Below are 56382 nucleotides of genomic sequence, written 5' to 3'. Positions count from 1 at the left end.
TCGGCAAGCTCGGCCTGTTCACCGCCGCGGCGGAACTCGGCACACCGGGAGCCTGGTGGCTGATCGGCATCGGCGCACTGGTCTCCCTGCTCACGCTGTACGCGCTCGCGCGCGCCTGGAGCCTGGCGTTCTGGCGCCCCCGAGGCGAGGACGCGACACCGACGGGCGTGCTCGCGCGGCTGCAGGACGCTCCCGAGGCCGCGCCCCAGCGCGAGTCGCGCGGCATGCCGAAGCTGATGGTCGGATCGACCGCGGGCATGGTCGTGATCAGCGTGCTGCTGACCGTGTTCGCGGGACCGCTCGTCGCGTACTCCGAACGCGCGGGCGTGGTCCTGGAGGACGCCGAGAAGCAGACCTCCTGGTACGACGAGCACCGGGTCGACCGGGAGATCACCGGCGGCGACTCGAAGGGCGACCACGGCGCGGCTCCATCGGCGCCGGTGCCGGTGCCTGAGTCGGCATCGGCCCGCGGAACGGAGGATCCCTCATGAGCCCCGCACCCGGCCGCCGCGTCGAACGGCGCTTCCGCCTCTACGAGCTCCCGCTGCTGCTCGGGCTCGTGCTGCTCTGGATGATGCTCTGGGGCGAGATCAGCTGGATGTCGTTCGGCAGCGGGATCCTCATCGCGCTGCTCGCGACCCGCCTCTACTACCTGCCCCCGGTGGAGCTCGCCGGACGATTCAACGTGTGGTGGGCGATCCGGTACCTCTGGTACTTCTTCACCCATCTCGCGCTCGCGTCGCTGCAGGTCGCTTGGCAGGCCCTCGGGCCCGGGCCGAGGCCCGTGCCCGCGGTCATCGAGGTGCGGCTGCGCACCCGATCCGACTTCATCCTGACAATGACGAGCCTGACGCTGTCGCTGATCCCCGGATCCCTCGTCGCAGAGGTGGACCGCTTCGGATCGACCCTCTATCTGCACGTGCTGCATGCGCCGACGCACGAGGCCATCGAGCGCGTCCGGTGGGATGCGCACCACGTCGAAGAGCTTCTGATCCGAACCATCGGCAGCCGCGAGGAGGTGGCCAAGCTCCCATGACGACCCTCCAGTGGATCCTGGTGATCGGCGGTGGGACCGCGCTGACCATCACGCTCATCGCCGCGCTCATCCGCGCCATCATCGGACCGACCGTGCTCGACCGCATGATCGCCTCGGACGTCTTCCTGACCACCGTCGTGCTCGGGCTCGGCGGCGACATGGTGATCCGGCAGCACACCGATTCGATCACACTCATGACGGCGATCGCGGCGACCGCAGTGTTCGGCACCATCACGGTCGCGCGGCACGTGCACCGCACAGACGGCCCCGAGCACGTCGGCCCGATCACCCGGCCGGGCGAACCCGGACCCGAAGACGCAGCGCACGCGACGGAGGACGCCCGATGAACCTGCCCGAATGGGTCGACACGGCCTGCGACATCGCCGCGGCGGTCTGCGTGCTGGGAGCGGCCGTGCTGGCCGTCGCCGCGGGCGTCGGCCTGCTCCGCTTCTCGGATCCGCTCTCGCGACTGCACGCCGCGACCAAGCCGCAGATCCTCGGCCTCCTGCTCATCATCGCCGCGGTCGCGCTCTCGGACCGCTCGCTCCTGACGCTGTTCGCGCTGGTGCCGACCTTCATCATGCAGACCCTGACGGCTCCGGTCGCCGCGCACATGATCGGCCGCGCGGCATATCGCGCGGGGCACATCGATACCGAGCACCTGTCGGTCGACGAGCTCGCCCCGGCGGTCGAGCAGTCCGACCACTCCTGACCCGCGGCACCCGCTCCGATCCGACGTCGGCAGCGCGAAGGGCCCGGTCCTCCTCGGGGAGGACCGGGCCCTTCGCCTCGCGTCGGCCTAGAGGTCGACCAGGTACCGGCTGTAGGCCGGCACCGTGAGGAACGTAGGGAAGTTGTCGCCGAGCGACACGTCCTCGAACAGCTCCGTCGCGTCGTCGTAGCGGTCGCCCGGGAAACGGTCGAAGCCTGCGACGGTCTCGCGCACGAGCTCCTGCACCCACTCGCGGGTGATCCGGGTGCCCTCCGCCGTCGACTGATCCTGGTGGATCCACTGCCAGATCTGCGAGCGGCTGATCTCGGCGGTCGCGGCGTCCTCCATGAGGTTGTCGATCGCCGCGGCGCCGATCCCGCGGAGCCAGGCCTCGATGTAGCGGATGCCGATCGAGATGTTCTCGCGGACGCCGGCCTCGGTGATGTCGCGGCCGATGTGCACGTCGAGCAGCTGCGCCGCCGTCACCTCGACGTCGTCGCGCTGACGATCCACCTGGTTGGGGCGGTCGCCCAGCACGGCGTCGAACTCGGCGCGGGCGACGGGGATCAGGTCGGGGTGCGCCACCCAGGTGCCGTCGAATCCGTCATTCGCCTCGCGGTTCTTGTCTGCGCGGACCTTCTCCTCGGCGCGGCGGGTGACCTCGGGATCGCGCCGGTTCGGGATGAACGCGCTCATGCCGCCGATGGCGTGCGCGCCGCGCTTGTGGCAGGTCTTGACGAGCAGCTCGGTGTACGCCCGCATGAACGGCACCGTCATGGTGACCTCGCTGCGGTCGGGGAGCACGAACCGGGCGCCGCGGCCGCGGTAGTTCTTGATGATCGAGAAGATGTAGTCCCAGCGGCCCGCGTTGAGACCGGCGATGTGGTCCCGCATCACGTAGAGGATCTCCTCCATCTCGAACGCGGCGGGCAGGGTCTCGATCAGCACGGTGGCGCGGATCGTGCCGTGCTCGAGGCCGAGCGCCTGCTCGGTGTAGGCGAAGATGTCGTCCCAGAGCTTCGCCTCCTCGCTCGACTCCAGCTTCGCGATGTAGAAGTAGGGGCCGCGGCCGCGTGCGACGAGCTCGCGCGCGTTGTGGAACGCGTAGAGGCCGAAGTCGACCAGGCTGCCGGACGCGGCGCCCGACTGGCCGTGCGCGTCGACGTACCGGATGTGCTTCTCGACGAGGTGCCAGCCGCGCGGCCGCATCACGATAGTGGGGGTCTGCTCGGCGGTGACCCGGTACTCCTTGCCCTCCGGGCTCGTGTACTCCAGCTGCTCGCGGATCGCGTCGAACAGCGACAGCTGCCCGCCGATCACGTTGTGCCAGGTCGGGCTCGTCGCGTCCTCCTGGTCGGCGAGCCACACCTTGGCGCCCGAGTTGAGCGCGTTGACGGTCATCTTCGGGTCGGTGGGACCGGTGATCTCCACGCGGCGATCCTCGAGGCCCGGGCCGGGGCCGGCGACCCGCCACTCCGCGTCCTCGCGGATGTGCCGGGTGTCGGCGCGGAACTTCGGGTCGCGGCCGTTGCCGATCTCGTACCGGCGGCGCTGCCGGTCTGCGAGACGCTCGTGGCGGATCCCGGCGAAGCGCCGGTGCAGCTCGGTCAGGAACTCGAGCGCCTCGGGAGTGAGGATCTCCGCGGAGCGGGGGATGGCGGGGCCGAAGACCTCGATGCGCGGTCCGATGGTCGCGGGGGTGGCGGTCTGCTGCTGCGGGGCCGCCTGCGTGGTGGTCATGATCTGTTCCTTCCGAGGGAGCCGATGATCGAAGTGGAGAACCGGTGCCGAGCGATGCGCAAGATCGGAGGATCCCGGATGTTCGGCGGTGATTCCATCTTGATCCGCGGTGCGGGGTGCTGACCGGCGATTCCGGGTGTGAAGTTCTGCCGAATTTCTGCTTGGCGGAATTTTCCGAATCTGGCAGCATGGTCGTATGACGCTCACCGCAGCCCCGCGCACCTCGGCCGCCGAACCTACCGAGGATGACACCGCCGACGCGCTCACCCTCGGACGCCGCATCCGCGAGCGTCGCGCGCAGCTCGGACTCACCCTCGAACAGCTCGCGACCGCGATCGACCGGGCGCCCTCCCAGCTCTCGGCCATCGAGAACGGCAAGCGCGAGCCCCGGCTGCCGATCCTGCGCGCGCTCGCCGCTGCGCTCGACTGCACCGTCGACGAGCTGCTCGCCGACGAGGCGCCGAGCGAGCGGGCCGCGCTCGAGATCTCGGTCGAGCGGGCGCAGCGCGGCTCGGTGTTCCGCTCGCTCGGCATCCCCGCGATCCGCGTGTCGAAGGCGACGTCCGACGACACGCTGAAGGCGATCCTCGGCCTCCACCAGGAGGTCGAACGGCTGCATCGCGAGCGCGCGGCGACGCCCGAGGAGGCCCGCCGGGCGAACACCGAGCTGCGCGCCGAGATGCGGGTCCGGGGCAACTACTTCGCCGAGCTGGAGGCCGAGGCCCAGCGCCTGCTGGGGGCGGTCGGCTACAGCGGCGGCCCCGTGTCGCAGCGCACCATCGCCCAGGTCGCCGAGAAGCTCGGCTTCAGCCTGCACTACGTGACCGACCTCCCGCACTCCACCCGTTCGGTGATCGACCGCCGCAACGGCCGGATCTACCTCGGTGCGAACCTGCCCTCGCGCGACGCACGGGCGCCGATCCTGCGGGCGCTCGCCAGCCTCGTGTGCCGGCACGAGGAGCCGCGCAACTACGGGGACTTCCTCCGCCAGCGCGTCGAGGCCAACTACCTCGCGGGCGCGGTGCTGCTGCCGGAGGACGCCACGGTCGAGCTGCTCGCCGAGGCGAAGCGCGAGCGGCAGATCTCGATGGAGGATCTGCGCGACGCGTTCGCGGTCTCGTACGAGATGGCGGCGCACCGCTTCACGAACCTCGCGACCGAGCGGCTGGATCTCGAGGTGCATTTCATGAAGGCCCATGAGTCCGGCACCCTGATCAAGGCCTATGAGAACGACGGGGTGCGCTTCCCCTCGGATGCGCTGGGCAATCTCGAGGGGGCGACCGTCTGCCGCAACTGGACCGCGCGCACCGTGTTCGCGCAGCCCGACCGCTTCAACCCCTGGTATCAGTACACCGACATGGCGGCGGGCGGCACCTACTGGTGCACCTCGCGCGTCGAGAAGGCGAAAGAGGGGGAGTACTCGGTCAGCGTGGGTGTTCCGTTCGACGCCGTGAAGTGGTTCCGCGGCCGCGAGACCTCGCACCGGAGCACCTCCGACTGCCCCGATGAGCGCTGCTGCCGACGGGCGAGCGACGGTCTGACCCGCAAGTGGGAGAGTGTGGCCTGGCCCGAGGCCGCGACGCCGACGAGCCTGCTGGCGGCGCTGCCGACCGGCACCTTCCCGGGGGTGGACGCGCACGAGGTCTACGAGTTCCTCGAGGCCAACGAGGTGCGCTGAGCTATGGGTCCGCTGAGCATCTGCGTGCGGCACCCCGCCGCGGGATGCGCCGGGCCGAGCGCTGCGATAGCGTAGAAGGACGACCCCAGAAGCACGCACCGCACGTCGCGGTACCGGAGGTGAGAGACGACATGAACGCCGAGAATCTCCAGCATCGCCCGGATGACACCGAGGCCCGCTCCACGCAGCAGTTCCGCGAGGATCTCAATGCGATGATCCGTTCGCGCGCGACCGACCTCACGGTCGACGAGCAGGAGGCCGTGCAGGCGCTCCCCTCGGGCGCAGCGCTGCTGGTGGTGCGCCGCGGTCCCGACCTGGGAGCCCGATTCCTGCTCGACCAGAAGGTCACCGTCGCCGGGCGTCACCCCGAGGTCGACATCTTCCTCGACGACGTCACGGTCTCCCGCAAGCACGCCGAGTTCCGGCGCGAGGGAACCCGCTTCTTCGCTCGCGACCTCGGCTCGCTCAACGGCACCTTCTGGGACGGCCAGCGCATCGACGGCGAAGTCGCCCTCGAGGACGGCTCCGAGGTGCAGGTGGGCAAGTTCAAGTTCACCTTCTTCGCTTCGCGCTTCGATCTCGCGGACCTCGCCTAGCATGGCGGGTTCGGCCGCTGCTGCCTCCGTTGCGCCGACTCCGGCCGGAGCCGGCGCACGACTCAGCATCGGTCAGGTGCTCGCCCACCTGCAGGGCGATTTCGGCGACCTCACTCCTTCGAAACTGCGCTTCCTCGAAGAGCAGGGCCTCGTGACCCCCGAGCGCACCCGCTCGGGGTACCGCAAGTTCTCCCAGTCGCACGTCGAGCGGCTGCGGCTGATCCTGACACTGCAGCGCGACCACTACCTCCCGCTGAAGGTGATCGCGGAGGTGCTCGACGAGGTCGATCAGGGCCGCGACCCGGTCATCCCCGGCGCCGCTCCGCGGAGCGCCTCGAGCATCCTCATGCCGCGACGGCTGCTCGGCCGAGAGGAGCTGCAGCAGCTCACGGGCGCGAGCTCGCGGTTCCTCGGCGAGGCGATCGCCGCCGGGCTGCTGCCCGCGGCCGAGGTGTTCCCGCACGATTCGGTGGCGGAAGTCGCCGCGCTCATGCGTCTTGCGGAGCAGGGGATCACGCCCCGCCATCTGCGCGCAGTGCGCGTGGCGGCGGAGCGCGAGGCGGAACTCATCGAGCACGCGGTCTCGAGCCGGGGTGTGCGCGGAGGAACCCCGCACTCCACGGAGGATGCGCTGGCCATCGCGGCAGAGCTCGAGACGGTGCGCAGCGGTGTGCTGAAGCGCCGCCTCACCGGCCGCTGAGCCGACTTCTTCGGGCCGGTTCGACGGGGGTTTCGCGTCTTTCCGCGGATCCGTCGACGACGCGCGCGACTCGCCCCCCGAAGGTCGTTGCACCGGGGTCGAGTGCTCGATACCTTTGAAAGGTCCGGATAGGCCGGAGCAGACGACAGGGGACCAGCATATGGAGCAACTCAGCCAGGCGCCGGGCGACTCCGCGGAACTCAATATGCTGTTCGCCGACGGACTTCCGAAGCCCGACGCCGATGGCGGGTACAAGGGTGCGATCGCCGCTCGCGCGGCCGGCATCACCTACCGTCAGCTCGACTACTGGGCCCGCACCGGACTCGTCGAGCCCACCGTCCGAGGTGCCAAGGGCTCCGGGTCGCAACGTCTCTACGGCTTCCGCGACATCCTGGTGCTCAAGCTCGTCAAGCGCCTGCTCGACACGGGCATCTCGCTGCAGCAGATCCGCACCGCGGTCGAGCAGCTGCACGAAGCCGGTGTGCACGACCTGGCGCAGACCACCCTCATGAGCGATGGCGCGAGCGTCTACCTCTGCACCTCGAACGACGAGGTCATCGACCTCGTCAGCCGCGGGCAGGGCGTGTTCGGCATCGCCGTCGGCAAGGTGCTCCGCGAGGTCGAGGTCACCCTGGTCGACATGGACGAGCACCGTGCCGAGGCGGAGTCGTCCGTCGACGAGCTCGCGGTGCGTCGCCGCGCCCGCAAGATCTCCTAAGCGCTCCAGCGCTCGTAGCGCCGCTGCTCGGTGGTGTCGCGCTCCGAGCTCATCGTCGAGTTCGGGCCTGCGCGGCTGCCTGATTGGGAGCCGCGCGGCTGGCGGGTTTGGCGGGAGCGATCAGCGGGAAGCGCCGGTCGAGGATGGATCGTCGCGCGGGCCCAATCAGGCAGCCGCGCAGGCCCGAGCCCGATACGTCAGTTCGCCGCGGGATCCGAGACGACGTCCGAGTCGTCGCCCTCGTTCTCGACGACCGCCGTGGCCTGCGCCGTCTGGCGGGCCAGGGGAGCGGTCGCTGCGCCTTCGAGCTTGGCGGAGCGGAGCACCCGGTCGAGGATCTGGTCGAAGTAGCCGGCCATTTCTTGCGCGGCTTCGCCCGGCCACATGTGCACCGGCTTCGCCGCGCCCTGGGCCTGCTGCAGCGAGGTGCGCTCGGGGAGCTGCGGGCTGAGCACGAGCGGGCCGAACATCTCGCGCAGCTCGCGGGTGCGGAACTGGTGCTCCATCGACTGCGGGCGGGTGCGGTTGATCACGATGCCGAGGGGCTGCAGTCGCGGGCTGATGCCGCGACGGATCTCTTCGATGGCGCGGAGCGCGCGGTCGGCTGCGGCGACGGCGAAGAGGCCGGGCTCGGTGACGACGAGCACGCGGTCGCTCGCGGCCCACGCGGTGCGGGTGAGCGCGTTCAGCGAAGGCGCGCAGTCGATGAGGACGAGGTCGTAGTCGGCCTCGACGCTCGCGAGCGCCTCTTCGAGCTTCCAGATGTCGCGGACCGACGGGTGCGGCCCGTCGAAGTTGATGGCGGAGGGGCTGCCGACGAGCAGGTCGATGGCGCCCTCGTGATGCTGGTTCCAGCCGCTCGCGGCGATCGCCGAGCGGACCGTCTTCTCTTTCGGATTCTCGAGCACGTCGGCGATGTTGCCGTGCCCCTCGGGGTTCACGTCCATGCCGGTGGACACGTCGGACTGCGGGTCGAGGTCGACCACGAGGGTCCGCAGCCCGCGGGAGAATGCCGCAGAGGCCAGACCGAGGGTGACGGTCGTCTTGCCGACTCCGCCCTTGAGGGAACTCACACTCAGAACATGCACGGCATCCAGCTTAGTGGAGGAAGCCTGAGGGCAACATCCGCCCGCACGGTTCGGAGGCTTCGCGCAGGGGCCTCCCGGTGCGCCGGTAGACTCGATGCTCATGGCTGTACGTGAGATCCGAAAGTTCGGCGATCCGGTGCTGCGCACCGTCTGCGATCCCATCACCGAGATCGACGAGGGCGTGCGCGCGCTCGTGACGGATCTCTGCGACACCGTCGCGTTCGACGGACGCGCGGGTCTCGCATCGACGCAGATCGGGCATACGCTGCGCGCGTTCAGCCTGCACATCGACGGCGAGATCAGCTACGTGCTGAATCCCGAGATCGTCGAGCTCGACGGCGAGCCGGTACCGACCGGCGAGGGCTGCCTGTCGGTTCCGGAGCTCTGGTTCCCGGTGATGCGCTATCCCCGGGCGACGGTCCGCGGCATCGATCTCGACGGCGCGGAGGTCGTGATCTCGGGCGAGGGGCTCATGGCTCAGGCGCTGCAGCACGAGTGCGATCATCTCGACGGCAAGCTCTATCTCAATCGTCTGGACCGCGAGAACCGCGGCGAGGCGATGCGGCAGATCCGCACCTCGGACTGGTTCTGATCGATCCCGCGTCGGCTGCGGCCGTGCGGTGAACGCGGAGGGCCCCGATCCTGATGGATCGGGGCCCTCCGCGTTGCGGTCGGTACCCGCGAGGAGCGGTCGCGGTCAGCGCGGGGTCGAGATCGCCGCGGTCTGCGGGTTGTCGCCGTAGAGCGCAGCGATCTCGGATGCGTAGTCGCGCAGGATGTTGTCGCGCTTGATGCTGAGCTTCGGCGTCAGGTGCCCGTTCGCCTCGGTGAACTCGACGGGCAGGATCACGAACTTTCGGATCGACTCGGCGCGCGAGACGAACTCGTTGCCGTGGTCGATGGCGCGCTGCACCTCGGCGAGGACCTTCGGGTTCACCGCGGCCTCCTCGAGGGTGAGGTTCGGGTTCTCCCCGTTGTTCTTGAGCCAGGTGCCGAGCATCTCGCCGTCGAGCGTGACGAGCGCGGCGATGAACGGCTTCTGCTCGCCCACGACCACGACCTGGCCGACGACGGGGTTGGAGCGGATCGGATCCTCGAGCACGGCGGGGGCGACGTTCTTGCCACCGGCGGTGACGATGATCTCCTTCTTGCGGCCCGTGATCGAGAGATAGCCGTCGTCGTCGATGGAGCCGAGGTCGCCCGTCTTGAAGAACCCGTCCTCGGTGAACGCCGCGGCGGTGGCCGCCGGGTTGTTCCAGTATTCCTTGAAGATGTCGATGCCGGCGATCTCGATCTCGCCGTCCTCGGCGATGCGGATCGTGTGGCCGGGGAGCGCCGGGCCGACGGTGCCGATCTTGAACTTCTCGGGCAGGTTGACCGTGGCGGGAGCGGTCGTCTCGGTGAGGCCGTAGCCCTCGAGGATCTTGATGCCGAGCGAGTGGTAGAAGTGGCCGAGGTATCGGCTGAGGGGTGCGGAGCCCGACACGGCGTAGCGCACGCGGCCGCCGAGCGCGGCACGCAGCTTCGAATAGACGAGCTTGTCGAAGAGGCGGAAGCGGAGCTCGAGCATCAGCGGGACGCGACCCGTCTCCTGCGCCTCGGAGTACGCGACCGCGACGCGGGCGGCAGCGCGGAAGATCTTGCCCTTGCCCTCGCCCTCTGCCTTCTGCTCGGACGAGTTGTAGACCTTCTCGAACACGCGCGGCACGGCGAGCAGGAACGAGGGCTTGAACGTGTTCAGCGCGGGCAGCAGCTGGGAGGTGTCGGCCTGGTGGCCGACGCGCACGCCGGCGTGCACGGCGAGGGTCGAGATGAACCGGGCGAAGACGTGCGCGAGGGTGATGAAGAGCAGCGTCGAGGCGCCCTCCTCCTGCACGACCTGCGAGAGCGCGGCGCCGGCGTTGCGCGAGAGGTCGACGAAGTTGGCGTGGGTGAGCACGCAGCCCTTGGGGCGCCCGGTGGATCCCGAGGTGTAGATGAGGGTCGCCGGGTCGGAGCCGACCGCGATCGAGCGGCGGCGCTCGATCTCCTCGTCCGGGATCTCGCTGCCCGCGGCGCGGAGCGCGTCGATCGCGCCCTCGTCGAGGCGCCAGGTCAGGTCCAGGTTGGAGAGGTCGCTTCGGACCTCCTCGAGCCGCTCAGCGTGATCCCGCGTCTCGGTGATGATGCCGCGGGCGCCGGAGTCCTCGAGGATCCAGTGCATCTGCAGCGGCGAGGAGGTCTCGTAGACCGGCACCATGATCGCGCCCGTATAGAAGAGGGCGAAGTCGACCAGCGTCCACTCGTAGCTGGTCTTGCACATGAATCCGATGCGGTCGCCGGGCTGCACGCCCCCGGCCACGAATCCCTTCGCGACCCGGATCACCTCGTCGCGGAACTGCGCTGCGGTGATGTCGCGCCATCCCGACCCCTCGGGGACCGCGAAGAGCGGTCGATCGGGCGTGGCGGCCACCCGCTGCTCGAGGAGGTCGGTCACATTGTCCTCGGGGACGTGCGGGATGACGATCGGCGTCTCGGTCTGATTCACGGCAGCTCCTTCGGCACCAGGGCGAGGTCTCTGGGCGGCTTCTTCGCCGCCGGTTTCTGCCTGCCACCCTATTGCATGCGACCATGCGACGCCCGGCTCCAGTATTCTGTTTCGAGTCGAAGGGACGTCTCCGCCGTGTTCTACTGGATTCTCAAGCACCTGGTCATCGGACCGCTGCTGAAGACGATCTACCGACCCTGGGTCGAGGGCGCCGAGAACATCCCCTCGTCGGGTCCGGTCATCATCGTCGGCAACCACCTGTCGGTCATCGATTCGTTCATCATGCCGATCATGGTCGACCGGCGGGTCTATTTCCTCGCGAAGAGCGACTACTTCACCGGGACCGGCCTCAAGGGCTGGTTCGTGCGCAGCTTCATGCTGTCCGTCGGCCAGCTGCCGATCGACCGCTCCGGCGGCAAGGCCTCCGAGGCGTCTCTGAACACCGGGCTCGGCGTGCTCGATCGGGGCGACGTGCTCGGCATCTACCCCGAGGGCACCCGCAGCCCGGACGCGCGACTCTACCGCGGGCGCACGGGCGTCGCCCGCCTCGTGCTCGAATCCGGCGCGGTCGTGGTGCCGGCGATCATGGTCGACACCGAGAAGGCCATGCCGATCGGGGCGAAACTCCCGCGGATCCGCCGCATCGGAACCGTCATCGGCAAGCCGCTCGACTTCAGCCGCTTCGCGGGAATGAGCGCTGATCGTTTCGTGTTGCGCAGTGTGACGGACGAGATCATGCTCGAGATCCAGAAGCTCAGCGGTCAGGAATACGTCGACGTCTACGCGTCGAGCGTTCGGGCGGCCAAGCGCCCCTGAGGGTTCGCAGCAGGGGCCTCGGCGACCTCCGCCGGGTTCGCTCGTGATCCCGCCCGTCGAGTACCCTGGAAAAGTTGCGGCGAACGGCCGCGGCATGCGGGTTCGTCCCGCAGATTTCGAGAAACGGCGGAGACCAATGGGCGGTCAGACTGAGACGGCAGTGAAGCGAGACGTGTTGGCGGAGCTCGACACGTATCGCACTCGCGAGGCGAAGCAGCAGCCGACCTGGCCCGACGCGGCAGCCGTCGAGGCGGCCTCGGCGAATCTCGCCTCCCAGCCCCCGCTCGTCTTCGCCGGCGAGGCGGATCAGCTGAAGCAGCGGCTCGCCGCAGCCGCGCGGGGCGAGGCCTTCCTGCTGCAGGGCGGCGACTGCGCCGAGACCTTCGAGGCCGCGACCGCCGACAAGATCCGCGACCGCGTCAAGACGCTGCTGCAGATGGCGGTCGTACTGACCTACGGCGCATCCATGCCGGTGATCAAGCTGGGCCGCATGGCCGGCCAGTTTGCCAAGCCCCGCTCGAGCGACACCGAGACCCGCGACGGCGTGACCCTCCCGGCGTTCCGCGGCGACCTCGTGAACGGCTACGACTTCACCCCCGAGTCGCGCGCGGCGGACCCGTCGCGACTGGTGCAGGGCTACCACGTCTCGGCCTCGACGCTGAACCTGATCCGCGCCTTCACGCAGGGCGGCTTCGCCGACCTCCGTCAGGTGCACGCCTGGAACCAGGGCTTCGTGTCGAACCCGGCCAACCGCCGCTACGAGTCGCTGGCGGCCGAGATCGACCGGGCGCTCAAGTTCATGGAGGCGTGCGGCGTCGAGAGCGCCGCGCTGACTCAGACCGAGTTCTACGTGAGCCACGAGGCGCTGCTGCTCGACTACGAGCGTCCGCTGACCCGCATCGACTCGCGCACGGGCGAGCTCTACGACACCTCGGGGCACATGCTCTGGATCGGGGAGCGCACCCGCGAGCTCGACGGCGCGCACGTCGAGTTCCTGTCGCACGTGCGCAACCCGATCGGGGTCAAGCTCGGCCCGACCGCTTCGGTGGACGACGCCATGCGCCTCATCGACAAGCTCGATCCCGAGCGCGAGCCCGGCCGCCTCACGTTCATCACGCGCATGGGCGCGGGCAAGATCCGCGAGGCGCTCCCGCCGCTGCTCGAGGGTGTCAAGGCCGCGGGCGCTCAGCCGCTGTGGGTCACCGATCCGATGCACGGCAACGGCATCACCACGGCGACCGGATACAAGACCCGCCGCTTCGACGACGTCATGGACGAGCTCCGCGGCTTCTTCGAGGCGCACCGCGCAGTCGGCACGGTTCCCGGCGGCATCCACGTCGAGCTCACGGGCGACGACGTGACCGAGTGCCTCGGCGGATCCGAGAACATCGACGAGGAGACGCTGGCGACCCGCTACGAGTCGCTCTGCGATCCCCGGCTGAACCACATGCAGTCGCTCGAGCTCGCCTTCCTCGTGGCGGAGGAGCTCAAGCAGATCGCGCACTGAGCCGCACCGCGCCGCTGACGCGAACGGCCCGGATCCTGCAGGGGATCCGGGCCGTTCGCGTTTCGCGGGGCGAGTCGTCAGAGCTCGAAGTTGAGCGTGATCTTGGTTCCCTTCGGCACCATCTCGCCGGCAGCGGGCTCGGTCCCCTCGACCTTGACCGCGTTCCAGAGCAGTTCGGGCACCGCCGTCTGCGGATCGAACCCGGCATCCTTGAGCGTCTGCACGCCCTTGCGCATCTTCTGGCCCGAGACGTCGGGCACTTCGAACAGCTCGGGACCCTTGGAGATGGTCAGGCCGACGGAGTCGCCCGGCCGCACCGGATCGGTCGAGTAGATCACGCCGATGACCTTGCCCTTGGCGATGTCATCGCTGAACTCCTCGACGTTCTTGCCGGAGTCGACCGTCAGCTCCTTGTCGGCCAGCGCCGAGGTCGCCGCGTCGACGGTGCTGCCGGTCACATCGGGCACCGTGCCGACCGAGACGACGAGGTCGACCTTCGCCTGCTCGGGATACTGCTCGCCGAGACCCTTGCCGTCGGAGCCGAGAGCCGCGATGACCGTGCCGCTCTTCGCGTCCGAGCTGAACTGGCGGCCGGTGACCTTGCCGAAGGTGAACCCGGCCTTCGCGATCGCGGCTTCGGCCTGATCCTGGGGGAGGCCGACGAGCGTCGGTACGGGCAGGATGCGCGGACCGGTGGATTCGCAGAGCTCGACCGCGGTCTTGCGATCCACCCGGGAACCGGCGCCGGGCTTGGTACTGACCGCTTTCCCCTTGGGGATCTCGACGCTCGAGCACTCGGTGCGCGTCGCGGTGAGCGTGAGCCCGGTGAGCTCGGCCTTCGCCTCGGCGAAGGGGAGCCCGGCGACGTCCGGGACCGTGACCTGGGACCCGGGGCCCTGCCCGAACCACCAGCCGGCACTGGCCGAGGCGGCGACGGCGAGGATCACGAGGAGGGCGATGATCCCGCCGCGGCGTTTGCGGCGGCGGGCCGTCGCGGCGGCGAGGCCCACCGCGCCGGCATCCGCCGGTTCGGGGCTCTCGGCAGCGGGCTCCGGAGCGCCGTCCGTCGGGGCATCGGCCACGGGATCGAGCACCGTGGTCGACGGCAGCACCGAGGTCGCATCGAGCCCGAGGTCGCTCGGGAGCACCCGGGTCGCGTGGAGCGGAGACCCCGAACGGATCCGCTGCAGCTCGGCGAGCGCCTCCGAAGCGTCAGCGGGGCGGTTCGCGGGGTCCCGCTGCGTCAGCCAGCGCACGAGCGCGTCGAACTCGGGGGTCGACTCGGACGAGATCGTCGACGGGACGGGGACTTCGCCGTGGGCGTGCTGGTAGGCGATCTGCACCGGCTGCTCGCCCGTGAACGGCTGCGTGCCGGTGAGCATCTCGAAGAGCATGATCCCGAACGCGTAGAGATCGCTGCGGGCGTCGGCGACGCCGCGGGTGACGAGTTCGGGGGAGAGGTACGCGATCGTGCCGAGCAGGGCCTGGCCCGTCGTGGTGTTCGCGCTGACGGCGCGCGCCAGCCCGAAATCGCCGATCTTGATCCGGCCGTCGTCGGCGAGCAGCACGTTCTCGGGCTTGAGATCGCGGTGGACGATGCCGGCGCGGTGCGCAGCGGCGAGCCCGGCGAGCACCGCCTCGCCGATCTCGAGGGTCTGTTCGGAGGTCAGGCGCTGCTGCTGCTTGAGCAGCTCGCGGAGGGTGATGCCCGGCAGGTACTCCATGACCAGATAGGGGTGCCCGGCATCGTTGCCCTGATCGAAGACGTTCACCACGTTGGGGTGCGCGAGCCGGGCCGCGCTGCGCGCCTCCTGCTCGAAGCGGCGGGTGAAGTTCTCGTCGTCGGCGAGGTGCGCGTGCATCACTTTCACGGCGACGCGGCGCTCGAGCCGCAGGTCGTTCGCGACATAGACCATCGCCATACCGCCGCGCGCGATGCGCGAGCGGATCACGTAGCGCTCGTCGAGGGTTCGTCCCACGAGCGGATCGGAGGGGGCAGAGGTCACCCGCAAATTCTACGGACCCGAGGGTTCGCCAGCCTGGATCCTCACCGGCGTTGCCCGGAACCGCGCCGCGGATCGTCGTCCGCAGCGGCTCTGCCGCTCGGTGCTCCGGGCGCGTCCGCCGTTCCCGCGCCGTCGTCGGGCACGAATCACCCGATCCGAATCGCCCTGGCTGGAACCGCTCGCGGCTTCGTGGCAGAGTTGAGGCGTGGCCGAGAACTTCCTCACTGGTATCCAGACCCTCACCGTCCCCGAGCTGACCGAGCGACTCGGACTCGCTCCGAGCAAGATTCGGCGACTCATCGAGGATCAGCACCTCGCGGCCGTGCGCATCGACGGCGTGCTCCGCGTTCCCGCAGCGTTCCTGCAGGGCGACGAGCCGCTGAGCTCGCTGCGCGGCACCCTGCTGGTGCTGCGCGACGCCGGCTACTCGGAGGAGCAGTCGATCGAGTGGCTGTTCACCGAGAACGCCGAGGTCGGCGGGATCCCCATCGAGGAGCTGCAGAACGGGCGCAAGAGCGCCGTTCGCCGCGCCACCCAGTCGCTGGCGTTCTGACGGGGCGCTGACGGGTCCGGGGCGGACGCGCCCGGGCCGGCCGCTCAGAAGGCGCGTCGCCCCGAGCGGTCGGCGAGCGATCCGAGCCGCGCCTTGGCATCGGCGTTGATCGGTGCAGCGGCGAGCGACTGCGTCGCCCGATCCAGGTTGCGCGTGATCATCTCCTCGATCCGGTCGAGCGCGCCGCTGTCGCGAATGGTCCGCTGCAGCATCTCCACCTGCTCGTCGTCCAGCTCGGGATCGCCGAACATGTCGTCGAACACCCGGCGCTGCGTGTTCGGCAGGGCCTCGCGCGCGAGCGTGACGAGCACGGTGCGCTTGCCCTCGGCGAGGTCGTCGCCCGCCGGCTTGCCGGTGACCTCCGCATCGCCGAACACGCCGAGCACGTCGTCACGCAGTTGGAAGGCGACCCCGACGGGTAGGCCGAACTCGGCGAGCGACTGCTCCTGCTCCTCGTCGGCGCCGAACAGCGCGGCACCGATCAGCAGGGGAGCCTCGACGCTGTACTTCGCCGACTTGTAGACGAGCACGCGCGTGGAGCGCTCGAGCTGCTCGGCCTCGGGCGCGGCGGCGGGACGCTGCTCCTCGAGCACGTCGAGGTACTGGCCGACGGCGACCTCGCTGCGCATGCGGTTGAAGTGCTCGCGCGCGGCCCGCGCCGCGGCGCGATCCTCGGTCGCGTCGCAGGCCCGCTGCATCAGCTCGTCGGACCAGGACTGCAGCAGATCGCCGAGCAGGATCGCGCCGGCGAGGCCGAAGTGGTCCGCGTCGCCCCGGTAGTCGGAGTCCTCGTGCAGGCCCGCGAAGTGGCGGTGCGCCGACGGGCGCCCACGGCGCGTATCGGACCGGTCGATGACGTCGTCGTGGATCAGTGCGGCGGCGTGGAACAGCTCCAACGCACAGGCAGCGTCCAGGATCCGGTCCGCATCGGAACCGAGCGCGGGGCTCACCGCGCCCGGGGTGACACCGTCCGCTTCGGACTCGTCGGCGTCGTCGAAGTCGACACGGCCGACCGAGCGGGCGCCGAGCACGCAGAACTGGGCGCGCAGTCGCTTGCCGCCCGCAAGGTAATCGGCGGCTTCGTCGAGCAGCGGGATCGCGTCGGGGCCGAGGGCCTCGAGCTGCTGACGGTGATCGGCGAGCACATCGCCGATCCGCTCCTGTACGAGGCCTGCAAGTCGGATGGTTTCGTGCACGCAGCTAGCCTAGCCGTCCGCGTCCGGCGTAGAATCGAGGGAAGAATTCCGGATCGATCGAGGAGGCGGACATGGCACTGTCCGAGCATGAGCAGCGGCTGCTCGACGAGATGGAGCGGCGGCTGTACCAGAGCGAGGCCGACGTGATGTCGGCTTCTACGGGTGAGCGTCGTCGGGTCGACCTGCGATCGTTGGTGCTCGGCATCGTCGTCGTGCTCGTCGGGGTCGGCGTGCTCATCGGGGCCGTCGCAGCTTCGCAGTTGTGGCTGGGCCTCGTCGGCTTCGTCGTGATGCTGGGCGGCGCGGTCCTCGCGCTGACACGACGCACCCCGGCCGAGCCGGGCGAGGTGCACGAGCCGGTCGCGGCCGGCGGTCGCGCCCATTCCGGCGGGCGCCGGTCGAACATGAACGAGCGCCTCGAGCGCCGCTGGGACGAGCGTATGGAGGGCGAGCGATAGCTCGCGACGCGCAGCGTCGGCCCACGGAGCGCAGCGAGGGGTGGAGCGGTAGCTCGCGACGCGCAGCGTCGGCCCACGGAGCGTCGGCCCACGGCATAGTCCGAAGCAGATAGAGAAGACCGCGGTCGGGTGACCGCGGTCTTTTGCTGTGCCCGGGCGGCGCCCCCTGCGCCGGGGCCCGGCCGGCGTCGGAGTCGTGCTGCCCCGGCACCCAGCCCACTCCGCGGAGATCTGCGAGATTTCGGATCGGTTCCGTCCGGTGGGTCCGAATCGGTGGAGATCTCCGAGATGGGAAAGGCGCGGCCGACTCTGCATCCGGCAAGGGGAGTCGCGTTCAGGCGGAGATTCGCGTTCAGACGGAGCGCTGCGCAGGAATCCTCCTTTTGAACGTGGATCTCCGCCAGAACGTGGATCTCCTTCTGAAGGCAGACATTCCGCCGCGCGCCATCCCGAAGTGCTCCACGAGACAATCCCGCAGCGCGCCACGAGCCGCTCCACTGCGCTCCACCTCGCACCCCTCCAGTCGCTCCACTTCGCTCCACCTCGGCTTCGAAGGTGGGCTGAGGTCGCGGAGGATCCGCGTGATTCCGCGGATCTCGGAGATACGTCCGCGAGAAAAGCGCGTCCGGCACCGACCGATCCGGGCCGGCATCGAGCGCGCCGCGGCGGAGCGTCCTCGGTTCAGGATCGCGGTGATCCCAGCAATCTCGCCGAAGTTTGCACAGAAACCTGGGGAACTCGGGAATAAAACTGAGGGAAGTGGAGGAAAGTGGAGTACTGTGGGAGCACCCGGACCCCGCAGGGAGGAGGTGACCCCCATGTTCCTCGGTACTTTCACACCGAAACTGGACGACAAGGGCCGCCTCATCCTGCCCGCGAAGTTCCGTACGGAACTCGCGGACGGTCTGGTGATCACCCGTGGTCAGGAGCACTGCCTCTACGTGTTCAGCGAGCAGGAGTTCGCCGACATGCACGATCGGATCCGTCAGGCGCCGATCACCTCGAAGCAGGGCCGCGACTACCTGCGCGTCTTCCTCTCGGGAGCGCACGCGGAGACGCCGGACAAGCAGAACCGCGTGACGATCCCGCAGGCGCTGCGCGAGTACGCCGGTCTCGACCGCGACCTCGCCGTGATCGGCGCGGGCAGCCGCGCCGAGATCTGGGACGCCGAGGCCTGGCAGCGATACCTGGCCGAGCAGGAGTCCGCCTTCTCGCAGATCGAGGAGGAGGTGATCCCGGGCATGTTCTGACCCGGTGCCCGCGGCTCTTCGTCTACCGCCCTGTCGCACTTCCCCGGCGACAGGTGGGCTGACGGAGAACCGGGGGTCCCGGACCGGCCCGAGCACCATGAACGCAGCAGACATCCGCGCGAACCACGACCCGTCCGACGACACCGAAGCCACACGTGAGGCCACCGCCATGAACGACACCGAACGCGACGCGTCCGCAGATCCCCGGGATCCCGGCGCGCTGCACACCCCGGTGCTGCTCGACCGCTGCCTCGAGCTGCTGGCGCCGGCCATCGAGCGTCCCGGCGCCGTGGTCGTGGACGCCACGCTCGGCATGGGCGGCCACAGCGAGGCGATGCTCGAGGCCCACCCCGAGCTGACACTGATCGGGCTCGACCGCGACACCGAGGCGCTCGCGCTCGCGGGGCGTCGGCTGGAGCGCTTCGGCGATCGCGCGATCCCGGTCCACGCGGTCTACGACGAGATCGCGGAGGCGGTGCGCGGGGCCGGCTTCGACCGGATCGACGGCGTGCTGTTCGACCTCGGGGTCTCGTCGCTGCAGCTCGACGACGCCGATCGCGGCTTCGCCTACGCGCAGGACGCCCCGCTCGACATGCGCATGGATCAGGAGCGCGGCGTGACCGCGTTCGAGATCCTCGCGACCGCATCGGAGGGACGTCTGCGGGCGATCTTCGAGCGCTACGGCGAGGAGCCGCTCGCGGCGCGCTACGCCCGGGCGATCGTCGCGGCCCGCGCGAACGGACCGATCATGCGCAGCGGCGAACTCGTCGACGTGCTGCAGGAGGCGACTCCGGCGGCCGTCCGCAACCAGCGGCACCCGGCGAAGCGCGTCTTCCAGGCGCTGCGCATCGAGGTGAACGGCGAACTGTCGGTGCTCGAGCGGGCGATCCCCGCCGCGCTCGACCTGCTCGCCGTCGGCGGCCGCGCCGTGATCATGTCGTACCAGTCCCTCGAGGACCGCTTGGTGAAGCGCGAGCTCGTGCGCCGCAGCCGATCAACGGCGCCGGCCGGTCTGCCGGTCGAGCTGCCCGAGCACCGACCCGAGTTCCGTCTGCTGACCCGCGGCGCCGAACTCGCCGACACCGAAGAGCGCGAGCGCAACCCGCGCGCCATCCCCGTGCGCCTCCGCGCGGCCGAACGAGCCAGGGAGATCTGATGAACTCGACGGTCCCCCTCGACCGCGATGAGCTGCTGAGCGGCTTCACCGCGCCCGCACCCGCGCGGCCGGCACCGGTCCGGCCCCTGCGCCCCGCGGAGGCGCCCCGTCCCGCCGCTCGGCGCAGGCCGCGCGTCATGGCCGGTGCGCTCACGGCGGTCGGCGTGATCCTGGCGATCATGGCGGCGCAGCTCGGCCTGAGCATCCTGGTCTCCCAGGGCGCGTACGAGGTGCGCGCGCTGCAGGTCGAGGAGCGCGACCTGAGCCGCGTGCAGAGCGTGCTCAAGCAGAACCTCGAGAAGCTGTCGTCCCCGCAGAACCTCGCCGAGAACGCCACCGCGCTCGGCATGGTGCAGAACTCGCAGCCCGCCACCCTGCGGCTCAGCAGCGGCGCGGTGCTCGGCTCGCTCGAGACCCGCACCAGCGAGCCGTTGAAGAACACGGTGCCGAACGCGACGCTCGAGTCGATGCCGGTCGTCGACGCCAAGGGCCTGCTCGTCTCGCGCAATGCCGCCCAGCCCGGAGCGGCCTCAGGGAACTTCGCGACCACGCCGGTAGCGTGGAAGGGCAAGCTGCCCGCGCCGGATACTCACTAGTCGTCTCGCGGGCGAACGAGGAGGGTCCATGCGGAACGGGCGGATCCGCGTGAGGCGGCGCGCGCTGGCGCTGCTGATCGTGGGAGTGGTCGCGGTGGTGTTCGCCGTGCGGCTCTTCGACCTGCAGGTGGTGCAGGCACCGAAGCTGAACGCCGACGCGAAGGACAAGCGGGCCGTGCCGGTCTCGATCCCGAGCGTGCGGGGCGACATCGTCGACCGCAACGGCGACGTCTTCGCGACGACGGACGAGCGCTACGACGTGCAGCTGTCGCCGAAGAACACCGTGCTCAACGGCGGCCGTTTCTATCGTCCGGTGTCGCCGGGCAGCGCGGCGACCGTGGAGGTCACCTCGAAGGAAGCATTCGCCGAGATCGGCGAGATCACCGGGCAGAAGCCGGAGGAGATCCAGAAGATCGTCGACGACGCGCTCGCGAAGAACAAGAAGTCGGACTTCGCCTACGTGAAGCGCTCGGTCGATCTCGTCGCGCTCAAGAAGCTGAAGGACCTCGGCATCCCGTGGCTGACCTTCGACACGGCCTACTCGCGGGTCTACCCGAGCGGTGCGGTCGCGGGCAATATCGTCGGCTTCTCGGGTTCCGACGGCAAACCGCAGGCCGGCATCGAGATCTCGCAGAACTCCTGCCTCACGGGCAAGGACGGCTCGGAGGTCTACGAGCGCGGCGCCGACGGCGTCGCGCTGCCCGGCAGCGTGGTGGTGACGAAGCAGGCGGTCAACGGGGGAACCATCAAGCTGACCCTCGACCGCGACCTCAACTGGCAGGCGCAGGAGATCATCAACAAGCAGGTCGCCGACGTGGGAGCCGAGTGGGGCTACCTCGTGATCATGAACGCCAAGACCGGCGAGCTGGTCGCGGTCGCCGAGAACAACTCGGTCGACCCCAACAACGTCGACGGTTCGCCGAACCGCGAGGCCCGATCGTTCACCTCGCCCTACGAGCCGGGGTCCACGTTCAAGAGCATCACCGCCGCGGCCCTCATCGACCAGGGCAAGGCGACGCCGCTCACCCCGAACCTCACGCCCTCGCACTGGGAGCCCGAACCCAACGTGCAGTTCGGCGACTCCTTCGTGCACCCGCCCGAGCAGTGGACCCTGAACGGGATCATGGTGCACTCGTCGAACGTCGGCATCTCGATGCTCGGCAACCAGCTGAGCCCAGCGGTGCGCTACAGCTACCTGCAGAAGTTCGGCATCGGGCAGTCCACGAAGGCCGGCATGCCGCTCGAAGACTCCGGCCTGCTCAACCAGCCCGACAAGTGGGACCGGCAGACGGCCTACAACACCATGTTCGGCCAGGGACTCTCGTCGACCATCGTGCAGACGGCGGGCGTCTATCAGGCCCTCGCGAACGGCGGGGTACGGGTCCCGCCCACGCTCGTGCAGAGCTGCACCTCGGCAGCGGGCGAGACCAAGAAGCCGGATCACGGCAAGCCCGTGCGCGCGGTCTCGGAGAAGACCGCGAGCACCATGATGGGCGTGCTCGAGTCGGTCGTGCAGGAGGGCTGGATCAAGCCGTACCTCGAGATCCCCGGCTACCGGATCGCGGGCAAGACGGGCACCGCCGAGGAGGTGGACCCGGCGACGGGCCTCTACCGCACCGACTACGTCCACTCGTTCGCGGGCATCTTCCCGGCCGACGACCCGCAGTACGTCGCGGTAGCATCGGTGGCGTTCCCCTCGTCGGGAGACGGCGGCATCGCAGCGATGACCGCCTTCCGGAACGCCGCCGAGGCGACGATCCGGACATTCCACATTCCGCCGTCGAAGGGCGCCTACAAGCCTCTTCCGACCGACTACTGATCCGCGCGACCCGCGGCAGAGATGGAGACCCAGTGACGACCGACGGTGCGATGAGCATCCGACCCGCGCATCCGACCGAGATGCCGCTCGAGCGACTCGCCGAGCGCTTCGGTCTGGGGCACGACGGCGAGCTCGGGGGGCGCGCCGTCACGGGCGTCTCGATCGACTCGCGCGACGTGCAGCCGGGGGATCTCTACGTCGGTCTGCCGGGGGCCAATCACCACGGCGCGGACTTCGCCGCGACGGCCGCCGAGCGCGGCGCGGTCGCCGTGCTCACCGATGACGCGGGCGCCGAGCGCGCCGCGTCCGCCGGACTGCCCGTGCTCCGTTCGGCCGGGCACCCGCGCGAGATCCTCGGAGCGGTCTCCGCCGCGGTCTACGGCACGGAGCACCTGGGCGACGGCCCCGACGGGGCGAAGGTCTTCGGCATCACCGGCACCAACGGCAAGACCAGCGTGGTCTACCTGATCGCCGAACTGCTGCGCGCCGCGGGGATCACCGCCGGCCTCAGCTCCACGGCGGAGCGGCGCGTCGGCGACGCGGTGATGACGAGCGGCCTCACGAGCCCCGAGGCATCCGAGCTGCACGGGCTGCTGGCGCGCATGGTCGAGGAGGACGCCCGAGGGATCGCGCTCGAGGTCTCGGCGCACGCGGTCGAGCGCCGCCGCATCGACGGCGTCCGCTTCGACGTCGTGGCCTTCAACAATTTCTCACAGGACCATCTCGACGACTTCGGCGACATGGAGAGCTACTTCGCTGCGAAGCTCGCGCTGTTCTCGCCCGAGCACGCCGCTCGCGGCGTCGTCGTGGTCGATTCGCCGTACGGCGTGCGCGTCTCGCGCGAGTCGAAGATCCCGGTCACGACGCTCGCGACCGAGTACGGGGTCGAGGCCGACTGGCACCTCGCGGTGACGCGGCAGGACCTCGACGGCGTCAGCTTCGTGCTGCAGGGCCCCGAGGGCGCGCGGTTCCGCGGTCGGGTGCCGGTGTTCGGCCGCTTCATGGCCGAGAACGCCGCGCTCGCGCTGATCATGCTGCACGAGGCGGGGATCCCTATCGCGCAGGTCGAGGCGGGGCTCGAGAACGGGCTCATCCCGGTGTACATCCCGGGCCGCCTCGAGGCGATCAACCCGGCAGGCCCGGGTCCCCGCTTCTACGTCGACTACGGGCACACGCCCGGCGCGTTCCAGACCATGCTCGACGGGCTCGCCGAGGTCGCTCCCGGCCGCATCATCTTCATGTTCGGTGCCGACGGCGACCGCGACACCACGAAGCGGGAGGAGATGGGCCGGATCGCCGCCGCGGGCAGCGAGGTGCTCATCGTCTGCGACTACCACCCGCGCACCGAGGATCCCGCTGCGATCCGCGCCCAGCTCATCGCCGGCGCGCGCGAGGCGAACCACGCCGAGATCATCGAGGTCGCGGACCCGCGCGAGGCCGTGCGCCGCGCCATTTCGATCGCGGGTCCCGAAGACGTTATTCTGTATGCCGGTCCCGGGCACGAGGACTATCAGGAAGTAGCCGGGCAGCACCTCCCGTACTCGGCTCGAGACGAAGTACGCGGAGCGCTCCGCGAGGCAGGACTGCTCCAGTGATCGAACTCACGCTCGACGAGATCGCCGCTGCGGTCGACGGACGCCTGGTGCCCGGTGCATCGGGTGCGACCGGCACCACGGTGGTCGCGGGGGAGTCCCAGACCGATTCCCGCGAGGTCGCCGAGGGGCAGATCTTCTTCGCCCGGCGCGGCGAGGAGACCGACGGACACCGTTTCGCGGCGAAGGCCGTCGACTCCGGTGCCGCGCTGCTCGTGGTGGAGCGCGAGGTCGACGACCGCGTGCCCCAGATCGTCGTGGCCGACAGCACCGACGCGCTCGGGGCGCTCGCGACCGAGGTCGTGCGCCGGGTGCGCGGGGCCGGCGGCCTCCGCATCGTCGGGATCACGGGATCCAACGGCAAGACCACCACGAAGAACCTCGTCGCGGCGATGGCCGAGCGGCTCGGACCGACCGTCGCGTCGGCGAAGTCGTTCAACAACGAGGTCGGCGGTCCGCTGACGATGCTCCGCGTCGAGGCCGGCACCGAGACGCTCGTCGCCGAGATGGGCGCGAGCGCCGAGGGCGAGATCACGCGCCTCACCGACATGGCCCAGCCGCACATCGGCGTCGTGCTGACCGTCGGGCTCGCCCACGCGGGCGGTTTCGGCGGGATCGAGACGACGTTCCGCACCAAGAGCGAGATGGTGCGCGCACTCGACGCGACCGGTGTCGCGGTGCTCAACCGCGACGACCCGCGGGTCGCCCGCATGGCCGAGCTGACCGAGGCGCGCGTGCGCTGGTTCGGACAGTCCGATGCCGCCGACGTGCGCGCGAGCGACATCGTCGGGGACGCGAGCGGCACCCGATTCACGATCCACGCCGACGGCGCATCGCGTGCCGTGCGCTTCCGCGTGCTCGGCGAGCACCACGTCATGAACGCCCTCGCCGCCGCCGCGGTCGGGCTCGAGCTCGGGCTCGACCTCGACGCCGTGGTCGAGACGCTCGAGGCCGCGGTCGTCGCGGCTCCCGGCCGCATGGAGGTGCTCGGCGGACGCGACGGCATCACGATCATCAACGACGCGTACAACGCGAGCCCGGACTCGATGAGCGCCGCGCTGCGCACGCTCGCGCAGGTGCGGCGTCCCGACGCGCGCTCGGTCGCGGTGCTCGGTGCCATGAGCGAGCTCGGCGAGCTCGCGGGCGACGAGCACGACCGCATCGGTCTCCAGGTCGTGCGCCTCGGCATCTCCGAGCTCGTAGTGGTGGGCGCCGACGCGCGCCGCCTGCACATCTCGGCCATCAACGAGGGATCCTGGGACGGCGAGAGCGTGCTCTTCGACTCCGCCGACGACGCCTTCGACTACCTGAAGTCCGGCCTGCGGCCGGGCGATACGGTGCTCGTGAAGTCCTCGAACGCGGCCGGTCTCCAGGCGCTCGGCGACCGGCTCGGCGCGGAGTTCGCGCCGCCCGCCTCCGACGCCACGACCGAGGAGGTCACCGCATGATCGCCCTGCTCATCGCCGGCGGGTTCTCGCTGCTCTACTCGCTGCTGCTGACCCCGCTCTTCGTGCGGGTGTTCAACCGCCTCCGCTGGGGCCAGCCGATCCGCGTCGACGGCCCGAAGGAGCACGAGGTCAAGCGGGGCACGCCCACCATGGGCGGGCTCATCTTCCTGTCGGGCTCCGTGATCGCCTACTTCCTCGGCAAGTTCATCATGGGGGAGACGCCGACCCCGTCGGCCATGCTCGTGATCCTCATGGCCGTGGGCGCCGGCCTCGTCGGCTTCATCGACGACTTCATGAAGGCCCGCATGCAGAACTCGGCCGGCCTGAACGGCTGGGCGAAGATCGTCGGCCAGATCCTCGTCGCGGTCGCATTCGCTCTGCTCGGACTGCAGTTCGCGAACCAGGCGGGCATCACCCCGGTGTCCACGCGCATTTCGATCTTCCGCGACCTGCCGTTCGACTTCATGACCCTCGGCTCGGTGCTCGGCGTCATCGTGATCGTCGTCTGGATCATCCTCATCGTCACGTCCGCGACGAACTCGGTCAACGTGACCGACGGCCTCGACGGCCTCGCCGCGGGCGCCGCACTGCTCGCGTTCGGCGCCTACCTCGGCATCGGCTTCTGGCAGTCGGCGCAGAACTGCGCGACGACCGCGGGCAAGGCCGGCTGCTACGAGGTGCGCGATCCCATGGATCTCGCGGTGATCGCGGCGGCGTTCCTCGGCGGTCTCGCAGGCTTCCTCTGGTGGAACACCAACCCGGCGCACGTGTTCATGGGCGACACCGGCTCGATGGGCATCGGCGGCGCGATCGCCGCACTCGCGATCCTCACCCGCACCGAGCTGCTGCTCGTGCTCATCGGCGGCCTGTTCATCATCGAGACCGGCTCGGTCATCGTGCAGCGCCTCTACTTCAAGGTGACGAAGGGCAAGCGCATCTTCCTGATGAGCCCGATCCACCACCACTTCGAGCTCAAGGGCTGGGCCGAGGTCACGGTCGTCGTCCGCTTCTGGATCATCGCGGGACTCTTCGTGGTGGCCGGAGTGGGCGCGTTCTACGGAGAATGGTTGCTGCAGCAATGACCATCGATGTCCGCGAGCGCGTGCTCGCACTGTCCAGCTGGCACCACGACTGGTCGGGACTGCGCGTCGCCGTGCTCGGCCTCGGCGTCACCGGGTTCTCGGTCGCCGATACGCTCGTCGAGCTCGGATCCCGCGTCCGCGTCATCTTCGCGGGCGAGGACCCCGAGCGCGAGCAGCTGCTGCGCGTCATCGGCGCGGAGCAGGCCCGGATCGCCGGCGACGAGGCGCAGCTCGCCGATCTCGAGGCGTTCGATCCCGACCTGGTCGTCGTCTCGCCCGGCTACCGCCCCGATCACCCGCTGACCGAGTGGGCGATCGCCCGCGGCACCGTGGTGTGGGGCGACATCGAGCTCGGCTGGCGCCTGCGCGACAAGACCGATCGGGTCGCCGACTGGATCTGCGTCACCGGAACCAACGGCAAGACCACGACCTCGCAGCTCACGGCGCACATGCTGCTCGCCGGCGGGCTGCGAGCGGCTCCCGTGGGCAACATCGGCGTGCCGATCCTCGATGCGCTGCGCGACCCGCAGGGGTACGACGCGCTCGTGGTGGAGCTGTCGAGCTTCCAGCTCGAGCGGCTCGGCGAGATCTCGCCGTACGCGAGCGTCTGCCTGAACATCGCGGACGACCACCTCGACTGGCACGGCTCCGCCGAGGCGTACCGCGCGGCGAAGGCCAAGGTCTACGCGCACACGCAGGTCGCATGCGTCTACAACCGTGCCGACGCGGCCACCGAGCGCATGGTCGAGGAGGCCGACGTGGTCGAGGGCGCCAGGGCGATCAGCTTCGGCCTCGACGCCCCGCCGCCCAGCGGCTTCGGCATCGTCGACGGACTGCTCATCGACCGCGGCTTCCACGCGGAGCGCCGCAGCTCGGCGTACGAGCTCGTCACGATCGAAGAGCTGCAGGAGCGTCACCTGGGTGCGCCGCACCTGGTGCAGAACATCCTCGCGGCGGCGGCCCTGGCCCGCTCCCGCGGGGTCGAGCCCGAGGAGATCGCGACCGCGATCCTGAACTTCGAGCTGGACGCCCATCGCGCTCAGCACCTCGGAGTGCTCGACGGCGTCACCTGGATCGACGATTCCAAGGCCACCAACGGTCACGCCGCGGCCGCGTCGCTGCGCGCGCTCGAGCGCGTGGTGTGGGTCGTCGGGGGCCTGCTCAAGGGAACCGACATCGGCGAGCTCGTCGAGACCCACGCGGAGCGTCTGCGCGGTGCCGTCGTGATCGGGGCCGAGCGCGAGGCCGTGCTCGCCGCGTTCGCCGAGCACGCGCCCGGCGTCGCCGTCAGCGAGATCGTGCCCGAGGGATCCGACTTCGACGTCGCGCGCGCCGCGGTCGACGCGGCGGCAGCGCTCGCGGACGAGGGCGACACCGTGCTCTTCGCGCCAGCCGCGGCCTCGATGGATCAGTTCACCGACTACGCCGATCGCGGGCGGCGCTTCCAGGCGGCCCTTCGCGCACTCGCCGAGGGCCGCTGACGTGAGCGGGCAGTCGGCGTCGACACCGGGGCGCGGCGCGTTCGGCCGCGCGCGGATCCGCCTGGGCGGCGCGATCCCGACCCCGGGCGACCCGACGGTGGTGGCGCTCTACGCGATCACCTTCCTCCTGGTCGGCATCGGGCTGATCATGGTGCTCTCGGCCTCGTCCATCACCTCCTACCTCGACGATCAGGGCTTCCTCGGGGGATTCTGGCGCCAGGCGACCTACGCGCTCATCGGCATCCCGCTGATGATCTTCGCGGCGACCCGCACGATCGAATTCTGGCGGCGCTGGGCCTGGTGGCTGTTCGGTCTCGGCATCTTCCTGCAGCTCCTCGTGTTCACGCCCCTCGGTGTCGACGTCTACGGCAACCGCAACTGGATCCAGATCGGGTCGTTCTCGGCGCAGCCGTCCGAGGCGCTGAAGCTCGCGCTCATCGTCTGGATCGGTGCGGTGCTGATGTCGAAGGAGCGGCTGCTCACGCAGACCAAGCACGAGCTGATCCCGATCGTGCTGCCGGGCGCGCTCATCGCCCTCGGCACGGTCATGCTGGGCAAGGACCTCGGTACCACGATCATCATGGGCGCCTCGGTGCTCGGCGCGATGTACTTCGGCGGCGTCAGCTGGAAAGCCCTCGGCTACACCTTCGCGGGGGCCGCGCTCGCGGCGTTCTTCTTCGTCGTGACGAGCCAGAACCGCATGGACCGCCTGTTCGGCCACGCGGGCGGCAACAGCGACTACAGCGGCCTCGCCTGGCAGCCGCTGCACGGCCTGTGGGCGCTCGCCGGCGGCGGGCTCTTCGGCGTCGGCCTCGGCGGTTCGAAGGCGAAGTGGAAGTGGCTGCCAGCCGCCGACAACGACTACATCTTCGCGATCATCGGCGAGGAGCTCGGCATGATCGGCGCGGTCCTCGTGATCGTGCTCTTCATCGTGCTGACGGTGTTCATGCTGCGCGTGATCGGCAACGCGCGGGACCGCTTCGGCAAGGCCGTCGTCGGCGGGATCCTCGTCTGGATCGTCGGCCAGGCCTTCGTGAACATCGCGGTGGTGATCGGCATCCTGCCGGTGCTCGGGGTTCCGCTGCCCCTCATCAGCGCCGGCGGCACCGCGCTCATCGCGTGCCTGATCGCCATGGGCGTGGTCATATCGATCGCGCGCGACAACGCGAAGCACCGAGACGAGATCACCACCACGGAGGCGACACGATGACCACCTACCTGCTGGCCGGAGGCGGAACCGCCGGGCACGTCAACCCGCTGCTCGCGCTCGCCGATCTGATCCGGACGGAGGAGCCGGACGCGGAGATCGTGGTGCTCGGCACGAAGGAGGGGCTCGAAGCCCGCCTGGTGCCGGAGCGCGGCTACGAACTGGTGACCATCGAGCGCCTGCCGTTCCCGCGGAAGCCGAGCGCCTACGCACTGAAGTTCCCCGCGAAGTACCGCCGGGCCATCGCCCGGGTGCGCGAGCTGATCCGCGAGCGCGGCGTCGACGTCGTGGTCGGCTTCGGCGGCTACGCCTCGGCGCCCGCGTACCGGGCCGGGGCGAAGGAGGGCGTGCCCGTGGTGATCCACGAGGCGAACGCGAAGCCCGGCATGGCGAACAAGCTCGGCGCGCGCTCGACGCCCTACGTCGCGGTCACGTTCCCCGGCACGCCGATCCCGAACGCGCGAGTGACTGGCATGCCGCTCCGTCCCGAGATCACGGGGCTCGACCGTGCCGCGCTGCGCGCGTCGGCGCGCGAGCACTTCGGGCTCGATCCCGAGCGGCGCACGCTGCTGGTGACGGGCGGCTCGCTGGGCGCCCGCGCGATCAACCGCGGCATCTCGAGCGAAGCGGCGGCGATCACCGCGGCCGGGATCCAGGTGCTGCACGTCTGGGGCGGGCTCACCGAGCTCGAGGATCCGGGCGTCGCGGGCTACGAGGTGCTGCCGTACTGCGACCGCATGGACCTCGCGTTCGCCGCGTGCGACCTCGCGGTCTCGCGCGCCGGGTCCACGACCGTGAGCGAGCTCGCCGGACTCGGCATCCCCGCCGTGTTCGTGCCCTACGGCCACGGCAACGGCGAGCAGCGCTTCAACGCCGCGGCCGACGTCGAGGCCGGCGGTGCGCTGCTCGTGGACGACGCCGAGCTGACTCCCGAGTGGGTGCGCGGCACCCTGATCCCGCTGGTCGGCGACGACGCGAGGCTCGCCGAGATGTCGGAACGCGCCCGCGGGGTCGGCGCGCTCGACGGGACCGAGCGCTTGCTCGCGCTCGTGCGCGAGGCGCTGGCCGCGAGCTGACCGCCCGCCGACCGCCCGCGACGCGATAGGATCGCCCCATGTCTCGCAGCCTCCTCCTTCGGAGCCGCAGCAGGGTGTGAATCGACCGGCGCCCTGCCAGCGGCGCCGTTCGTCGTGCCGGTCAACGCTTCGCTGATCGGAGGATCCTCCCGTGCCCATCCGTCCCCGACCCTGGCTGATGCTCGCCGTCATGGTCTTCGGCCAGGCCTCGACCACCGTGGTGGTCGCGACCCCCGCGTTCCTCATCCCGTACTTCACCCAGGAGCGGGGCATGGGCCTCGCCGCGGCGGGCCTGCTCGCGGGCATGCCCAATCTGGGCCTCGTGCTCGCGCTCTTCCTCTGGGGCGCGCTCGCCGACCGGGTGGGCGAGCGCCGGGTGCTGATCATCGGCCTCAGTCTGAGCGTGGTGGCCGTGGCGCTGTCGATGCTGGCCGGCGACGGCTTCTGGCTCGGCGCGGCGTTCGTGCTGGGCGGTGCGATGACCGCCTGCATCAACAACACGAGCGGGCGCCTGATCACCGGATGGTTCCCGGTCGGTCGTCGCGGGTTCGTGATGGGGATCAGGCAGACCTGCCAGCCGTTGGGGATGGCGGTCGCGGCCGTCGCGGTGCCGCCGATCGCGGCGGGTGCGGGCGTCGTCGCCGCGCTCGGCTTCGGCGGGATCCTGCTGCTCGTCAGCCTGATCGCCTGCGTCTGCGCCGTGGTGGATTCGCCTGCGGCCGAGACGTCCGGCGGGTCCGGCGCGACCGGCGGGGAGTTGCCAGCGATCGGCAATCCCTACCGCGGATCGGCCACCCTCGTGCGCATCCACGCGGTCTCGATGCTGCTCGTGGTCCCGCAGTTCGCGCTCTCGACCTTCGGGCTCGTGTGGTTCACCGTCGGATTCGGGTGGAGCGCGCTCGCCGCGGGATCGCTCGTCGCCGTGTCGCAGTTCGCGGGCGCCGCCGGGCGCATCGCGGTGGGGCTGTGGAGCGACCGGGTGCGCTCGCGCCTGCGCCCGCTACTGCAGGTCGCCGTCATCGGCGTCGTCGTGCTGCTCCTCGCCGCGGCGTTCGGCTGGGCGGGCTGGGCCGTTCCCGCCGCCGTGGCCTACGTCATCGCGAGCTGCGTGAGCGTCGCCGACAACGGTCTCGCATTCACCGCGGTCGCCGAGACCGCGGGGCGAGGCTGGGCCGGCCGGGCGCTCGGGATCCAGAACACCGGGCAGTTCCTCGCGGCCGCCGCGGTGGGTCCGCTCGTGGGCGGGCTCATCGCCCTCGTCGGCGTGCCGGCCTCGCTCGCCCTGATCGCGCTGGCCCCGGCGATCGCGGTGCCGCTCGTGCCGCGCGACGCACGGGTCGCCCGGGCGCCGAAGGCTCCGGTGGGAGCGCGCTGAGACCCGCGCCACACCGGGCCTCGCGCCGCGGGGAACCCGGGTGCGGAACGGTAGTCTTGTCGAGCACGACCTGAGGAGGCGCCCAGATGATCTACCCCGATCTCGACATGCAGATCCCCGACGAACTGGGGAAGGTGCACTTCGTCGGCATCGGCGGCTCCGGCATGAGCGGAATCGCGCGCATGATGCACGCCGCCGGGGTCCGTGTCTCGGGGTCCGATCGCAGCGCCAACTACAACACGAAGGCGCTCGCCGAGCTCGGCATCCAGGTCAGCATCGGCCACGCGGCCGAGAACGTCGGCGACGCCGACACCCTGGTCGTCACGGGCGCGCTCTGGCAGGACAACCCCGAGTACCAGCTGGCGCTCGCGACGGGCATGCCCGTGCTGCACCGCTCGCAGGCGCTCGCCTGGCTCGCGCGGGGCAAGCGCCTGGTCTCGATCGCCGGTGCGCACGGCAAGACCACCTCGACCGGCATGGTCGTCACCGGTCTGCTCGGCCTCGGCGCCGACCCCTCCTTCGTGAACGGCGGCATCATCGAGTCGCTCGGAACCTCCTCGGGTCCGGGCTCCGACGACCTCTTCGTGATCGAAGCCGACGAGAGCGACAAGTCGTTCCTGCTGTACGACACGGCGATCGCGCTCATCACCAACGTGGATCCCGAGCACCTCGACTTCTACGGCTCCCGCGAGAACTTCATGCAGGCGTTCGTCGACTTCGCGCGCGGGGCGAGCGAGCAGATCGTCATCTCCGCCGACGACCCGGGCGCGCTCGAGGTGCTCGAGTCGCTGCGCGCGCAGGGCGGCGAGCTGCCCGCCATCCGCACCTTCGGCGAGAGCGAGGGCGCCGACGTGCGCCTGGTCGCGCTCGACGATTCGGGCCCGGTCGCCTTCGAGGTCGAGGTGCTCGGAGCCGACGGCGGGGTCGAGCGGCACCGCGCTCAGCTCAGCGTCTTCGGTCGGCACAACGCGGTCAACGCGGTCGGCGCTCTCGCCGTGCTCACCGGCCTCGGCTTCGACGCGGCGGCATCGCTCCGCGCGATCAGCGAGTTCGGCGGCACCAAACGTCGCTTCGAGTTCCACGCCGAGGTGGGCGGCGTGCGCGTCTACGACGACTACGCGCACCATCCGACCGAGGTCGCGGCGCTGCTCGATTCGGCGCGGGCGGTCGTGGGGGAGGGCCGCCTCATCGCGATCCACCAGCCCCACCTCTACAGCCGCACCAGCCTGTTCCACCGCGAGTTCGCGGAGGTGCTCGAGCAGGGCGCCGATCGCACCGTGGTGCTCTCCGTCGACGGCGCCCGGGAGGATCCCGTGGCCGGTGTCACCGGTGCGCTCGTGGCCGACGACTTCTCGGACCAGAGCCGGGTGGCCTACATCGACGACTGGCAGCGCGCGGCCGACTACCTCGCCGAGATCGCCGAGCCCGGCGACGTGATGGTGACCATGAGCTGCGGCACCGTCTACCAGATCATCCCGCAGGTGGTCGAGGCGCTGCACGGCCGATTCGACGCCGACGGCGAGTGAGGCTGCCGTGCCGATGAGACGGCGGCGCGCGTGAAGCGCCCGAGCGGGTTCGATCGCGAGCCGGAGCCGGAGCGCGACGCACCCGTCGCGCCGGAGGCGCTCGCGAGCGACCGCCGCGACGAGTCCGACGGAGGGTGGGTGCTCCGTCGGCGCAGTCCGGGCCGGGCGGCCGAAACGCCGCAGCCCGAGACCGGGTCGACCGCGGCCCAGAGCGAGCCGGCGAGGAACGACGATGCGGCGCACGACCCGAGCGATCTCGCCGACGTGCTCGGCGAGGCGCGGTTCGGTACGGTCGATGCCGGTCGGGTCGCTCCGCCGGAGCGTGGCGCCTTCCCGGCTCCCGCCCGAGAACCCGTCGACGAGGCGGCGACCACCGATCTGAGCGATGCCGCGCTCGACGCGCGGGAACCCGACGGCGGCCTCATCGCGAAGCTGCGTGCTCGTTCTGATCGCGATCCCGATCCGATCCGGGCCGCCGAACGGGACCTGCGGACGGCCACGCGACTGCGCCGGCGCCGTGAGCGCCGCGAGCAGCGGCGGTTCACCGTGCACTCCCGACGTCGCCGCAGGTACTGGCTGATCGCCGGCGGCGCGGTGGTGGCGCTCGCGCTGTTCGTCGCGATCGGGGTGCTCAGCCCGCTCATGGCGGTGCGCGACATCCGCGTGACGGGCGCGTCGCGCGTGGACGCGGCGAAGGTGACGGATGCGCTCGGCCGCTTCGACGGCGTGCCGCTGGCGCTGGTCGACGACGGCGAGGTGCATCGCGTCCTCGCCGACTTCCCGCTGATCCAGCGCTACGCGATCGAGCGGATCCCGCCGGGCACGCTGGTGGTGCAGGTCGAGGAGCGCGTCCCGGCGATCACCGTGGCGAAGGGGAAGAAGTTCGAGACCTACGACCCCGCGGGCGTCATCGTCGGGACCGCCGACAAGCGACCCGAAGGGGTTCCGCTGGCGACCGGCGCTGCGGCATCGACGGGCTCCCCGGCATTCGCGGCTTCGGCGAAGATCGTGCGCGACATGCCCGACGCGCTGCGGAAGCAGCTCGCCTCGGTGACGGCGTCGAGCGGGCAGGACGTCCGCTTCACCCTCACGAACGGACTCGAGGTGCTGTGGGGCGAGGCTGCCGAGACGCAGAAGAAGTCGGCGGTGCTGCAGGCGCTGCTCACGGGGCTCAAGGGGCGCTCGGTGCAGAAGATCGACGTCTCGGCGCCGAACGCGCCCGTCTACAACTGACCGTCGAGCGGGGATCGGCCGGGTTTCTCGCGGAGATTGCGCCGCGCCGGTGTGTCGCCGGTGTCGTTCCGCGCTGTCGCCGTACCTTGGGAACCGCCCGAAATGTATACCCGGATACTAACTTTCACCTTGAGGTAGAGGTTGAAGGTTGAGGGGGAGGACCCACAGTGTCAACGAACCAGAACTACCTGGCCGTCATCAAGGTCGTCGGTGTCGGCGGCGGCGGCGTCAACGCGGTGAACCGCATGATCGAGCTCGGCCTGAAGGGCGTCGAGTTCATCGCGGTGAACACCGACGCCCAGGCGCTTCTGCTCAGCGACGCTGACGTCAAGCTCGACGTGGGCCGCGAGCTCACCCGCGGCCTCGGCGCTGGCGCCGACCCCGAGGTCGGGCGTCGCGCGGCCGAGGATCACGCCGACGAGATCGAGGAGGCGCTGACCGGCGCCGACATGGTGTTCGTCACCGCCGGCGAGGGCGGCGGCACCGGAACCGGTGCGGCTCCCGTCGTCGCGCGCATCGCCAAGTCGATCGGCGCGCTCACCATCGGCGTCGTGACCCGACCCTTCAGCTTCGAGGGCCGCCGCCGTGCCGCCCAGGCGGATTCGGGCGTCAACGCCCTGCGCGAGGCCGTGGACACCCTCATCGTCGTGCCCAACGATCGCCTGCTCGAGATCAGCGAGCCCGGCATCAGCATGATCGAGGCGTTCGCCGCCGCCGACCAGGTGCTGCTCGCCGGTGTCCAGGGCATCACCGACCTCATCACCACCCCGGGTCTCATCAACCTCGACTTCGCCGACGTGAAGTCGGTCATGCAGGGCGCCGGTTCCGCGCTCATGGGCATCGGCTCCGCACGCGGCGCCGACCGCGCCATCAAGGCGGCGGAGCTCGCAGTGGCCTCCCCGCTGCTCGAGGCCTCGATCGAGGGTGCGCACGGGGTGCTGCTGTCGATCCAGGGCTCCTCCAACCTCGCGCTCAGCGAGATCTACGAGGCGTCCTCGCTCGTGCAGGACGTCGTCCACGCCGAGGCCAACATCATCTTCGGTACCGTCATCGACGACACGCTCGGCGACGAGGTCCGCGTCACCGTGATCGCAGCCGGCTTCGACTCCGAGCCCGTCGCCGCGCAGCAGAACCCGCCGCGCCGCTCGGATCGCTCGCGTCGCGCCGCTCGCGCCGAAGCCAACGACGAGAGCTCGCGGCCGCTCGCGGCCGTCGAGTCGCCCGCCGTCGAGCCCGCCACGGTCGGCGCCGCGGCGTCCGCCGGCGAGGGCGAGTTCGGCGAGGCGATCTCGAACCCGCCGCTCGAGGCGCGCATGGTCGATCCCGCCTTCGACGGCGTGGACGACGACGACCTCGACATCCCCGAGTTCCTGCGCTGAGCATGGACGCGGAAGCTGTCGACGCGAGCCGGACCGCACTCGCGGCCCGGCTCGCCGGCGTTACCGAGCGGATCGGCGAGGCAGCGCGCGCGGTCGGGCGCACGCCCGAGGAGCTCACGCTCATCGTCGTCACCAAGTTCCACCCGGCGAGCCTCGTCGCGGACCTGGCCGCCCTCGGCGTGCAGGACGTCGGCGAGAACCGGCACCAGGAGGCGCAGGGCAAGGCGGCGGAGCTCGCGGACCTCGATCTGCGCTGGCACTTCATCGGGCAGCTGCAGACGAAGAAGGCGCGGCAGGCCGCGCGCTACGCGCACGCGATCCACTCGATCGACCGGGAGCGCCTCGTCGACGCGCTCTCGGGGATCGATCGCACGGTGGACGCGTTCCTGCAGGTCAACCTCACCGACGATCCCGGCCGCGGGGGAGCCGCGCCCGACGATCTGGACCGGCTCGCCGAGCGGGTGCTCGAGACGCCCAGCCTGCGTCTCCGCGGAGTCATGGCCGTCGCGCCCCTGCCCGAGGAGGAGGAGGCTGCGCGCGCGTTCGAGCGGCTCCGCGGCTACTCGGACCGGATCGTCGCGCTGGCACCCGAGGCCACCTCGATCTCCGCGGGCATGACCCACGATTTCGCCGAAGCGATCGCGGCCGGCGCGACACACCTTCGCATCGGGAGCGCAATCACCGGAAACCGGCCGGCGGCCGGTTAGCCTCGAAGTAACCGCGCAAGCGTGTAGGGAGTAGAACATGAGCAACCCGCTGAAGAAGACCATGGTGTTCCTCGGACTGGCCGAGGACGAGCTGGAGGAGACCGGCGAGCGTCCGGCCCCGGCGCCCGCCGCCGAGACCACCGCGCCCGCCGCAGCCCCGCGCCCCGCCGCGCAGAAGGCTCCGGTCACTCCGCTGCGCAAGGTCACCCCGACCCGCGCGCCCGCGGCGCCCGCGATGAACGAGATCCTCACGGTGCACCCCAGCGAGTACCGCGACGCGGCCGCGATCGCCGAGAGCTTCCGCGACGGCATCCCGGTGATCCTCAACCTCTCGCGCATGAACGACGCGGACGCGAAGCGCCTGATCGACTTCGCGAGCGGGCTGTCCATGGGGCTCCGCGGACGCATCGAGCGCGTCACGAGCAAGGTCTTCCTGCTGTCGCCCGAGCACATCGCGACGGCCAGCGACGAGGATTCGGGGTCGGAGACCGGCTCCTTCTTCGTGAGCCCCTCCGCCTAGCGCGGTGGCGATCCTCGCGATCCTCGGCCTCGTGCTGAGGATCCTGCTGCAGACGTACGTCTTCATCCTCTGGGCGCGCTTCGTGCTCGACTGGGTGCGGGTGCTCAACCCCCGGTTCCGGCCGCGGGGCGTCTGGCTCGCCGTGGTGGAGGCCGTCTACACGGTCACCGATCCGCCGATCCGGATGTTCCGGAAGATCCTGCCGCCGATCCGCCTCGGGGCGGTCGCGCTCGATCTCGGCTGGATGCTGACGATGCTGAGCTGCTGGATCCTCATCGCGATCCTCCCCTGATTCCTGTCCCGAACCTCCGACCCGAGCACGCACCCGCGAGGTGACGCCCTGCGAACTCCCTGGGCGAAGCCGAGCGATTGTTTGCTACCGTGGTTCCCATCCCACCGAAGTGGAACCGAAGCGAAAGAGATCCACGAATGTCACTGACACCCGAAGACCTTCTGAATCACGAGTTCTCCATCACCAAATTCCGTGATGGCTACGAGGTTGACCAGGTCGACGATTTCCTGGATCAGATCGCAGCAGAACTGCGCCAGCACGAAGAAGAGAAGGCCGAGCTGCGCAAGCAGATCGAAGAGCTGACCGCGAAGCTCGCCGAGGCCGAGGCCGGCAAGTCCGAGCCCCAGGTCGAGGCGTCCGAGCAGACCATCGTGGTCGACGCTCCGGCTCCGGCTGCTGCTCCCGTCTCCGCACCGAGCTTCGGCGAGGGCGATGCGGTCAAGTCGAGCGCCATGCTGCAGCTCGCGCTCGAACTGCACGACAAGCACGTCAGCGAGGGCGAGGCCAAGCGCGACCAGCTCATCCGCGACGCCGAGGCGACCTCGGCCCAGCTCGTGCAGGAGGCGCAGAAGCAGCGCGCCGAAGAGCTGCGCCTGCTCGGCGAGGAGCGCATCGACTTCCGCAACAAGATCAAGGAGCTCCGCGAGTTCGAGGGCGAGTACCGCAACACGCTCCGCTCGTACATCCAGTCGCAGCTCCGCGGCCTCGAGGGCTCGCCCGAGCCCGGTGGGGCTCCCGAGGGCCTGCAGTAGTCCGGGGCGTGAACGACGCATCCGAACGGGCGGCGCGGATTCGCGCCGCCCGTCCTGCTTCGCGGCGACGACTGGTGCCCGTGCTCCTGTTCGTCGTCGCGATCGCCGTGTTCGCGGCCGATCAGCTCGTCAAGAACTGGGTCGTCGACACGCTGCCCGAGGGGCAGACCGTTCCGGTCCTCGGCGAGTTCCTCCAGTGGCACTTCGTACGCAACCCGGGGGCGGCGTTCTCGCTCGCGAGCGGCTCCACCTGGATCTTCACGATCCTCGCCACGGTCGTCGTCTGCGTGATCCTCTGGCAGATCCGCCGACTCGGCTCGCTGCTGTGGGCGGCCTTCTTCGGGCTGCTGCTCGGCGGCGTGCTCGGCAACCTGACCGACCGCCTCACGCGTGCGCCCGGGTTCCCGGTCGGGCACGTCATCGACTTCATCTCCACGCCGTGGATGATCCCCGCGATCTACAACATCGCCGACATCGCGATCTGCACCGGCATGGCGCTGTTCGTACTGGTCACGCTGTTCGGGCTTCCGCTCGACGGTTCGCCGCGCCGCAAGCGCGGCGAAGAGGAGGCCGAGGCCGAGGGCTCCGACGCACCTGCCGCGGACGCGGATCCGGAGGCCCGCTGATGGAGCACCGTTCCCTTCCCGTTCCCGACGGTCTCGCCGGCGAACGCGCCGACAGCGCCATCGCGAAGCTGCTCGGCTTCTCACGCAGCTTCGCGGCGACCGTGGTCGAAGCCGGCGGCGTCGAGCTCGACGGCCGCGTGCTCGGCAAGTCCGACCGGCTCGCCGCCGGCGGCTGGCTCCAGGTGAGCTGGACCGAGAAGCGCGAGCCCGAGATCGTTCCCGTGCACCTGCCCGAGTTGGGCATCGTGCACGACGACGACGACATCGTGGTGGTCGACAAGCCCGCGGGCGTCGCCGCGCACCCGTCGCTCGGCTGGCAGGGACCGACCGTGCTCGGTGCGCTGGCCGGTGCCGGCTTCCGCATCGCCACCTCCGGCCCCGCGGAGCGCCAGGGCGTCGTCCACCGGCTCGACGCGGGCACGAGCGGACTCATGGTGGTCGCCAAGAGCGAGCACGCCTACCGGGAGCTCAAGCGCGCGTTCAAGGAACGCGAGGTCGAGAAGATCTACCACGCGGTCGTGCAGGGGCACCCGGATCCGTTCGCGGGCACCATCGAGGGGCCCATCGGGCGGCACCCGAACCACGAGTGGAAGTTCGCGGTGACGCGCGACGGCAAGCCGTCGATCACCCACTATGAGACGATCGAAGCGTTCCCGTACGCGTCGCTGCTCGAGATCCACCTCGAGACCGGCCGCACGCACCAGATCCGCGTGCACATGTCGGCCCAGCGGCACCCCTGCGTCGGCGATGCGATGTACGGCGCGGACCCGAAGCTGTCGGAGCGACTGGGCCTGACCCGGCAGTGGCTGCACGCCATGCGCCTCGGGTTCCGGCACCCGGCGACCGGCGAGCCCGTGGAGTTCGCGTCGAGCTACCCCGAGGACCTGCAGCACGCACTCGACGTGCTCTCGGCCTGACGTTCGCCGTCGATGTCGGCGGTGCCGTCTAGGATTCCCGCATGGGAATCGAGATCCGGCCCGCCGACGTCTACGACGACGTCCGCGCCGTCATCGGGCCGAAGCGCCCCGAGTCGAACGTCTGCTTCTGCCTGAGCTACCGTATCGGCTCCGCCGAGAACACGCGGCTCCGGGAGCCCGAGCGCAGCGAACGCGTGCGGGGTCTGTGCGCCGAGGATCCTCCTCCGGGGGTGCTCGCGTACCTCGACGGCGAGCCCGTCGGCTGGGCCGCGGTGCATCCGCGGGCCGGCACGAGCTTCGCCCGCAACCGCAAGATCCCGCACATCGACGAGCTCGACGTCTGGTCGCTCTGGTGCTTCCGGGTGCGCCCGGGACACCGCGGTGCGGGCATCGTGCACGCGCTCGCTGCCGGCGCGGTCGAGTTCGCACGCGCCAACGGCGCGCCGGCGATCGAGGGCTATCCGGTCGACAACGCCGGCGAGCCGGTGCATCAGACCATGGCCTACGTCGGTACGCGCGCCGTGTTCGAGCGCGCCGGGTTCTCCTGGGCGGCCGATACTGACTCGGTGCTGGCCGGATTCCGTCGCGTGGTCATGCGCCTCGACCTCCGAGGTGCGCCGTGAGCTCCCGGGGGTACGGTACTGCCGAGCTGCGGGGTCTGCTCGACGAGCTGCGGGCGCGGATCGAGGCTCGGATCGCTCGGGTCTCGGCCGAACTGGACGAACTCGCGCGGGCACGCCGGAGCGAGAGCGACGACGACGAGCACGACCCCGAGGGCGTGCCGCTGTCCGCGGAGTGGTCGCGGCTCTCGGGCCGGCTCGACGCGGCGCGTGCGGAGCTGAGCGGCGTCGAGGAATCCGAACGTCGACTGGCGGCGGGGGAGTACGGGATCTGCGCCGCGTGCGGCCGCGCGATCCCGATCGCCCGGCTCCGGGCGCGCCCGGCCGCCCGCACCTGCGTGCCCTGCGGGGAACGCCTCGCCAGATAGCGGCGGCGCCGTCCGGGCGCTCCCGTTGTCAGCGGTGCGCGATACCCTGGGACGGCCGACGAAAGGGGTCTGATTCGTGTCAGCGAACGACGGGTTCGTGCACCTGCACGTGCACAGCGAGTACTCGATGCTCGACGGGGCAGCACGCGTCGGGCCGCTCATGGACGCGGCCGCCGCCCAGGGCATGCCCGCCATCGCGGTCACCGACCATGGCAACACCTTCGGCGCATTCGATTTCTGGCGTCAGGCGAAGGATCGCGGCCTCAACCCGATCATCGGCATCGAGGCCTACCTCACCCCCGGCACCCACCGCACCGACAAGACCCGCGTGCGCTGGGGCAGCGGTGGCGGCGACGACGTGTCGGGCGCCGGCGCCTACACCCACATGACCATGCTCTCGGAGACGACCGAGGGCATGCACAACCTCTTCCGGCTGTCGAGCTACGCCTCCATGCAGGGCTACTACTTCAAGCCCCGAATGGACCGCGAGCTGCTGCAGACCTACGGCAAGGGGCTCATCACCACGACGGGTTGCCCCTCGGGCGAGATCCAGACCCGCCTGCGCCTCGGGCAGTACGACGAGGCCCGGCAGGCGGCGGCCGAGTTCCAGGACATCTTCGGCAGAGAGAACTTCTTCTGCGAGCTCATGGACCACGGGCTCGACATCGAGCGCCGGGTCCAGTCCGACCTCATCAAGATCGCGCGCGACCTCAAGATCCCGCTCGTCGCCACGAACGATCTGCACTACGTGCACGAGGCCGACGCCGAGGCGCACTCGGCGCTGCTCTGCGTGCAGTCGGGCTCCCGCCTCGACGACCCGAACCGCTTCAAGTTCGACGGCTCGGGCTACTACCTCAAGACCGCGGCCGAGATGCGGCACATCTTCCGCGACTTCCCCGACGCGTGCGACAACACGCTGCTCATCGCCGAGCGCTGCAACGTGGAGTTCAACACGTCGGCCAACTACATGCCGCGCTATCCGGTGCCCGATGGTGAGACCGAGGACAGCTGGTTCATCAAGGAGGTCGAGAAGGGGCTGCACTACCGCTACCCGAGCGGTATCCCCGACGCGGTGCGCAAGCAGGCCGAGTACGAGATCGGCGTCATCACGCAGATGGGCTTCCCCGGGTACTTCCTCGTGGTCGCCGACTTCATCAACTGGTCGAAAGACAACGGCATCCGCGTGGGCCCCGGTCGTGGTTCGGGCGCGGGATCCATGGTCGCCTACGCCATGCGTATCACCGATCTCGATCCGCTGCAGCACGGACTCATCTTCGAGCGATTCCTCAACCCCGACCGCGTCTCGATGCCCGACTTCGACGTCGACTTCGATGATCGCCGTCGCGGCGAGGTCATCAAGTACGTCACCGAGAAGTACGGCGACGAGCGCGTGGCGCAGATCGTCACCTACGGAACGATCAAGTCGAAGCAGGCGCTGAAGGACGCGTCGCGCGTGCTCGGCTTCCCGTTCGGCATGGGCGAGAAGCTCACGAAGGCGATGCCGCCCGCCGTCATGGCGAAGGACATCCCGCTCTCGGGCATCACCGATCCCGAGCACCCTCGCTACAAGGAGGCGGCCGAGTTCCGGGCCGTCCTCACCGAGGATCCCGAGGCGAAGCTCGTGTACGACACGGCGCTCGGCCTCGAGGGCTTGAAGCGGCAGTGGGGCGTGCACGCCGCGGGCGTCATCATGTCGAGCGACCCGCTCATCGACATCATCCCCCTGCAGAAGCGCGAGCAGGACGGCCAGATCGTCACGCAGTTCGACTACCCGACCTGCGAGGGCCTCGGCCTGATCAAGATGGACTTCCTGGGGCTGCGCAACCTCACGATCATCTCGGACGCGCTCGAGAACATCCGCCTCAACCGCGGCGAAGAACTCGACCTCGAGCGCCTGGAGCTCGACGACGCGCCCTCCTACGAACTGCTCGCGCGCGGCGACACGCTCGGTGTGTTCCAGCTCGACGGCGGCCCCATGCGCGGCCTGCTGCGCCTCATGAAGCCCGACAACTTCGAGGACATCTCGGCGGTGCTCGCGCTGTACCGCCCGGGGCCCATGGGCGCCGACTCGCACACCAACTACGCGCTGCGCAAGAACGGTCTGCAGCCGATCACCCCGATCCATCCCGAGCTCGAGGAACCGCTGAAGGACATCCTCGAGACGACCTACGGCCTGATCATCTATCAGGAGCAGGTCATGTCGATCGCTCAGCGGGTGGCCGGCTTCTCGCTCGGCCAAGCCGACATCCTCCGCCGCGCGATGGGCAAGAAGAAGAAGTCCGAGCTCGACAAGCAGTACGAGGGCTTCTCGGGCGGCATGAAGGAGCGCGGATTCTCCGAGGCGGCGATCAAGGCGCTCTGGGACATCCTGCTCCCGTTCTCGGACTACGCGTTCAACAAGGCCCACTCGGCCGCGTACGGCGTCGTCAGCTACTGGACCGCGTACCTGAAGGAGCACTACCCGGCCGAGTACATGGCCGCGCTGCTCACGAGCGTCGGCGACTCGAAGGACAAGCTCGCGCTCTACCTCAACGAGTGCCGCCGCATGGGCATCAAGGTGCTGCCGCCCGCCGTCAACGACTCATTCGCGAACTTCTCGGCGGTCGGCGACGACATCCGCTTCGGCCTCGGCGCGATCCGCAACGTGGGCACGAACGTGGTCGAGGGCATCCGTGAGGCCCGCGAGAACAAGGGGCGCTTCGAGACCTTCCACGACTTCCTCAAGAAGTGCTCGATCACGGTGCTCAACAAGCGCACCGTCGAGTCGCTCATCAAGGCCGGCGCCTTCGACGGCCTCGGCGGGACGCGACGCGCACTCGTCGAGATCCACGAGCAGTCGATCGAGAGCGCCGTGAAGGAGAAGCGCGATGCCGAGCACGGCAACGTGGGCTTCGACTTCGACAGCCTCTTCGCCGAGGCGGCGGAGGAGCAGGGCGACGCCGGCGAGACGGTGTCGCAGGTGCCCGATCGTCCCGAGTGGACCAAGAAGGACAAGCTCGCGTTCGAGCGCGAGATGCTGGGCCTCTACGTCTCCGACCACCCGCTGCGCGGGCTCGAGGCCGCGCTCGCGAAGGAGGCGAGCGACTCGATCGAGCGCGTCACCAACCCGGAGTCCCACCTCGACGGCGAGATCGTCACGGTCGCGGGCCTGCTCACCAGCGTGCAGCACCGCACCGCCAAATCGGGCAACCTCTACGGCATGGTCACGATCGAGGACTTCACCGGCGAGGTGCAGGCGCTCTTCATGGGCAAGTCGTACCAGGAGTTCGGCAGCCTGCTGCAACCCGATTCGATCGTGGCGCTGCGCGGCAAGGTCAACGCCCGCGACGACGGAATGTCGATGCACGCCTACGGTGTCAAACCGATCGACGCCTCCGTGCAGGACGACGCGAGCACGCTGATGCTCACCCTGCCCGACCAGCGCGCGACCGAAGACCTCATGCACGAGTTGAAGGGCACCCTGCGCCGGCATCCGGGCGAGAGCGAGGTGCGGCTGCACCTGCTGACCTCGACGAGCGTGCGGGTCTTCGACCTGCCCTTCCCGGTGCGCATCACCTCCGATCTGTTCGGGGAGCTGAAGGGCCTGCTGGGCCCGCGTTGCCTGTCGGAGCCCGGGGCGTAGGCTGGCGTCATGCGTGAACTTCAGCAGCGGATCCAGGCGGCGCTCGGCGCGCACGCGGAAGTCGACCCCGCGGTCGAGATCGAACGTCGAGTGGGCTTCCTCGTCGAGTACGCCCGCGCCGTGCCAGGAGTGCGCGGTTTCGTGCTGGGCATCTCCGGCGGGCAGGACTCGTCGCTGGCCGGCCGCCTCGCGCAGCTCGCGGTCGAACGCCTGCGCAGCGAGGGCGCCGAGGCCGAGTTCGTCGCGGTGCGGCTGCCCCACGGGGTCCAGCGCGACGAGGACGACGCGCAGCTGGCGCTGTCGTTCATCCGTCCCGACCGCTCCGTGTCGGTGGACATCGCGCCCGGTGTGCGGGGCCTCGTCGACGCGGTCGATAGCGCGATGGGCGAGGAGACCACCGACTTCACTCGGGGCAACGTGAAGGCGCGCATGCGCATGATCGCCCAGTACGCGATCGCGGGCGACCGCGGCCTCCTCGTCATCGGAACCGATCACGCGGCCGAGGCCATCACCGGCTTCTTCACCAAGTTCGGCGACGGCGCGGCCGACGTCGTGCCGCTCGCAGGGCTCACCAAGGGGCAGGGCGCGGCCATGCTGCAGCACCTCGACGCCCCGGACCGGCTCTGGCAGAAGGTGCCCACCGCCGATCTGCTCGACGGCGAACCCGGGCAGTCCGACGAGTCGAGCCTCGGCGTCAGCTACCCGGTGATCGACGCGTACCTGCGCGGCGAGAGCGTTCCCGAGGCGGCGGCCGAGAACCTCGAGCGCCGTTACCGCGGCACCGAGCACAAGCGGCGCCAGCCCGTCGGTCCCGATGACGACTGGTGGCGCGCGACCGGGGGAGCCGGGCGGTGACCACGAGCTACGTGCTGGCCGGCGGCTGCTACTGGTGCCTCGACGCCGCCTACCGCGCGCTGCGCGGCGTGACGGACGTCGCCTCCGTGTTCACGGGCGGCCGCACCGAGCACCCGAGCTACGCCGAGGTCTGCACCGGCAGCACCGGCCACGCCGAGGCGGTCGTGGTGACCTTCGACGAGTCGGTGCTGCCGGCAGAGGTGGTGCTCGACGCCTTCTTCACGATGCACGATCCCACGCAGCTGAACCGCCAGGGCGCCGATGTCGGCACCCAGTACCGCTCGGCGATGTTCCCGCGCGACGACGAGCAGCGCGCCCGCTTCATCGCCGCGCGGGATCGAGCGGCCGAGTGGTGGCCGGGCGAGATCGTGACCGCGATCGAACCCCTCGGACCCATCTACCCGGGCCCCGAGGAGCACCAGGACTTCTTCGCGAAGAACCCGACGCAGGGCTACTGCCTCGCCGTCGCCGCGCCCAAGGTGAGCAAGATCCGCGCTTCCTTCAGCGAGTACCTCGCCTGAACCGACCGTCGGGTCTGTCTGAAGCGGCTTGCCGATGCTCGACCCGGAGCGGTCACGAGGCGAGCGGAAGCTCCTCCCCGTCGTCCTCGCCGGCGCGCCCGAACGCCGCCCGAACCGGCGAGCCGAGGAACTCCTCCTGTTCCTTCGCCGCATCCTCCGACTCGGTCGGGCCATCCGCCTTCGGCGATTCCTCCGCCTCGAACGCGGATGCCGGGGTACCGACGCCGGGGACCGTCCAGGCGGGCGCGCCGGAGGCGACCGACGATCCGGAATCGGAGGACGCGCTGGAAGCATCGACCCGGTCGGTTTCGGCGCGATCGCGGCCTTCCTCGTCCGACGCGGGGGATCCCGCAGATTCGGCAGAGCCAGGGGCAGGGCTCGGGAACGACGTAACAGTCGCGCCGTCGTGCTGGCCCGACGTCTGCCGTGCGAACCGGGAGGTGCCCCAGCGCAGCTCGTGACCGAGTGCGTCCGCCTCGATCTCGACCGAGGTGCCGCTGCGCTCCTTGTTCTCCCAGCTGCGGACCCGGAGCCTGCCGCTGACGAAGACGCGATCGCCCTTCTGGAACGAATAGTGCGAGTGCTCGGCCAAGGAGCGGAAGGCGGTGATCGAGTACCAATTGGTCCCGCCTTCGACCCACTCGCCGCGCTCTCGGTCGTAGCGGCGCTCGCTGCTCGCGAGACGGAACGAGCACAGCGGGACGCCCGCGCCCGTGCGGATCAGCTTCGGGACCGTCGCGACGGTGCCGACGACGGAGATGGGGGTGCTCATGAGGGTCCTCCTCTGCGGTTGCGCCCTGGCGTCCTGCGCCCGGGCTGCTCGATGGGGTGAGGCGGGCGGTGCGCTGGAGGCGACCGATCCCACCGGCCTCCAGTGTGGAAGGCGGCCGGAGCCCGGACCCCGGCGAAGCGAGGATTGTGCACGCGATCCGCGGCGACCCCGCTCCGGTGCGCCCTGTGCACGGAGAACGCCCGGTGCGCCGGCTCGGATCGGTGACCACGGCAGGATGCGCCGTGCCGGGTTCTTCCACCGTGACCCCGTACACTGTGCCGGGTGAGCAGTGCTTCCCCCCGTCGCCCCCGTCGATTCCGCGCGACCGCGTCCGTCGCGCTCGCCGCAGGACTGCTCGTCGGCGTCCCGGCGCTGAGCGGCTGCGCGATCTTCGAGGGGCCGACTCCCGAGACCCCCGCGCGCACCACCCCGGCCCCGCCCAAGGAAGCGCCGAAGCTGATCCCCGGCGGCACTGCCGAGCAGAACGAGCCGTACTTCACCGAGGTGATCCGGTCCTACTCGAAGGGCAAGGAGGCCGTCCAGGGCGAACCGGTCGTGCAGGCCGTCGCCAAGGCCGGCTTCGACAAGCAGGCGATGCAGGTCAGCTTCGACAAGACCAAGACCGACCTCGTCGCGGACTACATCTACGTCTCGGTGCGGATCGGGCAGGGCTGCCTCATCGGTCAGATCTCGACGACCGACCGCAGCTTCTCGGTGGACCAGGTCGCAGCGATCGGCCCCGACAAAGACATCTGCCTGATCGGCAAGACCCGGCCGATCGACTTCTGATCCGAGCTAGCTGAGATCCCAGAGCAGCCGGTAGTAGGCGATCCGCTCGGGATCCGGATCGATGCCGTATCCGGCGTAGACCGCGGCTTCGTGCCCCGGGCCGTAGTTCCAGACCGTGCTCCAGGACGCGATCGCGAGGTCGGCCCAGCGGTCGGCCGCGCCGAGCGCGCCCAGATCGACGTGGGCGAGGAAGGCACCGGACTCGTCGAGCAGCGTGTTCGGCGCGCAGGCGTCCCCGTGGCAGACGACCGGATCGTCGACCGGGGGAGCGTCGCGCAGCAGGTGCCTCGCCTCCCGCGCCGAGAGATCGCGATGCTCGGGAGACCACTCCGCGGGGCCGATTCCGCGCGAGAGCCGTTCTTCGGCCTGCTCGAGGCGCCGCTCGATCGACCAGTCGAAGGGACAGACCGAGACGTCCAGCCGGTCGTGCAGGTCCCGCAGACCGGCGCCGATCGCCCGAGCAGCGGCCTCGGGTTCGGCGATCCAGCGCGGGTCGACAGCCGAATCGCCTCGGAGCGCGGCCGTGACGAGCCAGGATCCGCTCCGATCCGAGCCCGCGTCGACGACCGTCGGCACGCGCGCGCCCTGCGCGGCGGCCCACCGGAGGCGAGCGGCCTCCGCGTCGAGATCGAGCTCCGGGGTGCCGGCGGCGACCCACTTGAGGTAGCGGTCCGCCGTCCGATCGCGGAAGGTGAGACCGCCGAGCTCGTTCTCCCAGACCGTCTCGAGCGGACCGGCCGCGCGATCGAGGATCGCGCGCGGCGTTTCGACCGGTTCGTCGGGGGCTCCCGCGAGGACTCGCTCAATCATCCCTCCATGCTGCCAGTTCCCCTCGGGAGATGTCGGTGCGGGCGGCTAGAGTAGAGGCGATTCTCATCAGACCAGAGCACAAGGAGTTCGGGGCGCCAGCGCCCGGAAAACATATGGCCGAGTACATTTACCAGATGGTTCGCGCCCGCAAGGCGGTCGGCGAAAAGCTCATCCTCGACGACGTGACCATGGCGTTCCTGCCCGGTGCGAAGATCGGCATGGTCGGTCCCAACGGCGCCGGCAAGTCGACCATCCTCAAGATCATGGCGGGCCTCGACACCCCGTCGAACGGCGAGGCCGCGCTCGCGCCGGGCTTCTCGGTCGGCATCCTCATGCAGGAGCCCGAGCTCGACGAGTCGAAGACCGTGCTCGAGAACATCCAGGACGGCATCGAGATCAAGGCCAAGGTCGATCGTTTCAACGAGATCTCCGCGCTGATGGCCGAGCCCGACGCCGACTTCGATGCACTGCTCGCCGAGATGGGCACCCTGCAGGAGGAGATCGACGCGGCCGACGGCTGGGACCTCGACAACCAGCTCGAGCAGGCGATGGACGCGCTGCGCACCCCGCCCGCCGACGCCGCGATCGGTCCGCTGTCGGGCGGCGAGCGTCGCCGTGTCGCGCTCACCAAGCTCCTGCTGCAGAAGCCCGATCTGCTGCTGCTCGACGAGCCCACCAACCACCTCGACGCCGAGAGCGTGCTCTGGCTCGAGCAGCACCTGCAGAAGTACCCCGGCGCGGTCATCGCGATCACGCACGATCGCTACTTCCTCGACAACGTCGCGGAGTGGATCGCCGAGGTCGACCGCGGGCGCCTGTACCCCTACGAGGGCAACTACTCGACCTACCTCGAGAAGAAGGCCGAGCGCCTCGATATCCAGGGCAAGAAGGACGCGAAGCTCGCGAAGCGCCTGAAGGAAGAGCTCGACTGGGTGCGTTCGAACACCAAGGGCCGCCAGGCGAAGTCGAAGGCGCGTCTGGCGCGCTACGAAGAGATGGCAGCCGAGGCGGAGCGCACGCGGAAGCTCGACTTCGAGGAGATCCAGATCCCCGCGGGTCCGCGTCTCGGCAACATCGTCATCGAGGCGAAGGGGCTCCAGAAGGGCTTCGGCGACCGCACGCTCATCGACGGCCTCTCGTTCTCGCTGCCGCCGAACGGCATCGTCGGCGTGATCGGCCCGAACGGCGTCGGCAAGACCACGCTGTTCAAAACCATCGTCGGCCTCGAGCCGCTCGACGGCGGCGACCTGAAGATCGGCGAGACGGTCCAGATCAGCTACGTCGATCAGAACCGCGCCAACATCGACCCCGAGAAGACGCTGTGGGAAGTCGTGTCCGACGGGCTCGACATCATCACGGTGGGCAAGACCGAGATCCCCTCGCGCGCCTACGTGTCGAAGTTCGGGTTCAAGGGTCCGGATCAGCAGAAGAAGGCCGGCGTGCTCTCGGGCGGTGAGCGCAACCGACTGAACCTCGCGCTGACGCTCAAGCAGGGCGGCAACCTGCTGCTCCTCGACGAGCCGACCAACGACCTCGACGTCGAGACCTTGCAGTCGCTCGAGAACGCGCTGCTCGAGTTCCCCGGTTGCGCCGTGGTCATCACCCACGACCGGTGGTTCCTCGACCGCATCGCGACGCACATCCTCGCCTACGAGGGCACCGAGGAAGAGCCCGCGAACTGGCACTGGTTCGAAGGCAACTTCGAGGCGTACGAGGCGAACAAGCTGGAGCGGCTCGGGCCCGACGCGGCGAACCCGTCGCGCAGCCACTACCGCAAGCTCACGCGCAACTGACGCTCGCCGGCGACGGGGCGCAACCGCAACGGTTGCGCCCCGTCGCCGTTTCGAGCGCACACCGACTCACCTCGACCGGAAGGATCCCCGCATGGCGCGCACCCATGTCGACCTCGAGCTCCGCTGGGGCGATCAGGACGCCTACGGGCACGTGAACAACGTCGCCTACGCCCGCTACCTCGAAGAAGCGCGCGTGCGCACCTTCTGGCTGGGCAGCGGACGCGAGCGCACCGGCATGGAACGGCACTTCCGCGGAGACGATCCCGACGGGCCGAAGATGCTGGTCGCGAGCCAGCAAATCGAGTTCCTGCGCGTGCTCGAATACGCGGAGCAGCCGATCACCGTCGAGCTCTGGATCGGCAAGCTCGGCGGGTCCTCGCTCGAGGTGCACTACGAGATCGTCGACGGGTCCCAGCCGGAGCGCACCGTCGTCGCGCGCGCGATCACCGTCGTCGTGATCGTCGACGGGAAGACCCTGCGACCCATGCGCCTCTCGGGCGAGGGCCGCGAGTCGGTCGAGGCGTGGATGGACGAGCCGCTGCAGCTCGGACGTCGCTGACGCGGTCGCGAACCGTCCGACGAATCTGTGCGGCCGGCTACCCCCGCGGGAGCCGGACCGTGACCTCCTGGGAGACGGAGGCGACGAGCGCGCCCGATCGGTCGTAGAAGCGCCCGGTGGAGAGCCCGCGCCCGCCCTGCGCGGTGGGGGACTCGAGCTCGTAGAGCAGCCAGTCGTCGACTCGGAACGGTCGGTGGAACCACATCGCGTGGTCGAGGCTCGCCGCGCGCATGCCGGGGGTCGCCCAGGGGATCCCGTGGCGACGGGCGACGGGTTCGACCAGCAGGTAGTCGCTCGCGAAGGCCAACGCTGCGCAGTGCTGCAGCGATCCGCCCTCGAACGTGTCGCGGCTGCGCATCCAGACCCGCTGCTTCGACGTGCGTTCGGGCACCTCGAGCAGGATGTCCGACTCGACGTAGCGGAAGTCGAACGGACGGTTGAGGATCCAGGATGCGCGCCCGCCGTCGGCGAGGTGCCCGTACTTCTCCCACACCGCGGGCAGGTCCTCGGGCGGCACGATGCCGCTCAGGTCGATGGGGTCCTGGTGCTCGAGCCCGTCGTCGTCGGACTGGAACGATGCGATCATCGACATGAGCACCTCGCCGCCCTGGTAGGCCTGCGTGCGCCGCGTCGAGAACGATCGGCCGTCGTGCAGGCGGGCGACCTCGAAGGTCATGCGTTCGATGCTGTCGCCCGGCCGGAGGAAGTAGGCGTGCATCGAGTGGATCTCGCGGTCGTCGGGCACCGTGGCCCCCGCGGCCGAGATGGCCTGGCCGAGCACCTGGCCGCCGAACGAGCGCCCGTGCGGCGTCGGCAGCGCGGGGCCGGTGAAGATGTCGTCCTGGGTGCGGGCGCCCGCGTCGAGCACCGAGATCATCGTCATGAGATCGGGATCTGTGGGCATCGGAACCTCCTGGCGGCGCGGTACGGCTGTCCGCCTCAGTCTATGACCGGCGACGGCCCCGGCCGGGGAAGCGGCGCGGTGTCCGCCCGGGCGCCGCGACTAGGCTGGAACCGATGTCCGCACCGCTCCGCCTCGCCGATCACGCCACCCGCGACGACCTCCGCATCTTCCTCGAACGCCTGGAACGCGCCGGGCGCGCGGAAGTGCGCATGGTGACCCGCGGCTCGACCCTCGCGGTGTTCGGCTGCACCCAGGCGCCGGCGGGGCTGCTGGACCCGCTCCCGGTGGTGCTTGCGGCCCGCGCCTTCGCCCTTGCCGAAGCACCGGGGGACGCGGTCGACGCCACGGTCGCGAGCCGGGCGCTGCTCGATCGGATCGCGCGCATGGGCGTGCTCGGCCGGGATCTCGACGTGCCCGACGCGACGCTCGCCGCAGCGTGGGCCGGCGTACTGCCGCCGACGAGCGGCTGGGAGGCCGCGGGATCGATCGACGCGGCGTCGCTCGCGGCGGTCGCCGCCGAGGGCATGCAGCGGGTCGCCGCCGCGCTGCCCGATCAGCCGGGCGAGGCCGTGGTGCAGAAGGTGCGCGCGCAGGTCTGGGGCGCGCCCATCGCCGACGGAGTGCCCGCCGCGGCCGCGTTCGCGGCCGACGCGCTCGGATTCCTCCGGGACGAGCGCGTACTCAGGATCAGCCGCTCGCGCAGCTGGACTCGGCTCTCGGGCTCGCGCGGGGACGTGCTGGTGCGCGGGGGTCTCGGCCGACGGTGACCCCGTGATGGTCGATCCTCGGCTACACTAGGACGGTCAACCCGAGGAGTGTATTCATGGCCAACGTCAACGGCATCATCGACCCGCCCATCGACGAGCTGCTCGCCAAGGTGGATTCGAAGTACGCCCTGGTCGTCTTCGCGTCGCAGCGCGCCCGTCAGATCAACGACTACTACACCGATCTGCACGACGGCAACCTCTTCGACAACGTGGGCCCGCTCGTCGAGTCCTCCGTCGACGACAAGCCGCTGTCGATCGCGCTGCACGAGATCGTCGAGGGCAAGCTGACCATGACCAAGCGCGCCGCGGTCGAGGAGCTTCCCGCTGAGGCCGATTCGGCCGAGGAGCTGTCGGAGTAACCCGCAGCAACGATGTCGGCGGCGTCGGATAGCCTGGGGGCTGTTCCGGCGCCGCTGTCGTTTTCCCGAGCGCCGACCCCGCTCGGTGCCGACCGCGAGCGGTAGCGTTCGCCCGTGCACCAGTCCGCACTCAGCCACTTCCCACAGAGGAGCCCATCGTGTCCCTTCGCCAGTTCACCTCGGAGTCCGTCACCGAGGGGCACCCCGACAAGATCTGCGATCGCATCTCCGATTCGATCCTCGACGCGCTGATCGAACAGGATCCGGGCGCGCGCGTCGCGGTCGAGACTCTGGTGACCACCGGACTCGTGCACGTCGCGGGTGAGGTATCGACCACGGGCTACGTCGAGATCCCGCAGATCGTGCGCGACGCGGTGCGCAACGTGGGCTACACGAGCTCCGACATGGGCTTCGACGCGGGCTCCTGCGGGGTGTCCGTGTCCATCGGCCAGCAGTCGCCCGACATCGCGAACGGCGTCGACGCCTCGCTCGAGGTGCGCGAGGGCGCGACGGCGGACGACGCGCTGAACCAGCAGGGCGCCGGCGACCAGGGCATCATGTTCGGCTACGCGACCGACGAGACCCCCGAGCTGCACCCGCTGCCGAGCTGGATCGCCCACCGCATGGCCGAGCGCCTCACCGAGGTGCGCAAGAGCGGGATCCTGCCCGAACTGCGCCCCGACGGCAAGACCCAGGTGACCATCGGCACCGACGGCGACCGCCCGGTCAGCGTCGAGGCCGTCGTGGTCTCGACCCAGCACTCGGCCGACATCTCGCAGCCGGCACTGCGCGAGGCGATCGAGCGCGAGGTCATCCGCCCCGTCCTCGGGCGGGTCGAACTCGCGAGCGGCGACGCCGAGCTGTTCATCAACCCGGCCGGTCCGTTCGTCATCGGCGGCCCCATGGGCGACGCCGGCCTCACGGGCCGCAAGATCATCATCGACACCTACGGCGGCGCGAGCCGTCACGGCGGTGGCGCGTTCAGCGGCAAGGATCCGTCGAAGGTCGACCGCTCGGCCGCGTACGCCATGCGCTGGGTGGCGAAGCACGTGGTGCGCGCCGGGCTCGCGAAGCGCGCCGAGCTGCAGGTCGCCTACGCGATCGGCCGCGCCCACCCGGTCGGCCTCTACGTCGAGACCTTCGGCACCGAGACCGTTCCGCGCGAGCGCATCGAGGCGGCGGTCCGCCAGGTCTTCGACCTGCGCCCGCTCGCCATCATCCGCGATCTCGAACTGATCCGCCCGATCTACGCGCAGACGAGCGCCTACGGGCACTTCGGCCGCGAGCTGCCCGACTTCACCTGGGAGGCGACGCCCCGCGTCGCCGAGCTGCGAGCGGCCGCAGGGATCGACGCGGCGTGACCGCCGAGGGTGCTGCCGGCCGCAGGGTCGCCAGGATCCTGCTCGACACGAGCCTGCCGCAGCTCGACCACCTGTTCGACTACGCGATCCCGGGCGAGCTCGCCGACGAGATCCGTGCGGGCCAGCGCGTGCGGGTCCCGTTCCGCTCGCAGAACCGCAAGAGCTTCGGCACGGTCATCGAGTTCACCGAGCAGAGCGACTTCGGCGGCGAGCTGGCGCAGATCGCCGAGATCGTCAGCCCGCTGCCGACGCTCACCCCCGAGGTGTGGCGGCTGGCGCGCGCCGTGGCCGACCGCGCCGCGGGCAGCGCCGGCGACATCCTGCGGCTCGCGATCCCGACGCGCCAGGTGCGGGTCGAGAAGCAGCACCTGGCGGGCACCGCGCCCGATCCGGGGGAGCACGACACCCCCTTCGAAGCCGAAGAAGCAGACACAGAGCTCGCCGGCCTGCTGACGGGCGGGGCGCGCCTCGCGATCGACGCGTCGCACGGCCCGGTGCGGCTGGGCACGGGCGAGTGGGTCGGCGGGTGGAGCCTGCAGCTCGCGCGCGCCGCGCTCGCCGTGCACGCGGAGGGCCGCAGCGCGATCGTCGTGCTGCCTGACTACCGCGATCTCGATCAACTGCGCGACGCGCTCGCATCGCTCGGGCACGCGGGCGTCGTGCGCCTCGACGCCCGGCAGTCGAAGGGGGAGCGGTACGCGGCGTTCCTGCGCGCGCTCGATCCCGAGCCCCGCATCATCATCGGCAACCGTTCGGCGGTCTACGCGCCGGCTCACGCGCTCGGGGCGATCCTCATCTGGGACGACGGCGATCCCGTGCTGGCCGAACCGCTGGCGCCCTACGTCCACGCGCGCGATGCCGCGCTCGTGCGAGCGGGGCAGTCGGGGGCGGGGCTCCTGTTCGCCGCGCACTCCCGCAGCGCCGAGGTGCAGCGCCTCGTCGAGATCGGCTACGTGCAGGCGCAGCGGCATCCGCCGCGCCGCACCCGCGTGGTGCACGCCGATGCGTCGATGACCCCCGACGCCTTCGCCGGTCGGGTGCCCGAGTTCGCCGCCCGCATCATCCGGCAGGAGTCCCGCCGCGGTCCCGTGCTCGTGCAGGTGGCCACGCCCGGCTACGCGCCCGTCGCGGTCTGCGCGTCGTGCGGCGATGCCGCGCGCTGTCGTGCCTGCGCCGGGCCCATCGGCTTCCGTTCCGCGGGCGTCGCCGCCTGCCGCTGGTGCGGTGAACCCGCGCGCCCCTGGCAGTGCGGCACGTGCGACGGGACGGTGCTCACCGAGCGCGGCATGGGATCCCAGCGCACCGTCGAGCAGTTCGAGCGCCAGTTCTCCGACGCCCGGGTGCTGCTCAGCGACGGGGAGCATCCGCGCGAGCGCGTCGACGCGCGCCCGGCACTCGTCGTGGCGACGCGCGGCGCCGAACCGATCGCGGCGGGCGGCTACCGCGCGGTCGTGCTGCTCGATGCCGAACGACTGCTCGGCATCGAATCGCTGCGTGCGGCCGAGGACTGCCTGCGTTGGTGGGAGAACGCCGCCGCGCTCGCGGCCCCCGACGGGCAGTGCGTCATGGCGTCGGGCGGCGGTCCGACCGTGCAGGCCTTCGTCACGGGACGCACCGAGGAATGGCGCTCGGCCGAACTGCACGACCGGCACGCGCTCCGCTACCCGCCCGCGGTCCGCGTCGCGAGCGTCACGGGCGGTGCCGCCGAGGTCGAGCGCGCGCTCGCATCCATCCGGGATCTCGGCGCGCAGGACCCGGCCGTGCCCGGCATCGATGTGCTCGGTCCGGTTCCCGCTCGCGGGCCGAGCGGATACGAGCAGGTGCCCGGGATCGTGCGACTCATCGTCCGCTTCGACTACGGGCTCGGCGCCGAGATCGCGCGCCGGCTGCGCGGCGTGCTCGTCGCCGACGCCGCGGGCTCCTCAGCGCGCACTCGCGGCCGTCCGCCCGGACGTGCGCGGCCGGAAGCGCTGCGCCTGCGTTTCGACGACCGAGGCGTCTTCGACGGCTAGCACGGGCGGCACCCGTCGCCTCGGCGGGCTACGCTGAGGCCATGAGCATCGAAGCCTGGTTCGGGGGAGTCGTGACCGTCGTCGAGGTGCTCGGCGTGGTCGCCATGATCGCCGGTTTCGCGATCGCGCTGGTGCTGTCCGCGCGTGCGCTGTTCGGCGGCCGGGGAGGCCGCACCGCGTTTCAGACGCTGCGGACCTCGATCGGCGGATCGATCCTGCTCGGCCTCGAGATCTTCGTCGCGGCCGACATCATCCGCACCATCTCGACCCCGTCGCTCGAGGACGCGGCGGTGCTCGGGCTGATCGTGCTGATCCGCACCGTGCTCAGCATGTCGATCCAGATCGAGATCGACGGCGTGGCGCCGTGGCGCCGGGCCGCGCTCACGAGCGGTGCCGAGGTGCTGGCCGCGGAGGTCGCGCGGGGCCGGCGGTCGGCCGGCCCCGCGTCGTAGCTCACGCCTGAGCGAGCCGTTCCGCGACGAAGTCCACGTCCTTGTCGCCGCGGCCCGAGAGGTTCGCGATGATGATCGCGTCGGGACCGAGCTCCGGGGCGAGCTTCACGACGTGCGCCAGCGCGTGCGACGACTCGAGCGCGGGGATGATCCCCTCAGCGCGGGTCAGCAGCTGGAACGCGTCGAGCGCCTCGGCGTCGGTGACGCTCACGTACTCGCCGCGGCCGGTCTGCTCCAGGTGGGCGTGCTGCGGGCCGACGCCGGGGTAGTCGATGCCCGATCCGATGGAGTGCACGGGAGCCGGCTCGCCGTTCTCGTCGAGCAGCACCTTGGTGTGCATGCCGTGCAGGTCGCCGACGACGCCCTTCGTCATGGTCGCCGCGTGCCGGTCGGTGTCGAGGCCCTCACCGGCGGGCTCGACGCCGATCACGCGCACGGACTCATCGGTGAGGA

At 70.3% G+C, this 56382-nt stretch carries 55 protein-coding genes (2 of these 55 cut by a window edge); 46 read left to right on the top strand and 9 right to left on the bottom strand.

All coding sequences use genetic code 11. The features are described from left to right. The 4 genes in view from BMH31_RS13645 to mnhG are tightly spaced (each overlapping or abutting the next) and all read left to right on the top strand, a layout consistent with a single transcriptional unit that may run on beyond the window. Positions 1–491, top strand: partial view of a Na+/H+ antiporter subunit D gene (locus BMH31_RS13645; RefSeq protein WP_099724770.1) — the final stretch only. Its footprint begins 1177 nt before the window's first position; only the last 491 of its 1668 coding nucleotides appear in the window; the start codon falls outside the window, past its left edge; the stop codon is at positions 489–491. Beyond that, positions 488–1036 carry a Na+/H+ antiporter subunit E gene (locus tag BMH31_RS13640; protein ID WP_099724771.1) on the top strand — a complete coding sequence of 183 codons (549 nt, stop codon included), beginning with the start codon at positions 488–490 and terminating at the stop codon, positions 1034–1036. Before BMH31_RS13645 ends, BMH31_RS13640 begins: the two co-directional genes overlap by 4 nt. Then, positions 1033–1383, top strand: a complete 351-nt coding sequence (locus tag BMH31_RS13635; RefSeq protein ID WP_241898290.1) for a sodium:proton antiporter — start codon at positions 1033–1035, stop codon at positions 1381–1383. The genes BMH31_RS13640 and BMH31_RS13635 overlap by 4 nt, the downstream gene beginning before the upstream one ends. After that, a complete protein-coding gene (gene mnhG / locus BMH31_RS13630; protein ID WP_099724772.1) occupies positions 1380–1748 on the top strand; it encodes a monovalent cation/H(+) antiporter subunit G in 369 nt (122 codons plus the stop codon). Before BMH31_RS13635 ends, mnhG begins: the two co-directional genes overlap by 4 nt. 87 nt (positions 1749–1835) lie before the next feature. Here the strand turns inward: mnhG and aceB are convergent, their stop codons facing one another. Beyond that, on the bottom strand, positions 1836–3488 hold the full coding sequence (gene aceB, locus BMH31_RS13625; RefSeq protein WP_099724773.1) for a malate synthase A: 1653 nt from the start codon (positions 3486–3488) through the stop codon (positions 1836–1838). A gap of 196 nt (positions 3489–3684) precedes the next feature. Here aceB and BMH31_RS13620 point away from each other — a divergent pair, with 196 nt between their 5' ends. The 4 genes from BMH31_RS13620 (at position 3685) to BMH31_RS13605 (ending at position 7180) form a co-directional block, all read left to right on the top strand. Continuing rightward, the gene (locus tag BMH31_RS13620) at positions 3685–5166 is read left to right on the top strand and encodes a helix-turn-helix transcriptional regulator (protein WP_099724774.1); all 1482 of its coding nucleotides are present in this window, start codon (positions 3685–3687) and stop codon (positions 5164–5166) included. Positions 5167–5297: 131 nt separating this feature from the next. Continuing rightward, a complete protein-coding gene (locus BMH31_RS13615) occupies positions 5298–5762 on the top strand; it encodes an FHA domain-containing protein (RefSeq protein ID WP_046455379.1) in 465 nt (154 codons plus the stop codon). A 1-nt stretch (position 5763) separates the two neighbouring features. Beyond that, a complete protein-coding gene (locus tag BMH31_RS13610; protein WP_099724775.1) occupies positions 5764–6462 on the top strand; it encodes a MerR family transcriptional regulator in 699 nt (232 codons plus the stop codon). Positions 6463–6622: 160 nt separating this feature from the next. After that, a complete protein-coding gene (locus BMH31_RS13605) occupies positions 6623–7180 on the top strand; it encodes a MerR family transcriptional regulator (RefSeq protein ID WP_099724776.1) in 558 nt (185 codons plus the stop codon). A 197-nt stretch (positions 7181–7377) separates the two neighbouring features. Here BMH31_RS13605 and BMH31_RS13600 read toward each other — a convergent pair whose 3' ends face one another. Beyond that, on the bottom strand, positions 7378–8268 hold the full coding sequence (locus tag BMH31_RS13600) for a ParA family protein (RefSeq protein ID WP_099724777.1): 891 nt from the start codon (positions 8266–8268) through the stop codon (positions 7378–7380). Between the two features lie 100 nt (positions 8269–8368). Here BMH31_RS13600 and def point away from each other — a divergent pair, with 100 nt between their 5' ends. Continuing rightward, positions 8369–8860 (top strand): peptide deformylase, encoded by a 492-nt coding sequence (def, locus tag BMH31_RS13595; protein ID WP_099724778.1) that lies wholly within the window; start codon positions 8369–8371, stop codon positions 8858–8860. 105 nt (positions 8861–8965) lie between these two features. On the opposite strand, the gene BMH31_RS13590 is transcribed toward def, so the two are convergent. Continuing rightward, positions 8966–10795: a long-chain fatty acid--CoA ligase gene (locus BMH31_RS13590; protein WP_099724779.1), complete on the bottom strand. Its 1830-nt coding sequence runs from the start codon at positions 10793–10795 to the stop codon at positions 8966–8968. A gap of 135 nt (positions 10796–10930) precedes the next feature. Here BMH31_RS13590 and BMH31_RS13585 point away from each other — a divergent pair, with 135 nt between their 5' ends. Both BMH31_RS13585 and BMH31_RS13580 read left to right on the top strand, forming a co-directional pair. Next, positions 10931–11611, top strand: a complete 681-nt coding sequence (locus BMH31_RS13585) for a lysophospholipid acyltransferase family protein (protein ID WP_046455374.1) — start codon at positions 10931–10933, stop codon at positions 11609–11611. 136 nt (positions 11612–11747) lie between these two features. After that, a complete protein-coding gene (locus BMH31_RS13580) occupies positions 11748–13118 on the top strand; it encodes a 3-deoxy-7-phosphoheptulonate synthase class II (protein ID WP_099724780.1) in 1371 nt (456 codons plus the stop codon). 77 nt (positions 13119–13195) lie between these two features. Here the strand turns inward: BMH31_RS13580 and pknB are convergent, their stop codons facing one another. Further along, entirely contained in the window at positions 13196–15124 is a 1929-nt protein-coding gene (gene pknB / locus BMH31_RS13575; RefSeq protein WP_099724781.1) for a Stk1 family PASTA domain-containing Ser/Thr kinase, read from the bottom strand. Positions 15125–15329: 205 nt separating this feature from the next. Between pknB and BMH31_RS13570 the strand changes: the two genes are divergently transcribed. Then, positions 15330–15677: an Rv2175c family DNA-binding protein gene (locus BMH31_RS13570; RefSeq protein WP_158234965.1), complete on the top strand. Its 348-nt coding sequence runs from the start codon at positions 15330–15332 to the stop codon at positions 15675–15677. A gap of 44 nt (positions 15678–15721) precedes the next feature. Here BMH31_RS13570 and BMH31_RS13565 read toward each other — a convergent pair whose 3' ends face one another. Further along, on the bottom strand, positions 15722–16873 hold the full coding sequence (locus BMH31_RS13565) for a polyprenyl synthetase family protein (protein ID WP_099724782.1): 1152 nt from the start codon (positions 16871–16873) through the stop codon (positions 15722–15724). A 71-nt stretch (positions 16874–16944) separates the two neighbouring features. Between BMH31_RS13565 and BMH31_RS13560 the strand changes: the two genes are divergently transcribed. From BMH31_RS13560 to msrA, 26 genes are all read left to right on the top strand, one after another. Then, positions 16945–17331, top strand: a complete 387-nt coding sequence (locus BMH31_RS13560; protein WP_099724783.1) for a DUF3040 domain-containing protein — start codon at positions 16945–16947, stop codon at positions 17329–17331. 818 nt (positions 17332–18149) lie between these two features. Continuing rightward, the gene (gene mraZ / locus BMH31_RS13555) at positions 18150–18581 is read left to right on the top strand and encodes a division/cell wall cluster transcriptional repressor MraZ (protein WP_046455368.1); all 432 of its coding nucleotides are present in this window, start codon (positions 18150–18152) and stop codon (positions 18579–18581) included. Positions 18582–18750: 169 nt separating this feature from the next. After that, entirely contained in the window at positions 18751–19737 is a 987-nt protein-coding gene (gene rsmH / locus BMH31_RS13550) for a 16S rRNA (cytosine(1402)-N(4))-methyltransferase RsmH (protein WP_099725296.1), read from the top strand. Then, a complete protein-coding gene (locus BMH31_RS13545) occupies positions 19737–20333 on the top strand; it encodes a hypothetical protein (RefSeq protein WP_099724784.1) in 597 nt (198 codons plus the stop codon). Before rsmH ends, BMH31_RS13545 begins: the two co-directional genes overlap by 1 nt. Positions 20334–20361: 28 nt before the next feature. Next, positions 20362–22152, top strand: a complete 1791-nt coding sequence (locus BMH31_RS13540) for a penicillin-binding protein 2 (protein ID WP_099724785.1) — start codon at positions 20362–20364, stop codon at positions 22150–22152. A 50-nt stretch (positions 22153–22202) separates the two neighbouring features. Next, positions 22203–23747, top strand: a complete 1545-nt coding sequence (locus BMH31_RS13535; protein WP_099725297.1) for a UDP-N-acetylmuramoyl-L-alanyl-D-glutamate--2,6-diaminopimelate ligase — start codon at positions 22203–22205, stop codon at positions 23745–23747. After that, complete coding sequence (murF, locus tag BMH31_RS13530; RefSeq protein ID WP_099724786.1) at positions 23744–25192, top strand: UDP-N-acetylmuramoyl-tripeptide--D-alanyl-D-alanine ligase; 1449 nt, start codon at positions 23744–23746, stop codon at positions 25190–25192. Before BMH31_RS13535 ends, murF begins: the two co-directional genes overlap by 4 nt. Further along, complete coding sequence (gene mraY / locus BMH31_RS13525; RefSeq protein ID WP_099724787.1) at positions 25189–26274, top strand: phospho-N-acetylmuramoyl-pentapeptide-transferase; 1086 nt, start codon at positions 25189–25191, stop codon at positions 26272–26274. Before murF ends, mraY begins: the two co-directional genes overlap by 4 nt. Continuing rightward, positions 26271–27755 carry a UDP-N-acetylmuramoyl-L-alanine--D-glutamate ligase gene (gene murD / locus BMH31_RS13520; protein WP_099724788.1) on the top strand — a complete coding sequence of 495 codons (1485 nt, stop codon included), beginning with the start codon at positions 26271–26273 and terminating at the stop codon, positions 27753–27755. Before mraY ends, murD begins: the two co-directional genes overlap by 4 nt. 1 nt (position 27756) lies before the next feature. Continuing rightward, positions 27757–28965 carry a putative peptidoglycan glycosyltransferase FtsW gene (locus BMH31_RS13515; RefSeq protein ID WP_099724789.1) on the top strand — a complete coding sequence of 403 codons (1209 nt, stop codon included), beginning with the start codon at positions 27757–27759 and terminating at the stop codon, positions 28963–28965. After that, on the top strand, positions 28962–30038 hold the full coding sequence (locus BMH31_RS13510; RefSeq protein WP_099724790.1) for a UDP-N-acetylglucosamine--N-acetylmuramyl-(pentapeptide) pyrophosphoryl-undecaprenol N-acetylglucosamine transferase: 1077 nt from the start codon (positions 28962–28964) through the stop codon (positions 30036–30038). Before BMH31_RS13515 ends, BMH31_RS13510 begins: the two co-directional genes overlap by 4 nt. Positions 30039–30189: 151 nt before the next feature. Next, entirely contained in the window at positions 30190–31413 is a 1224-nt protein-coding gene (locus tag BMH31_RS13505) for an MFS transporter (protein WP_241898289.1), read from the top strand. A gap of 86 nt (positions 31414–31499) precedes the next feature. Next, positions 31500–32939 (top strand): UDP-N-acetylmuramate--L-alanine ligase, encoded by a 1440-nt coding sequence (gene murC / locus BMH31_RS13500; RefSeq protein WP_099724792.1) that lies wholly within the window; start codon positions 31500–31502, stop codon positions 32937–32939. Between the two features lie 30 nt (positions 32940–32969). Then, the gene (locus tag BMH31_RS13495) at positions 32970–34172 is read left to right on the top strand and encodes an FtsQ-type POTRA domain-containing protein (protein WP_099724793.1); all 1203 of its coding nucleotides are present in this window, start codon (positions 32970–32972) and stop codon (positions 34170–34172) included. A 167-nt stretch (positions 34173–34339) separates the two neighbouring features. Further along, positions 34340–35551 (top strand): cell division protein FtsZ, encoded by a 1212-nt coding sequence (gene ftsZ, locus BMH31_RS13490; protein WP_099724794.1) that lies wholly within the window; start codon positions 34340–34342, stop codon positions 35549–35551. A gap of 2 nt (positions 35552–35553) precedes the next feature. Continuing rightward, a complete protein-coding gene (locus tag BMH31_RS13485) occupies positions 35554–36258 on the top strand; it encodes a YggS family pyridoxal phosphate-dependent enzyme (RefSeq protein WP_099724795.1) in 705 nt (234 codons plus the stop codon). Between the two features lie 37 nt (positions 36259–36295). Next, a complete protein-coding gene (locus tag BMH31_RS13480; protein WP_099747382.1) occupies positions 36296–36778 on the top strand; it encodes a cell division protein SepF in 483 nt (160 codons plus the stop codon). 4 nt (positions 36779–36782) lie between these two features. Then, positions 36783–37070, top strand: coding sequence for a YggT family protein (locus tag BMH31_RS13475; RefSeq protein ID WP_099724797.1), 288 nt, complete (start codon positions 36783–36785; stop codon positions 37068–37070). A 137-nt stretch (positions 37071–37207) separates the two neighbouring features. After that, positions 37208–37822 (top strand): DivIVA domain-containing protein, encoded by a 615-nt coding sequence (locus BMH31_RS13470; protein WP_099724798.1) that lies wholly within the window; start codon positions 37208–37210, stop codon positions 37820–37822. 8 nt (positions 37823–37830) lie between these two features. Further along, complete coding sequence (lspA, locus tag BMH31_RS13465) at positions 37831–38448, top strand: signal peptidase II (protein WP_306460337.1); 618 nt, start codon at positions 37831–37833, stop codon at positions 38446–38448. Continuing rightward, positions 38448–39365 (top strand): RluA family pseudouridine synthase, encoded by a 918-nt coding sequence (locus BMH31_RS13460; protein ID WP_046455353.1) that lies wholly within the window; start codon positions 38448–38450, stop codon positions 39363–39365. Before lspA ends, BMH31_RS13460 begins: the two co-directional genes overlap by 1 nt. A gap of 41 nt (positions 39366–39406) precedes the next feature. Next, positions 39407–39988, top strand: a complete 582-nt coding sequence (locus tag BMH31_RS13455) for a GNAT family N-acetyltransferase (protein ID WP_099724800.1) — start codon at positions 39407–39409, stop codon at positions 39986–39988. Further along, the gene (locus tag BMH31_RS13450; protein WP_099724801.1) at positions 39985–40353 is read left to right on the top strand and encodes a TraR/DksA C4-type zinc finger protein; all 369 of its coding nucleotides are present in this window, start codon (positions 39985–39987) and stop codon (positions 40351–40353) included. Before BMH31_RS13455 ends, BMH31_RS13450 begins: the two co-directional genes overlap by 4 nt. A gap of 76 nt (positions 40354–40429) precedes the next feature. Continuing rightward, positions 40430–43975 carry a DNA polymerase III subunit alpha gene (gene dnaE, locus BMH31_RS13445; RefSeq protein ID WP_099724802.1) on the top strand — a complete coding sequence of 1182 codons (3546 nt, stop codon included), beginning with the start codon at positions 40430–40432 and terminating at the stop codon, positions 43973–43975. Positions 43976–43984: 9 nt separating this feature from the next. Next, positions 43985–44830 carry an ammonia-dependent NAD(+) synthetase gene (gene nadE / locus BMH31_RS13440; protein ID WP_099724803.1) on the top strand — a complete coding sequence of 282 codons (846 nt, stop codon included), beginning with the start codon at positions 43985–43987 and terminating at the stop codon, positions 44828–44830. Beyond that, positions 44827–45351 carry a peptide-methionine (S)-S-oxide reductase MsrA gene (gene msrA / locus BMH31_RS13435; RefSeq protein WP_099725298.1) on the top strand — a complete coding sequence of 175 codons (525 nt, stop codon included), beginning with the start codon at positions 44827–44829 and terminating at the stop codon, positions 45349–45351. The genes nadE and msrA overlap by 4 nt, the downstream gene beginning before the upstream one ends. A 52-nt stretch (positions 45352–45403) precedes the next feature. Here msrA and ssb read toward each other — a convergent pair whose 3' ends face one another. Next, positions 45404–46123, bottom strand: a complete 720-nt coding sequence (gene ssb, locus BMH31_RS13430; RefSeq protein ID WP_099724804.1) for a single-stranded DNA-binding protein — start codon at positions 46121–46123, stop codon at positions 45404–45406. 282 nt (positions 46124–46405) lie between these two features. Here ssb and BMH31_RS13425 point away from each other — a divergent pair, with 282 nt between their 5' ends. Further along, positions 46406–46912 (top strand): hypothetical protein, encoded by a 507-nt coding sequence (locus tag BMH31_RS13425; protein ID WP_241898288.1) that lies wholly within the window; start codon positions 46406–46408, stop codon positions 46910–46912. Positions 46913–46918: 6 nt separating this feature from the next. On the opposite strand, the gene BMH31_RS13420 is transcribed toward BMH31_RS13425, so the two are convergent. Next, positions 46919–47722 (bottom strand): aminoglycoside 3'-phosphotransferase, encoded by an 804-nt coding sequence (locus BMH31_RS13420; protein ID WP_099724806.1) that lies wholly within the window; start codon positions 47720–47722, stop codon positions 46919–46921. A 113-nt stretch (positions 47723–47835) separates the two neighbouring features. Here BMH31_RS13420 and ettA point away from each other — a divergent pair, with 113 nt between their 5' ends. Further along, positions 47836–49515: an energy-dependent translational throttle protein EttA gene (ettA, locus tag BMH31_RS13415; RefSeq protein WP_099724807.1), complete on the top strand. Its 1680-nt coding sequence runs from the start codon at positions 47836–47838 to the stop codon at positions 49513–49515. A 91-nt stretch (positions 49516–49606) separates the two neighbouring features. Continuing rightward, complete coding sequence (locus tag BMH31_RS13410; RefSeq protein ID WP_099724808.1) at positions 49607–50074, top strand: thioesterase family protein; 468 nt, start codon at positions 49607–49609, stop codon at positions 50072–50074. Between the two features lie 37 nt (positions 50075–50111). Here BMH31_RS13410 and BMH31_RS13405 read toward each other — a convergent pair whose 3' ends face one another. Beyond that, a complete protein-coding gene (locus BMH31_RS13405; protein WP_099724809.1) occupies positions 50112–50978 on the bottom strand; it encodes an acyl-CoA thioesterase II in 867 nt (288 codons plus the stop codon). A 113-nt stretch (positions 50979–51091) separates the two neighbouring features. Here BMH31_RS13405 and BMH31_RS13400 point away from each other — a divergent pair, with 113 nt between their 5' ends. The 5 genes from BMH31_RS13400 (at position 51092) to BMH31_RS13380 (ending at position 55929) form a co-directional block, all read left to right on the top strand. Next, a complete protein-coding gene (locus BMH31_RS13400; protein WP_099724810.1) occupies positions 51092–51745 on the top strand; it encodes a hypothetical protein in 654 nt (217 codons plus the stop codon). Between the two features lie 56 nt (positions 51746–51801). After that, a complete protein-coding gene (gene rpoZ, locus BMH31_RS13395) occupies positions 51802–52104 on the top strand; it encodes a DNA-directed RNA polymerase subunit omega (RefSeq protein ID WP_046455342.1) in 303 nt (100 codons plus the stop codon). 158 nt (positions 52105–52262) lie between these two features. Further along, positions 52263–53465 (top strand): methionine adenosyltransferase, encoded by a 1203-nt coding sequence (gene metK, locus BMH31_RS13390; RefSeq protein ID WP_099724811.1) that lies wholly within the window; start codon positions 52263–52265, stop codon positions 53463–53465. Then, positions 53462–55477, top strand: a complete 2016-nt coding sequence (locus BMH31_RS13385) for a hypothetical protein (RefSeq protein WP_241898287.1) — start codon at positions 53462–53464, stop codon at positions 55475–55477. Before metK ends, BMH31_RS13385 begins: the two co-directional genes overlap by 4 nt. A 41-nt stretch (positions 55478–55518) precedes the next feature. Next, a complete protein-coding gene (locus tag BMH31_RS13380; protein ID WP_099724813.1) occupies positions 55519–55929 on the top strand; it encodes a DUF1622 domain-containing protein in 411 nt (136 codons plus the stop codon). Position 55930: 1 nt separating this feature from the next. On the opposite strand, the gene trpB is transcribed toward BMH31_RS13380, so the two are convergent. Further along, on the bottom strand, positions 55931–56382 hold the 3' portion of the coding sequence (trpB, locus tag BMH31_RS13375; RefSeq protein ID WP_099724814.1) for a tryptophan synthase subunit beta. 778 nt of this gene lie beyond the right edge of the window; 452 of the gene's 1230 nt are visible here — the last part of the coding sequence; its start codon lies beyond the right edge, outside the window; its stop codon occupies positions 55931–55933.

It is taken from the genome of Leucobacter sp. OLIS6 (assembly GCF_002752355.1).
GTDB lineage: Bacteria > Actinomycetota > Actinomycetes > Actinomycetales > Microbacteriaceae > Leucobacter.
The sequence above is the reverse complement of the archived record's forward strand: the minus strand, read 5'-3'. Positions and strand labels throughout refer to the sequence as shown.

What these genes read in the sequence shown, in the direction of transcription:
- BMH31_RS13640 (WP_099724771.1), top strand. Translation starts at nt 488, where the DNA reads ATGAGCCCCGCACCCGGCCGCCGCGTCGAACGGCGCTTCCGCCTCTAC.
- BMH31_RS13635 (WP_241898290.1), top strand. Translation starts at nt 1,033, where the DNA reads ATGACGACCCTCCAGTGGATCCTGGTGATCGGCGGTGGGACCGCGCTG.
- mnhG (WP_099724772.1), top strand. Translation starts at nt 1,380, where the DNA reads ATGAACCTGCCCGAATGGGTCGACACGGCCTGCGACATCGCCGCGGCG.
- aceB (WP_099724773.1), bottom strand. Translation starts at nt 3,488, where the DNA reads ATGACCACCACGCAGGCGGCCCCGCAGCAGCAGACCGCCACCCCCGCG.
- BMH31_RS13620 (WP_099724774.1), top strand. Translation starts at nt 3,685, where the DNA reads ATGACGCTCACCGCAGCCCCGCGCACCTCGGCCGCCGAACCTACCGAG.
- BMH31_RS13615 (WP_046455379.1), top strand. Translation starts at nt 5,298, where the DNA reads ATGAACGCCGAGAATCTCCAGCATCGCCCGGATGACACCGAGGCCCGC.
- BMH31_RS13610 (WP_099724775.1), top strand. Translation starts at nt 5,764, where the DNA reads ATGGCGGGTTCGGCCGCTGCTGCCTCCGTTGCGCCGACTCCGGCCGGA.
- BMH31_RS13605 (WP_099724776.1), top strand. Translation starts at nt 6,623, where the DNA reads ATGGAGCAACTCAGCCAGGCGCCGGGCGACTCCGCGGAACTCAATATG.
- def (WP_099724778.1), top strand. Translation starts at nt 8,369, where the DNA reads ATGGCTGTACGTGAGATCCGAAAGTTCGGCGATCCGGTGCTGCGCACC.
- BMH31_RS13580 (WP_099724780.1), top strand. Translation starts at nt 11,748, where the DNA reads ATGGGCGGTCAGACTGAGACGGCAGTGAAGCGAGACGTGTTGGCGGAG.
- BMH31_RS13560 (WP_099724783.1), top strand. Translation starts at nt 16,945, where the DNA reads ATGGCACTGTCCGAGCATGAGCAGCGGCTGCTCGACGAGATGGAGCGG.
- mraZ (WP_046455368.1), top strand. Translation starts at nt 18,150, where the DNA reads ATGTTCCTCGGTACTTTCACACCGAAACTGGACGACAAGGGCCGCCTC.
- rsmH (WP_099725296.1), top strand. Translation starts at nt 18,751, where the DNA reads ATGAACGACACCGAACGCGACGCGTCCGCAGATCCCCGGGATCCCGGC.
- BMH31_RS13545 (WP_099724784.1), top strand. Translation starts at nt 19,737, where the DNA reads ATGAACTCGACGGTCCCCCTCGACCGCGATGAGCTGCTGAGCGGCTTC.
- BMH31_RS13540 (WP_099724785.1), top strand. Translation starts at nt 20,362, where the DNA reads ATGCGGAACGGGCGGATCCGCGTGAGGCGGCGCGCGCTGGCGCTGCTG.
- BMH31_RS13535 (WP_099725297.1), top strand. Translation starts at nt 22,203, where the DNA reads ATGAGCATCCGACCCGCGCATCCGACCGAGATGCCGCTCGAGCGACTC.
- mraY (WP_099724787.1), top strand. Translation starts at nt 25,189, where the DNA reads ATGATCGCCCTGCTCATCGCCGGCGGGTTCTCGCTGCTCTACTCGCTG.
- murD (WP_099724788.1), top strand. Translation starts at nt 26,271, where the DNA reads ATGACCATCGATGTCCGCGAGCGCGTGCTCGCACTGTCCAGCTGGCAC.
- BMH31_RS13510 (WP_099724790.1), top strand. Translation starts at nt 28,962, where the DNA reads ATGACCACCTACCTGCTGGCCGGAGGCGGAACCGCCGGGCACGTCAAC.
- murC (WP_099724792.1), top strand. Translation starts at nt 31,500, where the DNA reads ATGATCTACCCCGATCTCGACATGCAGATCCCCGACGAACTGGGGAAG.
- BMH31_RS13485 (WP_099724795.1), top strand. Translation starts at nt 35,554, where the DNA reads ATGGACGCGGAAGCTGTCGACGCGAGCCGGACCGCACTCGCGGCCCGG.
- BMH31_RS13480 (WP_099747382.1), top strand. Translation starts at nt 36,296, where the DNA reads ATGAGCAACCCGCTGAAGAAGACCATGGTGTTCCTCGGACTGGCCGAG.
- BMH31_RS13470 (WP_099724798.1), top strand. Translation starts at nt 37,208, where the DNA reads ATGTCACTGACACCCGAAGACCTTCTGAATCACGAGTTCTCCATCACC.
- BMH31_RS13460 (WP_046455353.1), top strand. Translation starts at nt 38,448, where the DNA reads ATGGAGCACCGTTCCCTTCCCGTTCCCGACGGTCTCGCCGGCGAACGC.
- BMH31_RS13455 (WP_099724800.1), top strand. Translation starts at nt 39,407, where the DNA reads ATGGGAATCGAGATCCGGCCCGCCGACGTCTACGACGACGTCCGCGCC.
- nadE (WP_099724803.1), top strand. Translation starts at nt 43,985, where the DNA reads ATGCGTGAACTTCAGCAGCGGATCCAGGCGGCGCTCGGCGCGCACGCG.
- ssb (WP_099724804.1), bottom strand. Translation starts at nt 46,123, where the DNA reads ATGAGCACCCCCATCTCCGTCGTCGGCACCGTCGCGACGGTCCCGAAG.
- BMH31_RS13420 (WP_099724806.1), bottom strand. Translation starts at nt 47,722, where the DNA reads ATGATTGAGCGAGTCCTCGCGGGAGCCCCCGACGAACCGGTCGAAACG.
- ettA (WP_099724807.1), top strand. Translation starts at nt 47,836, where the DNA reads ATGGCCGAGTACATTTACCAGATGGTTCGCGCCCGCAAGGCGGTCGGC.
- BMH31_RS13410 (WP_099724808.1), top strand. Translation starts at nt 49,607, where the DNA reads ATGGCGCGCACCCATGTCGACCTCGAGCTCCGCTGGGGCGATCAGGAC.
- BMH31_RS13405 (WP_099724809.1), bottom strand. Translation starts at nt 50,978, where the DNA reads ATGCCCACAGATCCCGATCTCATGACGATGATCTCGGTGCTCGACGCG.
- BMH31_RS13400 (WP_099724810.1), top strand. Translation starts at nt 51,092, where the DNA reads ATGTCCGCACCGCTCCGCCTCGCCGATCACGCCACCCGCGACGACCTC.
- rpoZ (WP_046455342.1), top strand. Translation starts at nt 51,802, where the DNA reads ATGGCCAACGTCAACGGCATCATCGACCCGCCCATCGACGAGCTGCTC.
- BMH31_RS13380 (WP_099724813.1), top strand. Translation starts at nt 55,519, where the DNA reads ATGAGCATCGAAGCCTGGTTCGGGGGAGTCGTGACCGTCGTCGAGGTG.